This is a genomic window from Chryseobacterium viscerum, assembly GCF_025949665.1.
In the GTDB taxonomy this organism is placed as follows: domain Bacteria; phylum Bacteroidota; class Bacteroidia; order Flavobacteriales; family Weeksellaceae; genus Chryseobacterium; species Chryseobacterium viscerum_A.
This window is the reverse complement of the sequence record NZ_JAPDFT010000005.1, coordinates 1-57671: the sequence shown is the minus strand read 5'-3', so window position 1 is coordinate 57671 and position 57671 is coordinate 1. Positions and strand designations below refer to the sequence as shown.

Here is a 57671-nt window from a genome sequence, read left to right as displayed (position 1 = left end):
TTTGCAAAACCGATTCTGCTGTCAAAACCAGTGGTATAATTAGCCAGCTGACGAAGATGTTTTAAGTTTGAACCACCGCCCGTAAGAACGATTCCGGCAATAAGCTTTTTCTTTTGTTCAAAGGCGCCATAAGCTTTCAGCTCTGTATTCACCATTTCCAAAACTTCTTCTACTCTCGCATTGATGATCTGTGCTAAAGTTTTTAAAGAAATTTCTTTGTCCGGTCTGCCATGTAGCCCGGGAATGGTTACAAAAGTACTGTCTTTTTCTAATTCGGGAACAGCCGAACCAAACTTTACTTTCAGTTGTTCTGCATGTTTCTCTATAATGGAACAGCCTTCTTTGATATCTTCGGTAATAATTCCGCCTCCGTATGGAATCACACAGGTATGACGGATGATATTATCCTTAAAAATCGCAATATCTGTTGTACCACCACCAATGTCAACAATTGCGACACCAGCTTCTTTTTCTTCTTTTGTAAGGACCGCTTCTGAAGATGCCAATGGCTCTAAAGTAAGTGCTTCCATTTCTAATCCGGCTTCACGAACGCATCTCGCAATATTTCTGATGCTTCCCATTTGGCCTACTACAACGTGGAAATTTGCTTCTAAACGTTTTCCATGCATCCCGACGGGCTCCTGAATTTCCCCTTCGGAATCTACTTTATATTCTTGAGGAAGTACGTGGATAATTTCTTCTCCAGGAAGCATGACCAGCTTTTTCACCTGATCTTTTAATGCTTCAATGTCATCGTCTGTAATAAATTTATCAGGATGTTCACGCATAATATAATCGGAGTGCTGCAGAGAACGGATGTGTTTTCCTGCAATACCTACCGTAACTTTGCGGATAGGAACACCAGCACTGGATTGTGCTTCGGATACTGCAGCCTTGATTGAATTAATAGTTTGTGAAATATTATTCACAATACCTTTATGAACACCAAGACTTTTAGCTTTTCCTACACCGAGAACTTCTATTTTCCCGTGTGCATTCCTTCTTCCGACAATCGCGACTATCTTTGTTGTCCCGATGTCCAGACCTACTGAATACTCTTGATTTTCCATTTTTATATCGATTTGATTTTTTCTACTTTTTTCCTTTTTTTTCTCTAAGGATGATCTCCTATTTGTGTGTTAAATGCCGTGAAGGGGCTATTCTATTTTTACTTTTGCTTTTGGCTTGGACAAGGCCTTAGCGGTTGATTTTTTCTCTGTTTTTTTCGCTTCTTTTGTATGTGTTTTCGTTTTTGTATTCTCTTTCGGTCTGGCCGGTGCGGAACTTGTTTTTTTTACTTCTGCAATCTTTGGCTTAGACTCTGTTTTTTTCGTTGCAGCTGCAGGAGAAGGTACTTTTGCCAGTTCCATTTTTCCAGCTTTTAAAATACTGTCGTTTTCTTTAAAATAAGGATTTAATGTAGTAACAATCTGGTTTTGGTATTTTACAGAAACCATGCTGTACTTCTGTGGATCCTGATACACAAGATATTTTTCCACGAAGGTTTTAAATCCTCTTACTTTAAAATCAATATTATCCAGATCTCCAATCTCTACCCTGTAATTTCCTTCACTTGTCAGAAGGTTGTAGCTGTCTTTACTTTTTGAAATTCCAATAAAATATTTCTTACTGAAATCATCTTTATCTATTTTTCCTACCAGTTCTGCCAGTTTTTCATATTCATCCGGCTGTACATTTCCGGTTACCAGCATACATGGATGGGAATATGTTCTTGAAATTGGAAATTCTACCCCTTTTTCATCCACATAAAAGTCTTTTCCATCTTTATTAAGTCTGAAAACAGGAACTCTCTGCTTGATATCCAGATTCAGTTTTCCGTTCAGATTCAGGTAGACATTTGCACTGTCAACTGCCGGAAGAGAATTGATTCTTTTTTCTAAAGAAGGAATATTAAGATCACCTACTTTTCCTGAAGGGTTTTCTTTTTTTACAATTTCCCTGATGTCTTTTTCATCTACAAAATAAACAGGAGTTTTTTCACTCATTTTTACAGAAATCTTATTGTCTGTAATCTGTTGGTGACTGAATCTTCTCAATGAGAAACTCAGTAACAATCCAAGGATGATTACAGTGACAGCAATTTTTAATATTCTGTATTTATTTTTCATACATTTTTTGTATTCATGTATTTATGTAAAATGTATTCATGAATACGTAAATACATTATTACTTTTTACAATTTATTTACAACTCGTTTTACTCCATTTTTGAATAGAATTGAATGGAAATTCAAAATCATTCCGAGTTTTATGTTTGTTATTCTTAAATAATTTAAAAGCTGAAAAAAATGATAATCATTAATCTCCTGAACTGCTTTTATTTCAATTATTAATTTGTTTTCAACTAATAAATCTACTCTGAACGCTTTAGATATCTTTAACTCTTCATATTCAATATCAATGTTTTTTTGACTTTCTACATTCAATCCTCTATTTTTTAGTTCATAAACTAAGCACTCTTCATATACATTTTCATAAAGTCCAATTCCAAGCGTACGATGTATTTTCATTCCAGCACTGAAAACAATCTCTGAAATTTCATTTTCTATCATACATTTTGTGTTTTCATGTTTAACGCTATGATCGCAAAGCAATCTTTTTATTTTTCCGTTCGCGAGGGCGTTTCACTCATCGAGGGCTATAACTTATATAATTTGTTTTCTCATTTTGCTGAGTGAAACGCCTTTGTGAACGATTTTACATTTTTCTTCGCGAGCATTGCGTTTAACTCAAATTTTCTCAATCCATTCACAAATAGGATCGTACAGGGTGTCAATGTTTCCTGCGCCTACTGTAAGAAGGATATCAAAATCTTTTTCTTTTATTTTTTCAAAAGCATCAGATAATGTTGATACTTCTTTTTTATCTAATGTTACTTTGTCCAGCAGCCAGCTTGAAGTAATTCCTTCAAAGTTTTCCTGAAGTTCTCTTGCAGGGTAAATATCAAGCAGAATAAGTTCATCAGCTTTGCTTAAACTTTCTGCAAACCCATCTGCGAAATCTCTTGTTCTGCTGAAAAGGTGAGGCTGGAAGACAACTACTAGTTTTTTATCCGGATAAAATGTTCTGATTGAGCTCATTACAGCATTGATTTCTGTAGGGTGGTGGGCATAATCATCAATATAAATTTTACCGTTCTGATAAATATGTTTGGTATATCTTCTTTTAATTCCTTTAAAGTTGGCAATTGCTTTTTTCAGCGTATCAAAATCTGCGCCTAAATTATGCAAAATGGCCAGTGCTACCGTAGCATTTTCCACATTATGGATTCCCGGAATTTCCCAGACAAAATCCTTTATTGTTTCAGTAGGAGTATGGAAGTCAAAATAAATTTTATCATGATCCATTCGCAGGTTGTCTGAATAATAATCTGCAGGCTCATTGACTGCATAGGTTTGATGTCCTCTGCCAATTTCTACTCCTTTTCTTACAAAGAGCTGTTGATCGTTAGGAACCAAAGCGGCAAACTGTCTGAATCCTTCTTCAATATGGCTTTTGTCCCCATAAATATCCAGGTGGTCTGCATCTGTAGAAGTTACTACTGCCCAGTCCGGAGACAGGTTTAGGAAGCTTCTGTCATATTCATCTGCTTCTACCACAGAATAAGTAGAACCGTTGTACAGGAAGTTGGATTTGAAGTTTTCAGAAATTCCTCCTAAAAAGCATGAGAAAGGTAAGTCTGCTTCCTTGCATAAATGGGCTACTAGGGTGGACGTAGTTGTCTTTCCATGAGTTCCTGCAATAGCGATACAATCTGTATTTTCAGTGATTAGTCCTAAAACTTTAGCGCGTTTCAACACTTCAAACTGATTTTCATTGAAGTAATCCAATATCCCAAGCGTTTTGATGGCTGGTGTATAAATAACCAATGTATCTTCTCTCTGAAGGGATGTGATCCTTTCATCAATAAGATCTTCAAAAACAATATCAATCCCTTCATTCATCAGGTTCTGAGTCAATTTTGTATTGGTTTTGTCATAACCCAATACTTTTTTCCCGGATGCATTGAAATAGCGTGCTAGTGCACTCATTCCGATACCTCCGATTCCGACGAAGTAAAAAGTCTGATATGTTTGTAAAATGTTCATTTCTTTGTTTTGTATTGCTGTATTCATGTGCAATGTATTCATGAGTATTGTGGTCATTAATACATTTTACAATGATACTTTTTACAGTTTATTAAATATTTCGTCTACAATCTCTTTTGCGGCGTTTGGCTTGGCAAAATATTTCAGATTGTCGGACATTTCTTTTCTTACACTTTCATTTTCGCAGATTTCTGATAATGTATTCCAGAATTTTTCCTGCATTTCAGAGTCTTTCACCATTCTGGCTGCATTTTTTTCAACCAGATTCATGGCGTTTTTCGTTTGGTGGTCTTCCGCTGCAAAAGGGAAGGGTACCAAAAGAACCGGCTTTTGTGCTACAGCCAGCTCTGAGATGGCAATAGCTCCGGCTCTGGAAACAATGATATCGGCAGCAGAGTAAGCCAGCTCCATGTCTTTGATGAATTCAAGGATCTGAATGTTTCTGGTGTCTGTATCTTTTGTTTCTGTTAAAATATCTTTATAATCAAGCTTTCCTGTCTGCCAGATCAGCTGATAATCTTTATCTGCAATTTGTTTTAAATGAGATTTCCATGCATTATTCAATGTTCTGGAGCCTAAAGAACCCCCTACAGACAGAATCGTAAGTTTGTCTTTATTTAATCCCATTTTTTCTTTTGCCTGAGATGTTTCCTGCATTCCTGAAACAATATTCTCACGGATAGGATTGCCCAGAAATTTTATTTTCTCAGCCGGAAAACCTTCTACTTTTGGGTAAGCTGTAAAAACGGCTTTGGCTTTCTTGCTTAATATTTTATTGGTTACTCCTGCATGGGCATTCTGCTCCTGTATGAAAATCGGAATTCCCATTTTGCTGGCTTCATAAAGAGCGGGCCCGCTGGCAAATCCTCCAGTCCCTACTGCAAAATCGGGAGCGAAGTTTTTAATAATCCTTTTAGATTTTGATAAGCTTTTCAGAATCTTGAAAGGAAGTCCCAAATTGGATAGCAGATTTCCTCTGTCAATTCCTGCAATGTCAATTCCCTCAATTTTATAGCCTGCCTGAGGAACTTTTTCCATTTCCATCTTTCCATTGGCACCAATGAACAAAAATTCTGCATCAGGAAATCTTTTTCTGATCTCATCAGCAATGGCAATGGCTGGGAAGATATGACCTCCTGTTCCGCCGCCTGATAATAATATTTTCAATTTTTTGTCCATTTTAAGCGATATCGTTTATTTCTGCTACACTTTGTTTTTTGCCCATTCCTTCTTCATCATAAATCTGGATTCTTGAGCTGATATTTAAAATAATGCCTAACTGCAAATAGGTGACCAGCATTGAGGTTCCTCCGTAACTGATCAAAGGCAGCGGCTGTCCTGTTACCGGGATCAGGTTTACAGCAACGGCTATATTGACCGAAAGCTGAATAAAGATCATTACGCCGAGACTGAGCACGAGCAGCGATCCGAAAAACGCCGGCATCTTACTGGCGATCATTACAATCCTTATCATCATGATCAGGTATAAACTGATCAGAAAAGCAGCTCCAATCACGCCATATTCTTCTACGATGACCGCAAAAATAAAGTCGGAGGCAGATTGGGGAAGCATTTGTTTCAATGCGCTTTTTCCTGGTCCCATTCCGGTAATTCCGCCATGTACGATGGCTGCTTTGGCCTGCATTACCTGATAATTTTTCGCTTTTACGCTTTCATCATCTACATCTGCTGATTTTGCTTTGCTTGAGGTAAATGTTTCTACACGGCTCATCCACGTATGTACACGGTTTCCGCCAATCATATTAGTATTCAGAGCTATCAATAAGAATAGGACAATGGCTACAAATGAGGCAGAAATAAATCCTGCAATGTATTTCCAGTGAAGCTGGCCTATGACAAGAACCACTACGGAAACCATTAAAATCATCAATGCTGTAGAACCGTTATCTTTTGCTACCAGTACGAAAACAAGCAGAATAGGTCCGAAAATATACATGATATTCTCTATCGGAAGCCTTTCTCTGGTGATCTTTTTGGTTAAATATCTGCACAGATAGATGATTAGCATTAAAAAGGCAAATGATGAAGGCTGGAAGGAAATTGGTGTTCCCGGGATTTTCAGCCATCTGGAAGCACTGGCTCCGTCAATGGTCTGTCCGGTAAACATGGTAACAATCAGCAGAACAATCATAAGGCCTAGCAGAATACTGCTGAGCTTTCCGATGTATTCATATTTTATGGTTCCTACCAGTCTCATGATTGCTAATCCCAAGACTACAAAGAACATATGTTTGATAACGTGACCAGTTGTAGTCCCGTTATTAACAATGTATTCAAGATTTGAACTTGCAGAGTATACAGGGAAAATAGAGAAAATGGAGATCACAAGGATGACCATCCAAAGTACTTTATCGCCCTTTAGAAATTCAAATCTGCTTTCTGTGTTCTGTTCGTCCATAATTATTGTATTCATGTACTGATGTAAAATGTATTGATGAAATTGATGATCATTAATACTTTTTACATTTACTTTAATACCTGCTCTTTAAACTGGCGTCCTCTGTCTTCATAGCTTTTGAACAAGTCAAAGCTTGCACAGCATGGAGATAATAAGACCGTATCGCCTTTTTTAGCCAGTGATTTTGAAATTCTCACCGCTTCTTCCATGCTTGAAGTATCATAAATAACTTCTTTTTTATCTTTAAAGAAGTCTATGATCTTCTTGTTGTCTACTCCAAGGCAAACAATTGCCTTTACTTTTCTTTTGACTAAATCTTCAATTTCGGTATAGTCATTTCCTTTATCTAATCCACCCACAATCCATACGGTTGGGGTTTTCATACTTTCCAAAGCATAGTAAGTAGCGTTCACATTGGTTGCTTTACTGTCGTTGATATATTTTACGCTATCAATTTCAGTAACAAACTCTAATCTGTGCTCTACGGCCTGGAATGTCATCAATGAATGTCTGATGCTTTCATTGTTGATTTTTAATATTTTACCGGCAATGGATGCTGCAAGACTGTTGGCTACATTATGATTTCCCAATAGAGACAATTCATCAACTTTCATTGAGAATTCATCCTTCATTTTTACCATAATTTCATCGTCATTGATGAAACCTCCTTCAGGTAACTTCTCTTTGGTTGAGAAAGGAATCATTTTAGCCTTTATTTCAAGTTTTTCAAGAAGATTTTTACTCATCTCATCATCTTTGTTGTAGATGAAGAAGTTGTCATTCTCCTGATTTTCAGTGATTCGGAATTTTGCTAAAGCATATTCTTCATAGTTGTAGTTGTACTGATCTAGGTGATCCTGAGACAGATTCAACAATAAAGAGATATAAGGTCTGAAATTCTGAATATCATCCAGTTGGAAAGAGCTTACTTCCAGTACATAATATTCATGGTTTTCATCTGCAACCTGCTTGGCAAAGCTGTATCCGATATTTCCTCCCAAACCTACATTCAATCCGTCATTTTTCAGGATATAATAGATCAGGGAAGTAGTGGTTGTTTTTCCGTTGCTTCCGGTAATGGCAATGATTTTTGCATCTGTAAATTCAGAAGCAAATTCAATTTCAGAGGAAAGTCTGATTCCTTTTTCATGAATTTTATTGATGATGTCTGCCTTTTTCGGAATTCCCGGGCTTTTTACGATCCAGTCAGCATTTAAAATCCTTTCTTCATCGTGGTTTCCTTCTTCAAATTCAATTTCATTTTCGGTAAGAAACTGCTTATAGTTATCCTTAATGGCTCCTTTATCTGAAAGAAATACTTCCAGACCTTTCTTTTTAGCCAAATAAGCAGCTCCGCATCCGCTTTCTCCACCTCCTAAAACAACTATTTTCATATAATTTTTGTATTTATGTATTGATGTATATTGTATTCATGTATCCTGGTGGTAATCATTAATACGTTAATACATTCTTACTTTTTACAATTTATCTCATTTTTAATGTGATCAGACATACAATTGCCAATATTACCCCGATGATGATCATTCTGTTCACGATTTTACTTTCGTGGAACCCTTCTTTCTGATAATGGTGGTGTAATGGTGACATTTTGAATAGTCTATTATTTTGGGCATATTCCAACCCGTATTTTCTTTTTCTGTATTTGAAAACAACTACCTGAAGCATTACAGACAGGTTTTCAATTAAGAAGATTCCGCATAATACAGGAATCAGCAATTCTTTTCTTAAAATAATGGCTAAAACGGCAATTACTCCTCCCAGCATCAAACTTCCGGTGTCTCCCATGAAAACCTGTGCAGGATAGGTATTGTACCAGAAGAATCCGATCACCGCACCTACCATTGCTACGGCAAAAATGGTGGTTTCACCCATATTGGGTAGGAACATGATATTGAGATAGTCTGCAAAGATGATGTTCCCGGAAAGGTAAGCAAAGAGAGCCAGCGATAACAGTATAATGGCACTTGTTCCTGCTGCCAGACCGTCAATTCCATCTGTAATATTGGCGCCGTTTGAAACAGCTGTTACAATGAAGATAACAATAGGAATAAAGACAATCCATGCCCACTCATGGGCATCTTTATCATTCATCCAGAATAAAATTCCACTATAATCGAACTCATTATTTTTGGCAAAAGGAACGGTGGAAACGGTAATTTTTTCAGTAGGCATAAAGTTTTGCTCTACATTGTTTCTGTTCACCACTTTAGCATCTGCATATTTTCTTTTAACGGTGATGTCCGGGTGGAAATACATTGTGATTCCTACAATCAGTCCTAAACCAACCTGGCCTACAATTTTAAATTTGCCACTTAAACCGTCTTTGTTTTTTTTGATTTTCTTTAAATAATCATCCAGGAAACCAATGGCCCCCATCCAGAACATTGAAACCAGCAACAGAACAATATACACATTGGTAATTCTGGTAAACAGCAATACCGGAATAATGGTTGCCAAAATGATAATAAGCCCTCCCATAGTAGGAGTTCCTTCTTTTTGTTTCTGACCATCCAATCCCAGATCACGCACCAATTCTCCCATTTGTTTTGTTCTCAGATAATTGATTACTCTTTTTCCGTAGACAAGAGCAATAATCAGAGAGAATAGTACAGCCATTCCGGCACGGAAGGAAATGTATTTCAACAATCCTAATCCCGGAACGTGGATTCCATGGTTGGTTAGATATTCGTATAGATAGTATAGCATGTTTCTGTTTTTTTATTATTTAAAAATTTAATTTATTTAAAGATTTAAAGATTGGGCTTCTCAATATTTTCACTTAAATACTTAATGAATTTTGATATGTTTGAAGAAACTTCTCTTGAAAGGATGATGATTTCTTCAGCTTTATTCTCGTCACCTAATTTTAATCTTTTACTTACAATCAGCATGCTTTTGACTTCAGCACAGCTGCCTTTTGCAATTTTTAAATATCTAATAAATTGTCTATTGTTATTATATTCTGAGCCTTCCGCAATATTATTACTAATCGAAAAACTCGCTCTTTTTATCTGGTTGTTAAATTCAAATTCTTTTTCAAAGCTTGGATTTTGAAGAAACTCATAAACTTTTTGAATAAGATCTAAACTTTTGATATATACCGGGAAATCTTCAAAATTCTTCGTCATCATCAAATTTTTAAATCGTTAAATGAGTTTAATCTTTTAATCTATTTAGACATTAATTTCCAGAGCTCATTAATTACTTCTTTGTCGTCAAAATGATGTTTCACACCATTGATCTCCTGATAGTTTTCGTGCCCTTTTCCGGCAACTAAAACAATATCTTTAGGTTCTGCAAACTTTATGGCCATCTTTATGGCTTCTCTTCTATCCGGAATTGAAGTGTACTTGCTGAAGTTCTGAGGTTCAACACCTGCTTCAATTTCTTTGATGATCTGTGCAGGATCTTCTGTTCGCGGATTATCTGAAGTGATGATTGCCAATGTTGATTTTTTGGAGGCAATATTTCCCATTTCAGGTCTTTTGGAGTGGTCTCTGTCTCCTCCGCACCCAAATACAGTGATTAATCTTTCGTTTTTGGTTCTTATATCATTGATGCTGTCTAGAATGTTTTCCAATGCATCCGGAGTGTGTGCATAATCTACAATAAAGAAAATTCCGCCATCGGATTTGAAGGTTTCAAATCTTCCGGAAACTCTTTTTAGTTTACTGACCGCCTGAAGAATTTCATCCTGCTCAAAACCAAGTTCAGCAGCAATTCCGAATACAAGCAGCAAGTTGTATACATTGAATTTTCCGGTTAATGTTGTCCAGAATTCTTTTCCATTGAAATTCAACAGCATCCCGTTGAAATCTACTTCCAATAATTTTCCATGATAGTCTGCCATGGTTTTCAAAGCATAAGACTTCTTTGCAGCCTTAGTATTCTGAAGCATAACATTCCCATTTTTGTCATCAACATTGGTAATGGCAATAGCTGTATCTTCTAATTGGTCGAAGAATCTTTTTTTGGTTTTTAAATATTCTTCAAACGTTTTATGATAATCTAAATGATCATGAGTAAGGTTGGTAAAACCTGCTATTTTGAAGTGTAATCCTTCAATTCTGTTTTGGGCGATTCCGTGTGAGCTTACTTCCATGAAAGCAAATTCACATCCTTTTTCTACTGCTTCCGCTAAAATCCTGTTGATGGTAATCACATCAGGAGTGGTGTGGGTAGCAGGAATAATCTCTTCACCGATTCTGATTTCAACAGTGGAAAGCAATGCAGATTCATAGCCCAGATTTTTGAAAACATCAAAAAGAAGGGTAGAAACAGATGTTTTTCCATTAGTTCCGGTAACTCCAATCAGTTTTAATTTCTGAGAAGGGTTTCCATAGAAATTAGAAGCAAGGTGACCTAAAGCTTTAGATGAATCTTTTACCTGAACATAGGTTACGTTTTCAGTCAATGTTTCAGGAAATTCTTCGCAAACGATTGCGGCGGCTCCTTTTTCAATGGCAGATGCAATGAATGAGTGACCATCCACCACTGTTCCTCTCATGGCAATGTAAAGAGAGTTTTCTGTAACCTTTCTGCTGTCGATCACCAATTCAGTCACCTCACGGTTGCTATCACCGTGAATTTGCAGTACTGGGATTCTGTTTACTAATTCTGTTATAATCATCTTTATCAATAAGGCTTTGCCCTATTTTGTTTTAAATGGTCCTTGCGGAACTTTGTTCTTAATTTTGCAGAGACAAATAAATTCTCTGGTTCTTACTGATCGTTGTGCCTTCCAGAGGGAACTGTTCTTTAATTCTTCCCACTCCTTTATAGTCGACACGGTATCCTAAGTTTTCCAATTGCGGGATTACGTTTTTACCGATTAATCCCACCACATTTGGCATTTGTTTATCATTTACTGCTACTTTTACATTAGGTTCAACCATTTTGCTAAGGTTTACCTTTTTGTCTACAAGCATTTCTTTTTCGATATTCTGAGGTGTTTTCAGGAATGTTTTTCCTGCAATTTCTTTAAACACCGGTGCTGATACGGAACCTCCATAAAATCCTTTTGCCGTATTAGGTTCACTAATCATGACATAGCAAGTGTATTTTGGTGCATCTGCCGGATAGAAGCCCGCAAACGATGCACGGTACTTCATTGGGCCAGGCAGCCAGTATTCAAATCTTGCGGTTCCTGTTTTTCCTGCCATTTTCAGGTTGGGTGTAAAGATGCTTCGTCCTGTTCCTTTTTCTACAGCTTTGGTTAAGGCACTGGTCATCATTTTAATTGCTTTCTCAGAAGCCATTTTATTTACCATTACTTCAGGCTTGGCATTGTACATCACCTTTCCGTCTTTCATGATTTTGTCAATGAATAAAGGCTTAAGCATTTTTCCTCCATTGGCAACTCCGTTGTAGAAGGTTGTCAACTGCAGCAGGTTGATATTGGAAGAGTATCCGTAAGAAATAGAAGCCAGCGTTGCGGCATTCCATCTTTTATTTTGTGGAGTTACGATCTTTGGTTTTGTGATACCCGGAAGCTCGATATCCATTTTGTCGAATAATTTCCAACGTTTCAGGTGGTCAAGGAAAATTTGTGGCTTTTCTGCATAATACTTTGTGATTAGTTTTGAAGTTCCTACGTTACTGGACTTTGCCAATACATCACTGATATCGTAAGTTCCACCTCCGTGGCCGTCAGAGATTCTCTGTTTTGCATAGACCCAAACTCCGTTTCCTACATTTACTGTCGTATTTTCATCAATAAATCCATCATCCATTGCGGCAAGAAGCGAAATGGTTTTAAAGGTGGATCCAGGCTCAATATTATCTTTCAGCGCATAGTTGTAAGAGTCTTCGTAATCTCCTGAATCTGTTCTTCTTAAATTGACAAGAGCACGTACTTTTCCGGTTTCTACTTCCATCACGATTACGGTACCGTGTTTGGCCTCGAAATTAATCATTTGCTTCTCAAGTGCGGAGTGCGCAATATCCTGAATCCTAAGGTCTAAGGTAGTGTATACATCTTCTCCGTCTACCGGTTCCTGCACTTTCCAGAAGTCAATAGGTTTCCACTGGGAAGAGTTGATTCTTTGCTCCAGTCTTTTTCCGTCAGTTCCTGTTAAATATTTAGAGAAAGCACCTTCCAGCCCTGATCTAAGCTCTCCGTTATCCATACCGATGGTTCCGGCTCCGATTTCTGAAGTGGCTAATTCTCTTTTATAGTTTCTATCAACAATAAATCCCCCTTTATTTTTACCTTTTTTGAAGATCGGAAACTTTCGGATTCTGTCATATTGATCGAAATCCAGTCCTTTTACCAAAGTATAGTACTGATTTTTCTTTTTCTTCTGCTCGTCAAATTTCTGTCTGAACTCTCCTCTGGATTTTCCGAACATTTTGCTCAGAGAATCCGTTAGTGCTCCTATGTTATTGGAGTACACTGTATCTTTCATCGTTTTGAAGTCAAGATAGATGTCATATCGCATCACTGTGGTTGCGAGAATAGACCCGTCCGACGCAAAAAGATTACCGCGGGCGGCCTTTAAAGTGGCCTCACGATAGTTTTTATTAATGTAATCGTCTTTAATTTCCTGAACATTGGTATTCTGAAGAACAACAATTCTTGCCAAGAACATTACAAACACGCACAAAGCTACCACTGCAAAGAGGTAGCCCCATCGTAACGTTTTCTTACGTTTATTGTCGTATTCATTTTGCTTTTGCATCTGTACTGTCCAGTTTTATTAGCAATTTGTGAGGGTGGTTTTCCAGGGTCATCAATGAATCCCGGGCAACCTCTTTCCCCAGCTCTGATTCCATTTTTACTTTGATCAGCTTACTCTGGGCGTAAGCGTTTCTTGATTTGTATTCTTCTGTTTCCTCTTTTAAGGCGTTTACAATTTTAATTTTTTTATTGACGAGATGGTTGGTATAAATCATGGCCATCATCAGTATAAACAACAAGAGAAAATACTTGTAATGTATTTTGATCTCATCACGGTTCAGAAAGTTTCCTTTTATAATATCTATAAAAGTGAGTCTTTTCTGGGGGCGATTTGTTGTTCTTTTTGCCAATTTATTATATCAATTTGCTTCGCAGTGAATTTACTTCATGTCAATGGTCAATTTTATTTTGTTAAATGATTCACTATTGACGATTCACTCATTCACATTTTATACTTTTATTCCTGTTCTCATTTTGGCACTTCTTGCTCTTGAGTTTTCTTCAATTTCCTGATCATCAGGAATGATTGCTTTACTCTTTATCAATTCGAATGCCTTTTTATAATTTCCGTAGATATCTCTTGCCGGCTCTCCCTCGAACATTCCGTTTTTCAGGAATCTTTTTACCAAACGGTCTTCCAGAGAGTGGTAGGAAATAACTACCAACCTTCCTTCCGGTTTTAAAACATTGTAAGCCTGTACCAGCATTTCCTTTAATACTTCAAGCTCCTGGTTTACTTCAATTCTTATCGCCTGGAAAAGCTGAGCATAAAATTTATTAACCTTATGAGGCGGAATGTAGCTGAAAAGCTTTTTCAAATCCTCCGTGGTATCTATGCTTTTTGTTTTTCTATGGTGAACAATTTCTCTCGCCAGCTTTCTTGCTTCTCTTAATTCTCCATAGTGATAGAAAAGATCTGCAAGTTCACTTTCTTCATATTCATTGATTACTCTTTTGGCATCAAGGTTCTGCATTACGTTCATCCTCATATCCAAAGGAGCATTGCTTCTTGTAGAGAAACCTCTGTCTGCTTCATCAAACTGGTGTGAAGAAACACCCAGGTCGGCCAAAACACCATCTACCTGAGGAACTCCGTACATCAGTAATGAGTTTTCCAGGAATCTGAAATTCTGATTAACTAATGTAAATCTAGGATCATCAATTGTATTTTTAAGTGCATCCAGATCCTGGTCAAAACTGAACAATCTCCCTTTATCAGAAAGTCTGCTCAAAATTTCCCTGGAGTGGCCTCCGCCTCCAAAGGTGCAGTCCACATATATTCCGTCAGGATTCGTCACCAAATCATCAACACTCTGCTTCAACAAAACGGGGTTATGATACATGCTTAATTGTGTTTTTTATTTAATAATAATCAATTAATAACCTACAGTTATTCTTCATCGAAAGAGCCCATCACATCTTCGGCAAGGCTTGCAAAATCAGCTTCATTGGTGGCAATTACCTTTTCATAGGCGTCTTTGTCCCAAATTTCGAAGAGCTCTCCCGCGCTGGTAATCACAATATCTTTTTGAAGATTTGCAAAAATCGTCAGGTCTTTGGAGATCTGTAATCTTCCCGCATTATCCAATTCTACTGTCTTTACTCCTGCCGTAAACATTCGTATGAAATCAGCATTCTTTTTTATGAATCTGTTCAGTTTATTAATTTTGCCCATCAGTTTGTCCCATGCATTCATAGGATAGACTTCCAGGCAAGGCTGGAACACAGATCTCTTGACTACAAATGCCTTGTCTTCGAAGTTTTCCATCTGTTTAATTAAAGATGAAGGAACTTTTAAGCGGCCTTTGTCGTCAATTTTACACTCATATGTCCCAATGAAATTTTTCATTTGGGACAAATTTATATAATAATTTCCAAAATTTCCCACTTTTTCCCACTTTTTGACTCAATGTTAATAAGTTTTATTAAAGATTGAATCTTAATAATGTAAAATACTGATATGAAGACACTTGCAAAAAGTGTTATTTAAGCCATAATAAAGCGTGTTTGAAAAAAAAAGTTAAAAAGGAGAATATTATATTATTTTTATCTTAAATTAGGATAATCAAAATTTTTTTGAGGTTTAATTTGTATTTTTGCAAGGCTTTATTAAGGCGTTTTATGATATTTAGTACAAAAAAAGAAAAGAAATATTCCTATGTAGAAGCGGGAGAAGGACATCCATTAGTGCTGTTGCACGGGTTAATGGGTGGTTTGAGTAATTTCGATAAGATGGTAGATTTTTTTTCGGAAAGAGGCTTCAAAGTATATGTCCCTCAGCTGCCGATCTATGATCTGCCGGTACTCAATACGAATCTTACCACTATCGCAAAATATATTATCAAGTTTATAGAAAGTCATATTTCAGGCCCGGTTACCATTATGGGAAACTCAATGGGAGGACATGTGGGACTTATCTTGACTTTAGCAAGACCAGATTTGGTAAAAAATCTTGTGCTTACAGGAAGTTCCGGATTATATGAAAGAACTTTCGGGGACAGTTTTCCAAGGAAAAATGACCGATCTTATATCAGAAAGAAAACGGAAGAAGTTTTCTATGATCCAAAGATTGCGACAGAGGATCTTGTAGATGAAGTTTTCGGGGTGGTAAATGATAGAATGAAAGGAATAAAAACAGTAATGCTGGCAAGAAGTGCCATCAAACACAATATGCTGAACGACCTTCCGAAGATTGTAACACCTACGTGTCTGATCTGGGGAAAACAGGATAATGTGACTCCTCCGGAAGTGGCAGAAGACATGCACAAGTTTATTCCTAATTCGGATTTATTCTGGATAGATCATTGCGGCCATGCAGCCATGATGGAAAAACCGGATGAATTCAATGAAATCCTGTATAACTGGATAAAAGATAAAGTTTAATAAATAACATCATAAAATGACCATTAAGAGCTTTTCTTAATGGTTTATTTTTCTAAAATACATTCAAAAATGATTATCAAGACAGCAGAGTTTGTAAAGAGCAGCGGAAAATGGCAGGAATGCCCTGAACCCAATATTCCTGAATATGCTTTTATCGGAAGATCAAACGTAGGAAAGTCATCATTGATCAACGCAATGATGAATCATAAAGACCTGGCTAAGACATCACAGACTCCAGGGAAAACCCAGCTGATCAATCATTTTTTAGTGAATGAAAACTGGTATCTTACCGATTTACCAGGCTATGGGTATGCAAAGGTTTCAAAAGTTCAGCGAAAGGATTTTGAAAAGCTGATCACGAATTATATTCTGAACAGGAGAAATCTTGTCAATCTTTTTGTATTGGTAGACATAAGACACACCCCACAGAAAATTGACCTTGAATTTATACAATGGTGTGGAGAAAGCGGAATACCTTTTTCAATTGTATTCACTAAAGCTGATAAGCTAAAGCCCAATGTTGCTGTTAAGAATGTTGAGGATTATAAAGCAGAGCTTCATAAAACCTGGGAAGATCTTCCTGAACTATACGTTACCTCAGCAGAAAAGAAAGAGGGGGGAGATAACATTCTTAATTTTATCCAAAAAACCAATGAGTTTTTAACCAATAATAATATAAGTTTCGATGAGTAATATTGTCTGGAAAATTAAAACCTTTGATGAGTTTACCGTTCCTGAATTGTATTCTGTACTGAAAGCTCGTATTGATGTTTTCGTTATTGAACAGAACTGCCCTTATCCTGATCTGGATAATTATGACCAGAAAGGAGTCCATATCTGGGCTGAAGAAAACGGACAGATACTGGCATACTGCCGTGTATTTGATAAGGGCATAAAGTATGATGAAACTTCTTTCGGAAGGGTTTTGACTACCGAACAGGCGAGAGGAAAAAGTCTGGGAAAACAGCTGATACAATATGCTATAGAAACAATAGAAAACCGTTTTCATACTTCTGAAATCAAAATATCCGCGCAGGATTATCTTTTAAGATTTTATAGTGGATTCGGATTTGTAGATACGGGGAATAAATATCTTGAAGATGATATTCCACATACGGAAATGATAAGAAAATAAATAAAAGCGAGGAAATTTAATTCTTCGCTTTTTTGATAGTTAAATATATTGGAGAGTGTTTTTATTTTTCTGAAATCGTTTTTAATATAATGGGTTCCAGATTGGAGGGGAGATCAGCAGATTTGATCTGATACTTTTTAATTTTCATTTCTTTAAACCAATTTTCCCAATATTCTTTAATGACTGCTTCTTCAAAAGGATTTCCTTTTTCAGGATTAATACCGAGAACAATTACTTCTAAATTTTTGAGATCATCATTTGCTTTTACAAATCCATAGCCATTTTTTTCAATGGTATCTTTAAAACCAGAGGTTGTTAAGTTATTGGCTTTTATAAGTTTGGTTGTTAAATAAGATGTTTTATAAGAGTTGTCCTTTTTTTCGTCAAACTTGGTGTTTTGATGATACATATAGCCATCGGTCAAAATGAACAGAATATTTCTGTGATCATCTTTTATGCAATAATCTTTTACTTTGTTTTTGAAAAATTCCCAGATATCGGATCCAACGTATTTTCCATCTTTTATAGCTGACTGATAAATATTTAAAGGCAATTCAGAGTATTTTTTGTCGACAGAATCAAAATAACTTCTGGGAATATCTTTATTGAAGGAAACTTTCAATTCTTTTGTAAGCTCATTCATTTTTGGGTCTGAAGGTTCCGGGTTAAAGAATACCTGCATCTGATCATCATATGTGATGATTCTTTTGGATTTAATATGATTTAAAAATCCTTTTTCAATGGCTTTGATATATTCTGTATCCCGCTGAAAATATTGCATTGTAGGATTTGGATTTGTGTTAGGATCAATTCTGTCGGATAAATCAATCAAAATGCTGATATTGATATTGTTTGAATCAACAATAGGACCTTTCTTTACTATGTTTGTTCCATCGTTTTTACCTTTGCAACAAGAAACCAAAGAAATGATCATTAACAAGTAGAATATTTTTTTCATGACAGGTAATTATAAAGATGATAAATACACTAAATTTTGATTGTCGGAATTAGCCCCTACAGTTTCCAGATTAATATTGTAAGTTGCAATACAGTCATCAATCATTGTTTGTTTTTCCGTTCTTGATACTGCTATTTTTTCACCGATAAAAGTGATCCAGCCCTGAACATATTCCGAAGCATACAGTTTGTAATCTTTGGTCGGAATAATGACCCCGTCAATAATATTTTGAAGCTCTTCGATTCTTCCCCGGGTTTTGATAACAGTTTCTTTTATCGTTCCGATACTGGCAAGGATTTCTTCAATGTCTTTTTTCAAAATATTGATTTTGTCCTGAAAGAACTCAATCCTCTTCTGTCTGATTTCCTGTTCGTTTTTGATCTTATCTTTTTCACGATGTTCTTTCATTACAAAGTCAAAAACCAGTCCCCAAATAATGTACACAATGAATCCAGCGAAAATAATTCCCCAAAATTGAATTTTGGTAAAAGCAATTTTAATATCAAATGGTGGTGATTCAAAAGTTTTGTTTAATTCATATAATTTTGACTCAATTTCGTAGGCTAGAATGCAATCGAAAATAAATGTTACGATAAATAATAATCCCAGTTTGATATAATTGGCTCTCGTTTTATTCTCCCAAAACATGTGAATCAAATAACCCAGTCCGAGAAACACAAACGGAATCAAGGTTACAAAAGCCCCTTCAATAACTCCTTCGTTCCATGCCTTGCTGAAAGCCTGTGCATCCAAAACACTTTGAATAACAGTACTTCTTGCATCAAAACTTTTGAAAAAAGCTGAATAAGAAGTTGAGATATAAAATGTTCCTAAATATAAAGTGATGGGAAGCAAGAGAAAAAGTCCGATCCAGAATTTTGCAGAAGCTCCTCTTGTCGCTTTTATATTGTGCTTTTCCGGGTTTCTGGGTAGATCAAGGATTTCAGATTTCAAATTTTCAATTGTATGCTGATGATTTTCAATTTCTATATTTTTGTTTTTTAGCTGCTCTTCTTTTGTTTCCTGTGATACTGTCAGCGCCTTAATTTCAGTTTCTCTGTTTTTTTGTTCGTTGACGTAGGATTCTTTCAGATTTTTCTGTTTTTCGACCATTTCCTTTTCTTCGTTCTGAAATTTGGAATAAACGGCATCGAGGCAGATAGATAACGTAGAATGATTTCCGTTGGTTCGCGAACTGTCTCTATATCCTGATTCATGATAAGTTCTCTTTCTGGTTTCTTCCAGAGATTCATCATCTGGGGTGTCATTATTTGAGGGAAGTGGTTCCGGTTTCGGTTCTATCGGAACGGATTTGAGTTTGAATAAATTTTTTATACTGGCGGTGTCCATGATGAGTTAGTTTTTTAATTCATATAAAATTTCACTTTTGTTCTTTCCGATTCTTACGGCTTCAATGAGATAGTCTACAATTGCCGTTACATTTTCTTCCAAAAAGCCAAACATCAGAACGTATTTTTGCATTGCAGAATATTCGTTTGGCGAAACAATTCCATCTGCCCAGATCATTACGGTGAGATCATATAAATAATCTACTTTCTCCTCAATAGTCTGTGGTACCAATGATTTTAAATTGATAGGATTTAAAAGGATTTCATCTAAATTTTTGGATGGAATTCCCCTTTCTTCTGCACATTTGTAGAGCATTTTTAATTCTAATGCACTGAAATCATCATCGCAGATAGCCATTTGATACAATCGTAAAAAATGAGCTTTGAGGTTTTCTGTTATATGACTGTTTTCCATGATGGCTATTCTTCTTTGGTTTTTTTAGGATTAATAATTCTGTCTCTTGAAACAGTTCTTTGATGAATGGGTAATGAAGATTCTGTAGTTTCTTCTGTAATTTCTTCTTCCTTTTTTTGTTCTTTTCTTTCTATGAAATTGATCAGCAGAAATAAAATTCCTGTGATGATATCAATCGGGACCCAAATGCTTTTCCGATATAAATAAAAAGGAAAAACTGGATTGAAAAGAATGAGAATGATTAGAAATAGTATACTGAAATAGTGTTGTTTAAAGCTTAAAGTATTGTATAAAACTAATAAAGCTCCAATGGAAATAAGAATTCTGAGGAAAGTATAATATTCTATAGGAAGTCTGAAAATACCGAAGAAACAACATAACGCACAGAAGGTGAGAAATGGTTTCATTTTTTTGATTATTTTATATCTTTATAATGAACATATCCTGTTGTTCTACTTGATTTTACCTGTACCTTGTACCATGAACCATCTCTTGAAAGTTCAATCAATTTGGCCCTTTTAGAGACTGTTGCTATTATTTTAGATTTTAAGGATGGTTTCTCGTAAATATTTGTTGCTTGTATTCCTGCAATGTATCTGTTGTTGGAATTAATATTGAAATTAACTTCATCAATAAATACTTTTGGTGGTTTACTTGATTTTGTTTTGGAGGATTTATAAGAATCAGAAGGTTTGTATTTTCCAGACTTACTTTTTTTACTGGAACTACCCGATGATGAGCTTCTTCCGGAAGATCCACCTCCACAAACGCCACAGGTTCCACCGCCACTACAGTGCCCGCATCTTGAGCAGTTAGAGCAGGCTGTGCAATAGGAAGAACCTGTACATCTTCCGCCGTGTCCTGCATTGTCATTGGCTTTTATGCAAGAATTTAAAAGAAGTAAGCTGAAGGTAAATATAATGAAGGGTATTAGTTTTTTCATGGTTAATTGTAATTTTCCAGGGTCTGATGAAGCTGATTTCTATAATTGTAGATCTCATCCAGTGTATTTAATAACATCTTTTCTCCTGCTTCTTTTCCGTTGTGAAAAGTCTCCAGATATTTATTCGTTGTATTAAAATGTAATCTGCAAAGTGGCTTTCTGTTGTTATCATCCAACAACACCCCGAAATAGGAAAGAGTATCTCTGTAAGCAATTCTTGAAGATGGAATTTTCTCCCTTAGAATAGCTTTTACAATTTGAAAACCTTCGAGCTCTTCTTCTGTAGTTACAATTTTAGAATCGTTATTTTGATCGATAGACTGTGATGTTTTCACATCGTCTTCTCTTTTTTCTATTTGTTCATTGATGCTTAATGCAGATTTTAACCGGAAGCTGATCGACTCATTAATAGAAGTGGTCAATGCCTTTTTAGCATATTCCTTGAAAGAAACCATTCTATTGGCTGTTAAAGGCTTTTCAAAGAAACGGTTCACTAATAGTTTTACCAATTCATCAGATGGATTTTCGATCTCTTTTTCAAATTCTTTTCTAATGGCTTTGATATATTTTAATGCTTCTGCAGAATCAAGAATACTTTCTAGATTATAATCTTTCTTGGTAAAGCTTTCCAGAATTTTAATAGAACTGTCTTTCAGATCCTCAATATTGATGGTAAAAAACGGCTTTTCATCCATAATATTAGGCTTTTCCAAATCCGTATAAAAGTTGTACACAATTCCATTGGTTAAAACTCCAAATCTTGTTTTAGAAACATGATAATACCTGTGAAGCTGCGAATTATGTGCATCAGCGCTTTCTTTCCAGTGCTTACATTCAATGATGAAGATGGGTTCATCATTATTTTTGATTACATAATCCACTTTTTCTCCTTTTTTTGTCCCAATATCACAGACGTGTTCAGGAACTACTTCCGTAGGATTGAAAATATCATAACCCAGAATTTGTATGAAAGGCATTACAAAAGCATTTTTTGTAGCTTCTTCTGTTCCGATCTGGTCTTTAAGGCCTACTACTTTCTGATGCAGTTGCTCAAGTTTAATTTTAAGATCCATAGTTTTTATTTTTTTAAAGTTTCGTCAACGATTTCTGCCGTTGGAGCATTTGATTTTACGGAAGCAATGCCATTTTCCATTCCGGATTTTGTGCTGTACATCTGACTATTTCCAATAATTTCACCGTTTCTTGCTTTTAACACGAAATAATCTTTTCCGTTTTTAGCCACTCTTCTGTCGTATCTTGACAGATCCTGTGAATTAACTTTTACAGATTCAATTCCCTTCTGACAGGATGCTTTCTGAACATATCCTTCGCTGGTTAAAATAATTTCGCCATTTCCGGCCTTCAGATTAAACTGATACTCGTTGTTGATTCTTTGTGTGATTACGAATTTTCCCATGATTACTGTTTTTTTAACTTGTATGACATTCATTAGAGCATGTTTTGCATCCATTCGCTTTCGAATAATCTTTTTTTGCCTCCTTTACTGCATCTTTACATGAAGAGAATATCCCTAAATATTTTCTGTTATCAACATTTGGAAGATATATGCAGTCTTCATGATGCACTTCATGGTCTCCATTGGCTTGAGCCTTTTTGTTTACATAATACTTTTTCATAATAAAAATTGTTTATTGTTTAACAGTCCAAAAATATGAGCATTAAATTTTGGTCCGTTACGGGTTTCCGTAAAATGGGCAAAAAATAAAAAAACCTTTCAAATTTTTTGAAAGGTTCTAAGTGAAATGAAATGTTTTTTATATAATTCCGATATCCTTGCAGAAGGCTACCAGCTGCTCATTGCTGTTTATTTGCAGATCTTCTTTCAGGCTGTTTAATCTTTTTTCCACACTGCTGAGACTGGCGGGTTTAATGTTTCTCTCTTCGAGATGTATAGGAATATTTTTTTGTAAAACTCCTTTGGAAAGCAGAGAAACAAGTGTGATATCAAACGTAGAAAACTCATAGCTGTTGAGCTTTTTCATATCCTGCTTGAGATCAAAAGATAAATATTCTTCACCAATGTACACTGAGGTAATTGATTTTTTCAAGTCTTTTGAATCGTTTCTGGCTTTACGAACATAACCGTTAATTTGATAATCTGAAAAAAGATTTTCTATAATTCCCGTTTTATGTTCTGCCGAAAATACTATGATTTTCAAATTGGGCTGTATCTCTTTTGCTTTTCTGATGAGGTCTTTTCCGTCTTTAAGATTCTGTTCATGGTGATCTTCCTCATAATAAAGATCTGTAATCAATAAGTCATAGGGATGTTCTTCCCGTAAAGCTTTCTGGATTTTACCTATGGCATCATCGCAATAATAAACATAATCAATGTTGGGGATTTTAAGATCCTCAAGGGTTTTCTGAACGGAAATATTGATGCTTTCATGGTCTTCGGCGATTAAAACTTTTTTGAACATGGTTATACGATTTAATTAAAAAAATAGGTTAAGACCTCAAAAGTATAGTCATTTATTATTTCATCATTACGTGATCCCGTAAAAAGGGCGAAAAAAATCTTTTCAACAGATAGGATCAGATGAGGCCAATATCTTTACAGATTACGATCATTTCAATATTATTTTTTGCGCCAAGGCTGTCCCGAAGTTCATTCAATCTCTTTTCAATAGATCTGATCCCATATGGTGTCATTCGGTGGTCTTTCAGATAGGTACTTATTTCACTCTGTTTGTGTCCTTTGGCAAGCAGTTCAAGTAGTTTCATATCATACACATCAAACTCAGAAGAAATATGGCGCATTGTATTCAGAACTTCCTGTGGAATTACAGTCTCTCCATTAAAGATTTTCCGTATTGTGTTTTTCAGGTCCTGCCCGTCACGCCTTGCCTTGCTTACAAATCCGTCAACCTGATATATCTTGTACAGATCATCAATTATTTTGGCTTTCTTTTCTACAGAAAACACAACTATTTTTAATCCAGGCTGAACCTTTTTTACCTCAGAAATAAGTTCCTGCCCGGAACGAAGTTGCTGAGGAATATGATCTTTTTCAAACGACAGATCAGCAATAAGAAGATCGTAAGGACTTTTCTTTTCCAAAGCTGTTCTGATCCTGCTTAAAGCTTCATCACAATACATTACATAATCAAAATTAGGGATATTTAATTCTTTTATCGTATTCAGGATTCCCTGGTTCATTATTTCCTGGTCTTCAACGATTAAAACTTTTTTGAACATGACTATATGATTAGGAAACAGGGAATGAAAGATTTACCTTCAGCCCTTTTTCAATTTTTGTGTCAAAAGTAATAGTTCCGTTAATCGTTTCTATGCGGGATGCCGTATTACGCAGACCATTTTTATAAATAAGGTCTCCGGAAATTCCTATTCCATTGTCTTTGTATTGAATTTCAACGAGATTGTTTATTTTTTCAAACTTCACGGCCACATGGCTGGCATGGCTGTGTTTTTTCATATTCACCATCAGCTCACGAATCATTTGGTGAACTTCGTCTTTAACTGTAGCAGAAATAGCTTCCCAAATTGCAGGACTGTTTCCTGCAGTAAATGTTTTTACAGTTTCACTATTGAAGGAAGCAATAAGTTCTGAAATTACTTTACTGAACTCTTTTTCTTCGCCAATTTTATCATAGGAAATATCTCTTGATTTTTCATACACAAATTCCAGTTCGTCAAGCGCTTTATCCCGGTCAAAATCTTCCTGGTTTTCAATCTTTGTCATCACCTGATAAATGCCGTTGGCAACTACGTCATGGACTTTTTTCGATATTCTAAGCTGGGTGTTTTTTACCTCGATCTCTTTTTCTTGTTTTAATTTTAATTGTCTTCTTCTGTAACCAATTACGATAAATATTATTGCAACAATTAATGCAGCTACTCCAAACAGAAGTTTTAGAATATTATTATCCTTTTCTACATTCTCTCTTTTGAGTTTTTCAGAGTCATATCTTTCTAAAGCAAATTGACTTTTAGACTTATTTCTGGCTGTTTCTAAGCTATCCTTCAGATTTTGATATTGCTTGAAAGTTGTTTTTATATTTTCAGGTTTTTCTAATTGTATTATTTTTTGGAGGGCTTCTAATTTATCATCAGGACTATTGTTAACTGAAGCGGTCTGGAACATTTTTTTTGCATAAAAAAGAGCTTTTGTGGGATCGCGATTCTCAAAAAATTCAGTTAAGTGAGAAAAACTGGCATTTAGTCCATCGGTATCTTTTATGCTTTCTCGTATATGTAAGGCTTTGTTCAGTTCATATTCGGCATTATATTTAGAATTTTGTTGAAATTTTGCAAAGGCAAGGTTATCATAAACTTTAGAGAAAATGACAGAGTTTTTATCGATATTAGAAGAGGATAAAATTCTGTTGTAAATATTAATTGCCTTATCGTAATCTCTCAAATATACAAATGAAACGGCCTTATTATTAAGAAGAGTGAATTGTTCAATAGGATTTTGAGCATATAGTGCAGCCTGGTTGTAAAATTCTGCAGCTCTTTTATAATCTTTTAATTTTTGGCAAGAAACACCAAGGTTATTGTAATTGGAAACAATTTCTACCGAATCCTTTTTTTTATCTAGGAATTTAATCGCTGATAGAGCTGTTTCTTGCGCTCCATAGTAATCTCCAGCTTCACACTGGATAATTCCCATGAGTACTAAACAATTGCCTGCATAAGAAGGATATCCTTTTTGAATAAAATCATCTTTTGCCTTATTAAAATATTTAAATGCACTGTCTTTTTTGGATGCCTCTAAATAATCATAACCTTTATCGTAATTTATTCGATCGGTTACTGATGGCTTTTTTCTTGAGCAAGAAAATAGAAGGAATAATATTAATAGAAAAGATATATGAGCTTTCAATGGTTTTTTTTCAAATTTAATAAAAAAAGCGAAAGATAATTCTTCCGCTTTCTTTGTTATTTTCTTGGAGGTATTATTTGTCCTGTTTCCCCTCCCGTATCGCTTCCCCCACTTTCCCCTGTGGACCCTCCGGGATCTGAAGCACCACTTTGAGGTTGAACAGTTTCAGTTGTTGGGTTATTATCATTTGCAGTTGCAGCATTAGTATTATTGGTTGAGAATGCTAAACCGAATAGCATTAATATAATTTCTAACATGGTTCAAAAAATTTATTGTTAAAGCATTCGTATTCTTCCCTGCGAAGCAGATCGCAGATAGTGTTATACGGTTAAAAAAAATTGAAGCGCTTCTAAATTTTTTGGGAAGTGAACCTTCAAAAACGGAGGAGAAACATCTGCTTCCCAACCCGGAGTTTTCCTCCGCTTTATCTGGTGATTTTTGAAATCAAGGTTTTTAGATTTTGTTTTTTGTTCCTGATTTCTTTTACAAATATCTGATAGAAAATCCTGAATATTAAGACAGGCGATTGACAGATGGAAATAATGTAAGTTGTTGGTTTTTACGGAAAACCGCAATTTTTATGTCTTGTTTCTGTCTAATTTGGACAGTAAATAATTAATACCTGAAAAATTATGTATGAGAAGAAAAGATTTTTAATGAAAACTGTATTCGAGACAGCAAAAAAAGAGCTTCCACGAGGGAGTAAAAATTCTGTTTCTGGTTATTTGAGTTCTCTTTTTGAAGAACGATATGATTTTAAAAGAGATGAAAGGTCATATACAAGATATTATACAAGTCTAGTACAAGAAAATGAAGATTATAATATTGATGATATTGCTTTAGATTGCCTAAGTAAGTATATAGGATATAATAATTTTATTGACTTTTGTGATCGAGTAAGTCTTGAAGGAGAACACGCAACAAATACTTTTGGTTTAAGCTTTAAAGATATATCTGATAAATTTCAACAAATAATTATTACTGTATCGCCAACTTGGCCATTACCTGATTTTATGAAAAAAAATGGATTAGGTATTTTAGAAATGACCTTTATTTTATTTCTCGTTACAGGTGGTGTTGTTTTTTCTAATAATAAAAATTCTAAATCTATAGGTTTTACTTCGGGCTGGGGTTCTTCTGCTATTGATAAAGCGTATATGTATTGGGATAAGGATAAATATATGGCAACTGATAGTAGTTCTCTAGGCTCTCAAGTGGAGGTAGTTCCGATGAATCAATATATGTTTAAGTATTTCAAAAAAATTATGAGACCCGACACATTGACCGTTGCAAATTCCTTAGGAAAAGTTTGGTATAATAAAAGTAATAATCATGTAGAATTCTTTACAAGTTTTGGAAAGCACCCTGAAAATGAAAAGACATTAAGAGATGTTTCTGAAAGAATATTAGAAAATTATGCAGGACAAAATGCAGAATTAGAAGAATAGTCTTCCTTCACAATTATTTAAAATTCAATTAAAACAATTACCCATCTATTCCTGTAATTTCGTCTTATTTTAAGATGAATAAAAGAATATTCTCCTGTTTAATTTTTATATCTACGTTTCTATCGGCGCAGCAGCCTGTACAGATCGCATTTCTTTCTGATGTACATTTTCAGGATCTGTACGGCAGTTTTTCGGATCATGATTTCAAGGGAATTATGAACCCTAAAACGGAGAAACCCACGATTATGAGAACGATGGATTCTCAATTGCATTCCACAAGAATTTTTAATGAGAACTATTTTGCTTTTCTCAAGGCTTTGGATGATATTGCAGCGAAAGGAATTAAAATCGTAGCCATGCCTGGTGATTTTTCTGATGATGGGCAGGCTTATAACCTTCGTGGGCTTCATAGAATTTTAGAACAGTATCATCAGAAATATGGGATTAATTTTTATCTGACAACAGGAAATCACGATCCCGTTGGACCGCTTCAAAACGATGGAGGGAAAGATGATTTCCTTGGACAAAATGGGAAACAGATTGGAATTTACAGCAAAGAAAATATCGGAAAATCATCGGATAAAGTGATCACTAAAGATATCGCAGAATCCGGATATCTTGAAATATTGAATGAATTAAGAGATTTTGGCTTCTATCCTAAAAAAGAAGATTTATTCTGGAGTACCCCTTTTGATCATAATTCTTTTGAAAATTATACTTACAAAAAAGGGTTGCAGTCTGCAGATTATTCCAAAAGAATGTATGAAGTGGCCGAAGGTTTTTCTGTTCCGGATTTGAGTTATGTTGTTGAACCTGTGAAAGATGTGTGGGTGGTTGCTATAGATGGAAATACCTATATTCCGAAAAATATCAATGAGAATCCTAACAATGCTTCCAATTATAAAGGAGCAAGTATTGGTTATAATAATGTGCTGACCAACAAACAGCATTTAATACAGTGGGTAAGGAAACTTGCTGATGAAGCAAAGAAAAACAAGAAAACCTTAATTGCATTTACCCATTATCCGATGATTGATTTTAATGATGGGGCAACTAACGAAATTAAAAACCTGTTGGGAGAAAAAAAGTGGCAGCTGGAGCGTGTTCCGCAGGAAGAAGTCGCAAAAGTATTTGCTGAAGCAGGATTACAGATTCATTTTGCAGGGCATATGCATAGTAATGATACAGGAATCAGACAATTTGGTGAGAATGTTTTGGTCAATGTTCAGGTTCCCTCACTGGCCGCCTATTTACCTGCTTATAAAATTCTGACTATACAATCTCCTGATAGGATGGAGGTACAAACCGAAGTCGTAAATGATGTTCCGAGGTTTGATGAATTGTTTCCTCTGTACGAAAAAGAATATGATGCTTTAGAACATGATACAACCAAAATACTTTGGAATAAAGAGATTTTAAAAACAAAATCGTATCATGATTTTATGCTTTTTCATTTAAAAGAGTTGGTTCGGCTAAGAATGATTCCTGATGACTGGCCAAAAGAGTTTATTCAAAAAGGAAGCAGGCTGAATGGTGAAGATCTGTTGTTACTCATCCAAAATAAGGATCAACTGAAAGAGAAGAGAATAAGATCTGAAACCTTTAAAAAGTGGTCTTTTGATGATTTGCTGCTGGATCTGTATAAATTTCAAGCTGCAGATGAGCTTGCGAAAAGGGATATTCCCAAAGAAAGGCTGGAGCAGTATCAAATATTAGTGAAACTATATCAGGAAAATGATCCGAAAGAAAACTTATTTATTAAGCAAGTACAATCAGTTTTTAAAATCCTTTCATTACTCTCTCACGGAGATTCAGCAGATCATTTTGAAATAGATTTGAAAAGAAAAGAAATAATAAAGCTGTAAGTTGAGATGTTTCCTAAATATTCATTTTTATCTCATATGATATTTGTGTCTATTTGTGAAAAGTATTTGTGTCATTCGTGTTTAAATAAGAAAGAAAAGGCCGTCAATCTGACGGCCTCCTCAATTATAAATCTAACAGCAAAACAGGACTACTTTCCTGCCAAAGGATTCTTTCTTTCATAGGTGTTGTTGTCAAAACTTACCTTATAGTTGGATTTGAATAATTTGCTGGGATAATAATAATCCGTTGTAATAATCTGTGCTCCACTTTCTTTTGCCTTTTCAAATCTTGAATAATCCTCACTTCTTGCTTCCATCGTATCCGCATCTGCTCTGGTACGGATGATATATCCTTTTTTTACCAGATCTTTAATCATAGCATCATCTTTCTTTGGTTCATTCATGAACAAGACAGCAGACTCTGGGGTTCCCGGAGTAGAATTGGTAAAAATCATTCTGCCTTTCAATGAAGGATGATCCTTTGCATACAGGTCTCTGTTTTCTCCGTTATTATCCATTACAAAAAGGAATTTTCCCTTTACGTCTTTTACTTTAGGCCAGTTTTTATTTAAAGCAGCATCGTTCAGTGTTTTATAAGAGCCTCTGATATCATCCGGAGTGATAATTTTATCTTTTCCCAGGTACTTTTTCAGTTCATTATCCAGATCGTCAAAAAGTTTTGCAGTATAGTGTTCCGGCTCTGTTCCAAATTGATTGGCCTTTCCATCTTTAGGTTCAAGCATTATAAAAACCGGATCGTGATCAGGATGCTTGTCTGACCATTTTTTCAAATCTTTAAGACATCCTTCCAATGTATAATACCATGTCTGATAATCAATATCCGTAATATGAATCATCTTGTAACCCGGCTTTTTCATTTTGCCTTCAGGATCAAACGGTTCGGTGGTCTTTACCAGATCCAGAATTTTCGGATGGGCATATTTTCCTCCTTTGCTGTCTGCATAGATATCAATTTCCAGATTTCTAAGTCCGAGATCCAGTTGCTGGGGGATAGGAATATGCTCGTACTGAATCCTGGGTAAAGCATTGAGAATGTCTTTCTGGGATAAATAACTGTATACTTCAGGAAGAATAGCTTTTTTATAGGAATTATGAGAGCCAATAACCTGAATTTCATTAATCTTTAAATCACTGAGAGGTTGAGATTGTGCCCAGAATAGGTTAAATGAAGATAAACAGTAGCCCAGTAAAACAGCCTTTTTCATTTCGATACATTTTACATACAAAATTAATCACTCTTTGCAGGTAATGACTTGTATATTATGTTAAGTAATTTTTAAAATTCTGTGAATATTGGAAAAATAGAGTCGTATAAGGATTTGATATTTAGTCTATTTCTATTCTCTCAATTTGAGATATTTATATTTTGTTGACTTTAAGATAATATTATGTTAAAATAGATTTGTGGCAGATCCTTTTACTTTGTATGCCGAAATAAAAACTAACAGTTGCCTGAAACGAAAACCACTGTTGCGGGAACAACAGCGGCTTTTTGATAAGCAATGTAACGTCTTGCAATTACTTTACTTATTGATATGTACCACAAAATTAATTTTTTTAAGTTTAAAAAGCTAATCCCGGTTGCATTAATTTTTTTGGTGGCCCACCAAGCTGATGCTAAAGGATTTACTTCAAACTATCCTGTGTTTTCGCAGGTAAACGAAACCATTTCCGGAAACGTAACGGATCAGAACGGTTCTGCAATAGAAGGCGCCAAAGTCACTGTTGTAGAAACGGGTGAAACTATTTCTACCGATGCATCAGGAAATTTCTCAGTTTCAGCCAGCATAGGGCAGACCTTATCTGTTTCTTATGACGGATATGGAACGCAGCTTGTAAAAATCTCCAGTACTTCGATTTCTGTAAAATTAGAATCCCAAAAAGAATCAACGTCTATTGAAGAGGTAACTCTGGTAGGATATGGTTCTCAGAAAAAATCTGATTTAACGGGAGCGGTAAGCCAGCTGAAAGCGGAGAATTTTAAAGAAGGGATGAATATTTCCGTGGATAACCTGATGCAGGGAAAAATAGCTGGTGTCCGTATCGTTCAGTCGAGTGGAGAACCTGGAGCCGGAGTGAATGTATCCATCAGAGGTATTGGTTCCATCCGAAGCGGAAGCACACCTTTATTCGTTGTAGATGGTATTCCTTTGAATAATGATCCGGTGAGTGCACAAAGCCCGAATGTGGGGTTGGGAAATACAACAGCAAAGAATCCACTCAACTTTTTGAATACAAGTGACATCGAATCCATCACGGTTTTAAAAGATGCTTCTGCTGCCGCAATTTATGGAGCAAGAGGGTCAAACGGGGTAGTTTTGGTAACCACAAAAAGAGGAAAGAAAGGAGAGCCGATGTTTACGTATGATACGTATTTAGGTTTTTCTTCAGTGATTAAGAAATTAGATTTAATGACTGCGGATGAGTACAGAGCTGCAGGAATTGATAAATCTTATGACCATGGCGGAAATACAGATTGGCAGGACGAGATTTACAGGAATGCAGTTTCATCCAATCATTCTGTTTCATTCTCAAAAGCCACAGAAACAGGGAATTATTTTGCATCCCTTTCTCATATGGATCAGGATGGTATTGTGCTGAACAGCAGCTTTAAAAGAACAACCGCCCGTTTGAATGCGGAAGAGTCTTTCTTTGATAACAAAAGACTAAAGGTTAAGTTAAACCTTACCGCAAGTGATATCAGAGAAACAGGAATTCCCAATGGTGGAAATGCCGGGTCTGACGGACAGCTTATTATCCATGCTTTAATGGCAAATCCTACACGTTCTGTGTATGATCAAAACGGAAATTATACCAATTTCAACATGAACGCCCATTACAATCCACTTTATTTATTGAGCGTTTACGAAGATAAGACGAATACTTTCAGGGTGTTGGGGAACACAGAAGCAACACTGAGAATCTTACCGGGATTGAATTATAAATTTAATTTAGGGGTTGACAGAAGCTTATCCGAAAGAAATACCACAATGTTCCCGAACATTACGGACAGAAGCCCAAAAGGAATTTATTCTCAGGCCAATCTTGATTCTTATAATATTCTTCTGGAACATTATTTAACGTATGATCTTAGTTTAAACAGACATAATTTCAGCGTATTAGGAGGTTTTTCTTATCAGAAGTTTAAAGCTACTGCTACTTATCTTGGGGTAAGAAACTTTGTGAATCAGGGAGCGGGAATTGCACCAGAAATTAACCCGGGATATTCCGGGGATGTGTTTATTCCACAACCGGGAACTTCTCAGGAAAATGAACTGCAGTCTTACTTTGGAAGAGTAAATTATAATTTTGATAAAAAATATTTCTTAACAGCTTCTTTAAGAGCAGATGGTTCCACACGTTTTGGAGATAACAATAAATATGGATATTTCCCGTCAGTTGCTGCAGGATGGACTATTTCAAATGAAAATTTCCTTAAAGATGTTTCTTTTATCAATGAATTGAAACTAAGAGGCAGCTGGGGAGAAACCGGAAATCAGGAAGTTCTCAATAAAATTACAAAAGCAAGTTACCTGTTATCACAGAGTGCAGGGTATTATTTATATGATAATTTAAACCTGATCAATGGAGTTCAGGTGGTAAGAACACCCAATCCCAATCTGAAATGGGAAGTCGTAGCACAAACCAATATCGGACTGGATTTCAGCTTATTCAGAAACAAATTATATGGTTCATTGGAGTACTACAACAAAACAACTAAAAACCCGATATTATTTATTCCTTCCACCCCATTAAGTCCTACAGATTTCGTTTGGCTGAATGCGGATGGAAAAATTGTAAATAAAGGTTTTGAATTCTCTCTGGGCTCAGAAATTATTAAAAATGAAAACTTTACATGGAATCTTGACATTAATGGAGCTACGGTAAATAATGTGGTGAAAGATCTTCCGGTTTCAGGAATTAATTCTGGTGAAGTTTCAGGTCCCGGACTTTCAGGAGTTACCGCAAATATCTACAGAAACGGGTATGAAGCAGGATCTTTCTATATGTATAATTATTTAGGAATTGATGCCAACGGGAAATACATTTATGAAGATCTGAACGGAGACGGAAAGATTGATCCGAATGACAGGAAGATTTTTGAAGGAGCCATTCCTAATTTTACTTTCGGAATCAATTCTTACATGAAGTACAAGAAGTTTGATTTTGCATTTTCTTTCATTGGACAAACAGGAGGTTATCTTGTGAATAATACGGCTTTGGATTTGAATATCAATAATTTAGCTTCAGACAGAAACGTGCTGAAGAAATATTATGATTCAGGAGCAAGCTTTACCAATCAGCCGCAATTATCTTCTTTATATCTTGAAAAATCAGACTTTATCCGCTTAAGCAACGTAAGATTGGGGTATACTTTTGACATGAATCAATTGAAATTTTTGAAGAGTATCAATTTGTATGTAAGCGCACAGAATCTGTTCACCATTACCAGCTATTCAGGTTATGATCCACTTGTTGACACCAACAAGCAGGTGCAGGGAAATCAGTCTTTAGGAATTGATTATACAACATATCCGTCTGCAAAAACCTTCATTCTGGGAGCTACTATTAAGTTTTAATCTAAGTTAAAAGAAAACATGAAATCTAAATTTTTAAATATAAATAAAATCGTTTTGTCTATCGCAGTGATGTCTTTAGTAGGATGTACCAATCTGGATGAAAAAGTGATTGATGAGGTAATGGGAACTGAAAATGCAGATCCTGAAGCCTCTCTTGCTGCTGCTTACGGACAGCTTGGTGACGGAACTTTTGTAGATCATGGAAGTGTATTTGCTTTACAGGAATATTCTACTGATGAAGCCATTCTGCCAACAAGAGGAAGTGACTGGGGAGATGGCGGTAAGTGGAGAGCCATGCACGAATTTACCTGGGATGCCAATAATGATGTGGTAAAAACCACCTGGAATCAGCTGAACTCAGGAATTACAAAATCTATATTTGCTATAGGAAGTATCAGCAAAAGCAATATCAATAATAAAACTTTATTTCTGGCAGAAGCCAAAGGGTTATTGGCATTTTACACGTATACAACAATCGATTTGTACGGACAGGCTCCGTATAGAGATCCGGATAATTTAAATGCTCCCATTCAGATCAGAAAGGCAGAATCTACCATTGATGCATTAATTACTGAAGTAGAGGGACTTATTCCCAACTTAGCCGATATTAAAACTCAGAACACCCACGCAGGAAGGTTTACAAAACAGGCTGCATATGCATTGTTAGCTGATATGTATCTTAACAGAGCTGTTTTAAAGAATAAAACAGCAGGTACTTTCAATTTTAAGGAACAGGCTTTAAGTGGAGGAGGGAATGACATGAATATGGTGATCAAGTATTCTGATATGCTGATTAATGGCGGTTTTTTTAGTTTAGAATCAAATTACTTCCACAATTTTGATATCAACAATGATACAAGTAAGGAAATGATCTTTACTATTGTTCAGAAAAAGAACTCAAACAGAAATGCAGACAATGACCTCGCGTATATGTCTATGGAAAGAATCCAGAAGCCATCACCGGATAATAGAGGGACCAATGCATCTTGTGTTACTCCGGAATTCTATTATTCATGGAACGGAAATCATGATGATCCACGTTTCCAGAGAACCTATCAGTATGATGACGGAACATGGTTCAGAAATGACGGAACGGATGTAAGTGTACCATCAACAAGCAAAGTGGAAGGAACAGGAAAACCATGGTTCCACTTCAACAGAGGATTACAGGTTGGTCAGCAATATGGACCTAAAATTCTGGCCAATGGTAACTTTGATCTTACCGCAGACGGAAGAATCAAAGTATATAAATTGTTCACAGAGAAAAACACGACGCTTGCTGCAGATTTTACTCCGGAACTCAATTTTGATAATCCTTCAGAAGCGGTATTCACACAGGCTCAGATCAACAGAGGAGTAAGAAATTTCAAGTTTGAATTTGATCCTGGTTACGGAAACAACGGAACAAGCGGAATGGATGTTCCATTATACAGATTAGGAACGATCTATATGATGAGAGCTGAAGCTTTCCTGAGAAATGGTAATATATCAGCAGCCTTGTCAGATGTGAATAAATTAAGAACAACAAGAACAAATGATGCTTTAAAGAATAATGCTCCTGGTGCAGCACTTACTTCTCTGGATGAAAATACTCTATTTAAAGAATCAGGATATGAACTGTATTGGGAGATGTACAGAAGAAAGGCAATGATCAGGTTCGGAAAATTTGATTTACCGGGAACTGCAAAAGCAGCTACCCAGCCTTACAGAAGAATTTTCCCTATTCCTCAGGCAACTCTTGATGCCTCAAAGGATTTTACTCAAAACCCGGGATATTAGTTTTTTCATATAAACAATTATTTTTGCGTAAACAAGAAGCGAAGAGATTTCCTCTTCGCTTCTGTTATTTTGTATCGGTTGGCAGCTATTCGGTAGATATCAATAGGAACGGACTTTAGTCCGTTTAACCCAATATACATTATCAATCCGGCTTTAGCCAAAACTTAAAAAGTCCTATTCTGCATTCAGCATTCCCAGTTCACCAAAATACTTTTTAAACTTCTGGATTTTAGGACCTACCACAGCGCTGCAGTAAGGCTGTGTTGGGTTTTCATTGTAATATCCCTGATGGTATTGTTCTGCCGCCCAGAATTTATCGAATTGAGTTAATTCTGTCACATAAGTTCCGGCCCATCTTCCTGACTCCTGAGATACTTTGATAGCTTCTTCAGCTTTTGCTTTCTCAGCATCATCTTTATAATAAATTACAGAACGGTATTGAGTTCCGATATCATTTCCCTGTCTGTTTAATTGAGTAGGATCATGAAGAAAGAAAAATACATCCATCAGCTGTTCGTAAGAAATAACAGCAGGATCATAAGTGATCTGTACCACTTCTGCATGTCCTGTTTCTCCTGTACAAACCTCCTGATAAGTCGGATTATCCTTATGTCCCCCGGAATATCCTGAAATAGCAGATTTTACCCCTTTCAGCATATTGAAACAGCTTTCTACACACCAGAAGCATCCGCCTCCGAAAGTAATCTGTTCTAAATTATTGTTATCCATTTTTGGTAATTATATTGTTTTATTATCTTTTCCTGATGCAGAAAAGACCAATCAAAAATAGGAAAAACTTTTTCATTTAAGTATGATTTTATGTCTTAAACTCCAATTACAATAATAGATGTAGCAAATTACTTTTAAACACAATTAGAAGCCATTTGTATAGGTGAATGTAAAATAACAGAGATAACACCCACGTTTTTTTTAAGCAATTAGTATTAGCAATGTCATGCTGAGCGGAGCCGAAGCATCTCAACTCAATCTGTAGTTTTTTTTTCGTCTTCTACTCTTAGATTTAAACACAAATAGCACCAATACTTTCACCAATAACACAAAGAAACTACAACATAATCATCTGCGAAAATCTGTGCAATCTGTGGGAAAAATAAAACATTTTCTAATAATAGATGTGACAAATTATTTTAAACACCAATAGCACCAATACTTTCACAGATAATACAAAAAAATACAACATACGCATCTGCGAAAATCTGTGCAATCTGTGGAAAAAAAGAAAGCACCCTAAAAAGGATGCTCTATATTATTTAAAAAGGATCAGTTATTTTTCCCAAACCAAAGCACTTGCTCCAAGAATAGCAGCATCAGCTTCGTCAAGTTCACTGAATACCAGTTTTACTTTATTTCTAAAGATTGGCAGAAGGTTTCTTTCCATATGAAGCTTAGCAGGCTTTAAAATAAAATCTCCTGCCTTGATCACCCCTCCAAATAGAAGAATGGCTTCAGGTGAAGAGAACATTACAAAATTGGCTATTGCTTCACCCAACTTCTGACCTGTATATCTGAAAACCTCAATAGCAATAGGGTCTTCTTTGATAGCACATTCGTATACTGTTTTAGAATTGATTTCGTCTTCAGGATACTGATTCAGCATAGATTCCGGGAACTCAGCTCTCATTTTCTTTGCTGTAATGGTAATACCTGTTGCAGAAGCATAGGCCTCAAGGCTTCCTTCAGAACCTGTACTCCAGTGTTTTCTACCGCCTGGTTTTACAATCGTATGTCCCAATTCTCCTGCGAACCCGTCATGTCCATAGATTAGGCTTCCATTGGCAATGATTCCGCTTCCTACTCCTGTTCCCAGTGTAATCATGATGAAATCCTTCATTCCTCTTGCAGCTCCGAAAAGCATTTCACCTAGGGCAGCAGCATTGGCGTCATTGGTTACTGTACAAGGAAGGCCGAATTTTGCTGTCATCAGCTCAGCAAATGGAATAACCCCTTTCCATGGAAGGTTGGGAGCTAATTCTATGGTTCCTTTATAGTAGTTTGCATTGGGAGCTCCTACTCCGATTCCGTCAAAGTGTGCTTCAGTACCATATTTTTCCATCATTGGACGAACACTTTCATATAACGCATCGATGAAATCCTCAATTTTGTCATATGCATCGGTTCTCAGGTTTCCTTTATCCAGAACTTCCCCACGGTGGTTTACGATTCCGAATTTAGTATTGGTTCCGCCGATGTCAACTCCAAGGGCAACTTGTTTTGATAAATCTATTAATGACATTTCTATTATTAAATTCTAAGGGCTAAAATTATAAAAAAGATTGTATTAATGGATTATTAACCGGATTTTATTTAATATGTCAAGCTGTTTTTAACGTTTTTTTCTTTTTTCTTCCCCACCAGATCATAAATCCGGTAACCGGAAGAGAAGCACATATAAGGCTTACGATAAAGGCAATGATCTTGGTAGGAAGACCTAAAATAGCTCCTACATGGATATCATAATTGGCGCTCACCGTTTTTTCTCCAAAGTTTTTGTCCTTTGGATCATGAGTGTGAAGAAGCTCTCCCGAATTTTCATCAAAGATTAAGCTGCTGCTTTTATGATAAGAATAAGAGAGATGTTTCACATATACCTCAAAGTTGGGGTGTTCATGATCATCCATATGTGGATGGCCTAGATCTATAGCGAACCCATAGGAATCAGGATATTTTGTCTGTACTGTATTAATGATTTTATCCAGTGTTCTCTCTGTTCTCAGCTCGATAGGAGCCTTTGTTTTAATATGGGAAAAGTCCGGGTACTTGATTTCTCCTCCTGAGAAAATTACATAGATCATCGCCTGAACGACAAAAAAAGCATAGAAAAGTCCTGTAATTGAGAAGATCAAAGCAAAAATGGAAGCATAAAAACCCAATACATTATGAAGGTCATAGTTTTTGCGCTTCCAGCTTTTAATATTTTTCCATTTGAAGGCAAAACGCTGTTTTCTTGCTGCTTTGTTCTTGGGCCACCAAAGGATGATCCCTGAAATCAGCATAATGATAAAAATAATAACCGGAATTCCTACTACATACGTTCCCCAATCCTGTTTTAAAAGGTAGCTCCAGTGGATCATTTTTACGATATTGAAGAACCCGTTCTTTTCATCATAAACTCTTAGTACTTTTCCTGTGTATGGATTTACATAAGCCTGTTTATAGATAGGAAATTCATCAAAATAATTCCAGGCGTCCGTATTATGTTCATACCAGAAGAACATATAGGACATCTTTTTGTCAATAGGAACATTGACCCAGTGAATCGGATATTTCTCTTTTACCTGTTCTGCCACAGCCTTTTCCATTACTCTGATAGGAAGTACCTGTTTCTGCTCAATATTCTGCTCATGGTGGTAGATAACATCTTTTCGGGTGATGTTTTCCACTTCATCCTTAAAAACGTATAATGCTCCGGTGATAGAGATAATAAAGATCAGAAAACCTATTCCCAATCCGAACCAAAGATGCAGCTTGGCAGACCATTTTTTAAAGAATCCGGGTTTCTTTTTATGATGATGATTTTTCTTCATATGCAGCTAAAAGTAAAGCAAAGATATGTTTTACTTTTTATTTAGTTTAATTAAAATTTATATTCAATCATGAATGTCCCTCTCAATCCAAGAGCATTGGTGAAATCACTGTCTCTTGCGGTCCACCATGAAATGGCAGGCTGATACACCTTGTTGAAAAGATTTTCAATTCCTAATGATACTCTCCAGTTATGGTTAACTTCATAGCTTGATTTGAAATTAAAGACAGTATATTCAGGAACATATCCTTCGCCGTAAGCATACAATCCTGTTTTAGCATTAGGCTCGAATCTGTTTTGCTGGAAAGAGTGGAGCATATCAAAACCAACGGATAGAGCAGGAACAGGTCTTGCCTGAACATAAGCCAATACTTTTGGTGCTGAAATTCTGCTGTTGTTGATCTTTGTAGAGTAATCACCGTCATCTTTTACAGAGGTAATTCCTTCCATCCAGCTGTAGCTTCCACCAAACTGAATCCATTTTGCAGGAGTAAAGTGTAAAAACCCTTCCACTCCATATACAATTTCCGGTGATCTCTGAATCATTAATGCTCTGTCCGGACTTTGCACGAATGATGCTCCTAACTTCGATGTACTCACATAAGAGGTTAATTCATAATTCAACCAGCTGGAAAGCTGTCCTGTAGCTCCCAATTCGTAGTTGTTAACGATAATTGGTTTCGTTTCCAGGCTATTGATCGTTTCAGAAGTTGAGGTTCTTAAAATTCTTCCTAATTCATTAATAGAATAAGCCTGAGAGAAGCTTCCGAAAAGGTTGATATAAGGCTCAATATTATAACGTATTCCAATATTTCCCACTAAGGCATTATAGCTTAACTTTCCACCTGCAACCGGAATACTATTAGTAAATGTCCCGTCACTTTTAAGGGTAGAAAGTGTATTGAAGTCATCTACATTCACTTTGATATTTTCATAGCGAAGACCTCCTTTGATCGTCAGTTTTTTGAAAAGATCAATTTTTGCCAATATAAAAGGGGCAATATTGGTCATACTCATATTGGGAGTCCAGAAACGTCCATCTTCCAGCTTTTGTACAGTTTCATCATTCAGAATGTCAGCTCCATAGATAATTTCACCTTGTGAGTTTGGGAAATTCCATAGTTGGGTGTCCAAATTGAATCTTGCTCCTTTTTTCTGGGAAATAACATTGGACTGCCCTCCATTGAAGAAAGTATCGCTGTATCCGTAAACGGTTTTAAAATCCTGATAATAAAGATTAATGTTTAAAGAAGTTCCTGTAAACAGATTCTTATTGTCATAGCTCACTCTGATGTTGTGATTTTTCGGAGTTCCCTGAGGAGTCGTTTCCAATCCTTTTCCAATTCCTTCACCAATAGTAGGAGTGATGCCGTATTTTCCTGTTTTTAATCCTACATTCAGATCTGATCTTGAAGAATACCCGATGTAAGATGCTTCAATTCTTTGATTTTCGTTGATGTCATAACCTACTTTCAGCAATCCGTTATAGTTATCCATCTTGGCAATACTGTAGGTTGGGCTTATCAAAATGCCATCTCCATCTTTTGTATATCCTGTTCTTTCGTAGGCTAATGAAAGGGTATAATCAAATTTATTGATCTTTCCGGATAAAAGCTGGCTGGCTCTTACTCCTAAAGTACCACCGTAAGGCTGTCCTGTAAAGCCAATCTGTGAAATTCCGGAGATTTTTTTATCTGTTTTGTTTCTTTTTGTAATATAATTGATGATTCCTCCGTCTGCTCCGTTACCATAGATGGATGATGCTCCTTTGATTACTTCAATTCTTTCGATGGCTGAAGGGTCTATAGTCCTCAAATCTCTTGCTCCGTTACGAAGTGGAGTAGACTGTGGAATTCCATCAATCAAAACCAAAACCTGGCGTCCTCTTAAAGTCTGTCCGGAATTGGAAGTCTGCCCGGAGTTGGTTCCTAAACTGGGAACGGTATATTGTAGGATACTTGTAATATCTGAGTTAACGGTCAGCTGTGACTGAATCTGTTTTTCTCCTACAACCGTAATGGAGCTTGGAACTTCTTTTATGTTTTCCTTTTTCCTGGAGGCAGTCATCACAACCTCGTCTACATTTTTAGTTTGTAAACTATCTTTTACCTGAGCAAAAACGGTAGTAGTTCCTAAGCAGGCAGCTGATAAAAGCGCTTTTTTCATTATATTTTCTTTCCTTTTTTCTTTCTTTTTCCCCACCAAACCAGGAATCCGGTTACAGGGAGTGATGTACATGTGAGGCCGGCAATAAACCAGATGATTTTTCCAATGATTCCGAAGTAGGATCCGGTATGGATATCATAATTGGCGTTGGAGTATTTCTCGGCAGTACTGAGATTGTGATGAGGTTTGTTGGCTAAAAGTTTTCCGGAGTAATTGTCGAATGTCAGGATATTTCTTTCACTGTATCTTCCTTCCATTCCGTAAACTGTTACCGGAAGGTTTTTCAGTTCTTTTCCTTTTTTATTCTTTCCGTTCAGCGTAATTCTGAAGCTGGATGATTTTGCATACAGCTTTTCAGTCTGTGCGGAAGCCAGATCAAAAACAGCTTCATTCTTTGCCATCAGAGAGTCCGGAGATTTTCTTTCTTTTTCTTTTGGAAGTTCCCATGAACCGGATAATGCAAACGTAAAGGTGTTTTTTACATAGGGATACGCAAAATAAATCCCTGTGACACTTAATAGCAATGCAATAAATGAAGCATAGAACCCTAAGATATTATGAAGATCGTAGTTTTTACGCTTCCAGTTTTTTACATTTTCCCAATTGAACCAAAAACGTCCTTTTCTGGCATTTTTATTTTTAGGCCACCATAAAATAATTCCTGTTATCAACATAACGATGAAAAGTACAGTTGGGATCCCTACAGTATATGGTCCCCATTCTGAGTTGAGCAGAAGCCCCCAGTGGAGATATTTCAGAATATTGAAAACATCATATTTTTCATCATAAACAGCAAGGATTTGTCCGGTGTACTGATTCACATACACCAGTTTGTTAATGCGTACCTGCTGGAAATAGTTCCAACCCTTCTTGCTTTTTTTATAGTACTCGAACTGATAGGATTTGGTTTTATCTAAAGGAATTTCCACCGCGCTTATAGGCTCCTTCTCATTAAGTTCCAGCGATACTTTTTCACGAAGCAGATTAATAGACAGTGGCTTTTTTCCAACATCTTCTTTCTTCAGATAAATGGCTTCTTTACGCAGGCTATTCTGTATTTCATCCTTAAAAACATATAAAGTCCCTGAAAGAGAGACTATAAATACGATGAAACCAACAGATAAACCAAACCACAAATGGAGTTTGGCAGACCACTTTTTTGAAGGAGCTTTCTTTTTATGGTGATGCTTTTTTCTCATAGCAAAAAGTTAACCCCATGAGGGGCTAACCTTTGAATTTTTAAAATTTATATCCTATTGATAGTCTCCAGTTACGCGGAGCATTATAGATCCATGCATATTCGCCGGCATCTCCTCTGTAACCACTGTACAATTTTCTGTTAAGGACATTATTCAACATTAGATTGACATCGAATTTCTTAGCAACATAAGAAACCCCGAAGTTGGTATCAAAATAATCCGGAAGGCTCTGATCTTTTGCGGCACTTACTCCGTACCATGATTGTCTTCCTCCCTGATACTGATAACCTGCTGAAATACCAAAACCTTTCATAAGACCATTTTCAAACCTATAGTTGATCCATGTATTCTGTACATTTTTAGCATTCCCCGGAGACTGGATTCCAATTCTTGTAGGATCTGTGTCTTTAACGGTTTTTGCATCTGTATAAGCATAGTTGATGATAATATTCAACCCTTTGATGATTTCTCCTTTGATATCGGTTTCAAAACCTCTTGCTCTCTGCTCACCTGTAGCAACCTGGAAAGGCTGTCCTTCATTTTGTTCTTTAAGTCCCGCAACAAGAATATTCTGTCTTCTGATTTCGTATACTGAGAAAGTAGAGTTCCATTTTCCTCCGAACCAGTCTTTCTTCAACCCGAATTCAATATTCTGTCCTCTGAAAGGATCTGTAATTTTGGTTTTGTTAATTCCTGTTCCGGATTGTGGTACGAAGGTTTTATCATAGATACCGTAAGCAGAGAAATTTTCATTAATAGAATAACTCACTCCAACTCTTGGTGTAAACTCACCAGCTGTATCAGGTACAATAGGAGTACCAGTGCTTAGATTAGGATATGCGGAATAGGTTTTACCGCTTGTATATCTTCCTGCCAATGTTAATCTCAGTTTGTTATCAAACATTTCAATCTGATCCTGAGCGTAATAAGAAGTATATTTTACACCCTGATCGTTATAAAACGGAGCAGAAGTGTTTAATGTATAAAAATCAGAAGATGGAAGTTTTGAAGGATCTACCCCATAATTTACATTATAAATGTCAATTGGGAATAGTAAGGTTTCTTTGCCATCTACAATTTTTGAATAAGAAGAAAAGTCAGCAGTGTATTTTCTGTCTCCGTAATCAAATCCCGCGATTATTTTATGAACAATATTCCCTGTATTAAGGGTTCCTCTCACATAGGTCTGGAAAATATGATTTTTTCCTTTTGCCTGCCAGTTGCTTAATGTTCTGTTTAAAACATTTTTATTGGCTGAATCAAATGTTCCCCACCAGGAACCTCCGTCATAGTTCAGGTCCATATAAGCATATTGTGTACTCCAAACCCAGTCTTTGAACAGTTTCTGGTCTAAGCTTAAGAATAGACTCTGATCTTTTACTTCAGTTTTCTTGAAGTTCGGGTCATTAAAGTTGGTATGTACATTCAGTGAAGCGTATCCATCGTTAGACATCAGATAAGCTCCCGGCTGATTGAATTTTAAGTACTGATAGTTATACTGTGCTGTAAACGTAGTAGTCTTTGTAGGTCTGAAAGTAATGGAAGGGGCAACAATGATTTTGCTTGTTTTATCATTTTCCACCCATGATTTATTAGAGCTTCCCATTAAATTGATACGGTAGTCTAGAACTCCGTCTTTCACAAGAACTCCGTCAAGATCTGCTTCCCCTCTGAAAAGGTTATAGCTTCCTGTAGTGAAACGCACACTGTTGGCGAATTTTCCAGTAGGTTTTTTTGTAACTACATTATAAAATCCGGCAGGATCTCCCATAGAACCCATAAATCCGGCAGGACCTTTTACAAACTCTATCCTGTCTATGATAGATGCATCAGGATTAATAGGTCCCCAGGTAGAGGAAACATTCATTCCGTTCATGAAAGTGGCAATACTGGCACCTCTCATGAAGACATTGGAATATACATTATCCCAGTGTTCTACTTTTCTTGCACCACTTACGTTACGAACAATACCTTCAGACATGTTCAATGTAATCTGATCAGCCAGAACCTGAGAACTTACAGACTGTACATTCTGAGGAAGCTCAAGAATCGGAGTCTGGATTCTTAACGAACCTGAAACTTCATTCAGTTTGTACTTCTGATAATATCTTCCGTTAACAACTACTTCTTCAATATCGTTGGATTTGATGGTGTCTTTTTTTTCCTGTGCAAAACTTAACATGGAAGTTAATAATGCAGCTCCTATTGTTATTCTTTTCATTGTTTATAAGGGGAGTAATTTTACTCTAACAGTTTAAAATTTATAAGTGAAGCTTCCTAATACGTTGGCTAGTGCCTGGGCATTAGCAGTTGTATATCCGCTCCAGTAATGTTCATTGGTAAAGTTGTCTACTTTCACACCGATTCTGAATTTTTTAGTGTCATAAAAGGCATTAGCATTCAATACCAGATATTTTGGAAGAATGAAAGTACCCATGGTTGTAGAGTTAACAATCTTGTTGTCGCTCGCGTAGTTTCCTCCAACCCCGAATCCAAGTCCTTTTAATTTCCCGTCAAGGAATTGGTAGCTTGCATTGAAGTTAACCAACCATGGAGATGATGCCGTAGCAGGCCTTCTTCCGATTACCGTTTCATCAGCTTCTGTATATTTCATATCGTTGTAGCTTACTCCGGCAATTACAGAGAATCCTTTGATCAGATAAGCATTTGCTTCCAATTCTACTCCCTGGCTTCTTAATAAACCAGCCTGATTTTGTACAGCCTGTCCTGTTCCTGTCATTTCACCAGTATTAAGAAGTGTATTTTTTACCTGAATATTATAATAGCTTAAAGTTGTAGTAATTCTTCCTTTGATAAGATTGGTTTTGATACCTCCTTCAAACTGATTGGCTCTTTCGGGTGTTGAAAGGGTTACATTCCCTGTTTTATCCGAAGTATAATATCCATTTACTGAAAAACTGTTCTGGTAGTTTCCGAATACGGATAATTTCTCAGGAAGAATCTGATAAACAACTCCGAATTTTGGAGACCATGATCCCTGGCTATATGAATCAGTCAATTTTTGTCCGGTTTGCCCTCCTTTAAAATTTACACTTTCGTATCGTACAGAAGTAAGAATATTAAGTCCTTCTACAGGAGTGATGACATTGGAAATATAACCACTGTAAATATCTTTTTTTCCCCTGCTTATATAAGTATTGTTTTTCTCAAAATCAGACCCGCTTTGTAGTGCTGTATATTTTGCACCCAATGTCTGGCCATTCATATTGGAATAATCTGTGGCATTAAATGGTACCCAGTCAAAATCTGTAAACAGAAAATACTGGTTGTCATTCATTCTCATATAATCAAAACCGGCAACTGTTCTGTTTCTTACGCTTCCGATATTGAAATCAAAATTGAAGTTCTGCTGAACCTGGAAATACGTTCTTTTGCTGTCTTTAGTAGACTGGTCAGCTCTTGCTACCCCAATTTCTGAACTATTGGCAGGGTTTGGAGCAAAATAGAAATAAGGGTTAAATCCGTCTGAGTAAGAATAAGAAGTACTTACATTCGTAGAGGATTTGATATGCTCATTAATCTTATAATTAACCTGTCCAAAGAAGTTTCTTGCTTTACCAACAGTTTTAAGACCTTCTCCAGTGTAAGACTGTTTATAGTTATAGCCCAATTTCTCCAGTTTATCCATACTGTCTGCACCAAGTTGCGAACTTGGATAATAAAAGAAGAAAGCGGTTTCAGGATATGAATTGGTTTCAAACATTTCCAGTTCAGCATTGATCTCTAAATTATCTGTAGGACGGTAAGTAATGGATGGGGTAAATGCATAGAAAGAATTCTTTGCATTGTTTCTCTGAAAAGTTCCCTGATTAGTATAAGCTGTATTTAATCTGAATAATAGTTTTTTATCTTTCGTAAGCGGAGCATTAACGTCTGCCTGTACTCTGTAGTAGTTATAACTTCCACCTGCCAGAGAAACAGCACCTGCAAAAGTTTCAAAAGGCTTTTTAGTAACTCTGTTGATAACACCTCCGTAAGACGTCACATTACTTCCGAATAATGTAGCAGAAGGTCCTTTCAACACTTCAATTCTTTCTACATTGATTGCATCCATTGAAGTTGTAATAGGAGCTACCATACCATTTCTTATAGAGTTTCCTGCAACAAAACCTCTTAAGTTAAGGTAGATCCCTCCATCTCCAGCTCTGTTTGTAGCGCTCCACATTTTCTGTGCACCCGCCACATTCCTGAAAGCATCATCTACGGTAAATAGCAATTGATTTTCTAATACACCTTTGTCAATAGAAGAATATACTTGTGGATCTTCTATAGCTTTCAGAGGCATTTTGTTGGAATAATCACTGTCTTTCTTAACATATGTATTGATAACTACTTCGTCAATGCTTTTAGTGGTTAATGAATCTTTTTTTTGGGCAGAAACCAGCATTGTTCCCAGTGCAGAAGCACAGATCAGTACATTTTTCATGAAAGTCAAATTTTCTGCAAATATATTATTTTTAACTGTTCTAAATAAATAATAAGATTGATATTTATCATAAAATTATTATATACTGAATAACAAAAAACCGCTATGGTCAATGCCAGAGCGGTTTTTAGATGATATTATTAAATTTTTCTTAAGCTGGAATTTCTCCTTTGTATAAGAAAGAAATAATTTCTTTGTTTAGTTTGTCAATCATTTCACTGAATAGGTGGAAAGATTCCTGTTTATAGATTACAAGCGGATCTTTCTGCTCGTAAACAGCTCCCTGTGATGATCTTCTTAAGTCGTCCATCTCACGAAGATGAAGCTTCCAGTTTTCATCAATAATTGATAATGTGATATTCTTCTCAAAATCGTTCACCAAACTTTCACACTGAGTATCATAAGCTTCTTTAAGATCAGCTACAATAGTCATTGTTTTATGTCCGTCTGTGAAAGGAACCTGGATCATTTTGAACATTGAACCTTGATTTTGGTATACATTCTCAATGATTGGGAAAGATTTTTCTTTCAATAGATTCAATTTCATTCTATAATCTTCCTGAGCTGCATTGAATAAAATATTCGTCAGATCCTGAACATTTTTATTATTAAAATCACTTTGGGAAACCGGAGATTCCATTGTAAATGTTTTAATGATTTCGTATTCAAAATCTTTATAACTTCCTGAAGCCTTTCCTTTCGCAACGATAGAATTAGCAACATCGAAAATCATATTCGTAATATCATATTTCAAGTGATCTCCGAACAGGGCATTCTTTCTTCTCTTGTAGATTACGTCACGTTGTTTGTTCATTACGTCATCATACTCAAGAAGTCTCTTTCTTGTTCCGAAGTTGTTTTCTTCTACTTTCTTCTGAGCTCTTTCAATAGACTTGCTGATCATAGAGTGCTGAATTACTTCACCTTCTTTATGACCCATTCTGTCCATCATTTTAGCAATTCTTTCAGAACCGAACAAACGCATCAGGTTATCTTCAAGAGATACATAGAACTGAGAACTTCCAGGGTCTCCCTGACGTCCTGCTCTACCTCTAAGCTGTCTGTCAACACGTCTTGAATCATGTCTTTCAGTACCGATGATCGCTAAACCTCCAGCTTCTTTTACTTCCTTAGAAAGCTTAATATCCGTACCACGACCAGCCATGTTCGTTGCAATGGTTACAACTCCCGGCTGTCCTGCTCCTGCCACAATCTCGGCTTCTTTCTTGTGAAGCTTCGCGTTCAGGACCTGGTGAGGAATTTTTCTTAACTGAAGTGCTTTTGAAAGCAATTGGGAAATTTCAACAGAAGTTGTTCCTACCAATACAGGTCTTTTTGCTTCTGTTAATTTTTCTACTTCTTCAATTACAGCATTATATTTTTCTCTGTTAGTTTTGAAAACTAAATCCTGTTTGTCATTTCTTAAAATTGGACGGTTTGTTGGGATAACCACTACATCTAATTTGTAGATTTCCCAAAGTTCACCCGCCTCAGTTTCAGCTGTACCAGTCATCCCCGCAAGTTTGTTGTACATACGGAAATAGTTCTGAAGCGTGATGGTAGCAAAAGTTTGAGTAGCAGCCTCAATTTTTACGCTCTCTTTCGCTTCGATTGCCTGGTGAAGACCATCTGAATAACGACGACCCTCCATGATACGTCCTGTCTGCTCATCAACAATTTTTACTTCACCATCAATTACTACATACTCATCATCTTTTTCAAATAATGTGTATGCTTTCAATAGCTGGCTCATAGTATGAACACGTTCAGATTTTTCAGCAAAGTCAGCAAAAAGTCTTTCTTTAGCTTCAAATTCCTCTTCTTTAGAAAGATTTTTAGCTTCTACTTCAGCAATTTCAGTCCCGATATCAGGAAGAACGAAGAAGTTAGTATCAGAATTTCCTTGAGACATATACTCAACACCTTTATCGGTAAGATCCACCTGGTTGTTTTTCTCTTCGATAACGAAGTAAAGATCTTTATCTACGATCGGCATGTCACGGTTGTTGTCCTGCATATACTGCGATTCAACTTTTTGAAGCAATGCTCTGTTTCCGCTTTCCGATAAGAATTTGATTAATTGTCTGTTTTTTGGAAGACCTCTGTACGCCTGAAGCAATTTAAACCCACCTTCTTTTGTATTTCCTGCAGCGATTAATTTTTTCGCTTCGTTGAAAATAGCAGAAACGGTTTTCTTTTGTACTTCAACAATTCTGTCAATAGAAGGTTTAAGAACATCAAACTCCTGTCTGTCTCCCTGAGGAACCGGACCGGAAATGATCAATGGTGTTCTTGCATCATCTACCAATACAGAGTCAACTTCATCCACAATAGCAAAGTTCAATTCTCTTTGTACCAATTCTGAAGGTGAAGTTACCATGTTATCTCTCAGGTAATCGAAACCAAATTCATTGTTGGTTCCGTAAGTAATATCTGAGTTGTATGCTTTTCTTCTTCCGTCTGAGTTCGGCTGGTGGTTGTCGATACAGTCGATAGACATTCCGTGGAACTGATAAAGAGGACCCATCCACGCGGAGTCTCTTTTTGCAAGATAGTCGTTCACGGTTACAACGTGTACTCCTCTTTCAGGAAGTGAATTTAAGTAAATAGGTAATGTTCCTACCAAAGTTTTACCTTCACCGGTTGCCATCTCGGCAATTTTACCACTGTGAAGAATAACCCCTCCGATAAACTGAACATCATAGTGGACCATATCCCAAACTACAGGAGTTCCGGCAGCGTCCCATGAGTTTTTCCAAACAGCTGTGTCTCCCTGAATGCTCACAAAATCTTTTCCTGCATCAGCCAGTTCTCTGTCCCAGTCACTTGCTGTTACACGGATTTCTCCATTCTGTGCCCATCTTCTTGCCGTTTCTTTGATCAATGCAAAAGCTTCGGGAAGAACCTGAACAAGAACTTTCTCTTCAATTTCATATGATTCTTTCTTTAGAGACTCAATTTTTGAAAAAAGAGCTTCTTTTTCATCAACATTGGTTGAATTTTTTATCTGCTCTTTTATCTGTTCTATTTGAGCTGTGATCTTGCTGGTTGCAGATTTTATATTCTCTTTAAACTCAGCCGTTTTTTGTCTCAACCCATCATCTGACAATTGTTGGATGTTAGGTTCTACAGCCTTGATTTTTGTTACAACTTTTTTTACTTCTTTTAGGTCCTGCGCTTTTTTGTCTCCCAAAAACCCTTTAAGAACTTTGTTTAAAAAACTCATAAATTTTTTGCTTTATGCTTAATGCAAGATGCTTTAAGCGTTTTAAATGACACGCTTATCGTGTAAATTAATATATAAAAAGGGCAAAAAAGCTCTAAGCACACAGCCTAAAGCTTATCGCTTTATTAATATTCGTCCTCGTTCCAAAGGAAATCCTCGTCAGTAGGGTAGTCACTCCATACTTCTTCGATAGATTCATAAATTTCCCCTTCGTCTTCGATTGCCTGAAGGTTTTCTACTACCTCCATAGGTGCACCAGTTCTGATTGCGTAGTCAATAAGCTCTGCTTTTGTCATTGGCCAGGGTGCGTCACTTAAATATGAAGCTAATTCTAATGTCCAGTACATAATTTTCTAATTTTTTGCAAAAGTATAAAAATAGGTTGTATAATAAACTTTTTTATACTTGATTTTCAATTCTTTTTATAATTTTTTCTTATAAATGGCTGTCACAAACTAACTGGCAGCTATGTCAGCAATTTACTTAATGTCGTTTTCTCAAAAACCATTCCACAAATTTTTTTATGCCATTTTGGAAGTCTGTGGCAGGTTTATACCCTATTAAATCCTTTGCTTTTGTAATATCGGCATTCGTTTTTGTGACATCTCCCGGCTGCATTGGCAGAATTTTTTTTATGGCAGTTTTTCCCAGTACATTTTCTATAGTAGAAACCATCTCTGATAAAGTGACCACCTGGTTTTCTCCGAGATTAAGCACTTCATAAACCCCGGAATTGTTTTCCAGATAAAGGATAGACTTCGTAATACCGTCAATAATGTCATCTATATATGTATAATCTCTGGCGGTATTTCCGTCACCATAGAAAGGTATTTCCTGATTTTCTGAAATAAGTTTTACAAACTTGTGTATTGCGAGATCAGGTCTCTGTCTTGGTCCATATACTGTAAAGAACCTAAGCTGGATCATATCTATATGGTATAGATTGTGATACACATGTCCTATGATTTCTCCACTTTTTTTAGTGGCTGCATAAGGTGATATAGGATTGTCTACATTATCTGTTTCTGCAAAAGGAACCTTTTCATTGTTTCCGTAAACACTTGAGGAAGATGCACAAATAAATTTTTTAATATTAAAATCCTTACACAATTCCCAAAGATTCATAGTACCTCTTACATTGACTTCTTCATATTCTAAAGGACGTTCAATGGAAGGGCGTACACCGGCAAGCGCAGCCAGATGAATCACCATGTCGATATGGTGGTTTTTAAAGATGCTTTCAAGACCTTTTTGATCACGGATATCCTGCCAATAGAGGGAATATTGGTCAGAATGAGTGAGTGAAATTAAATGACGGAGATCAGTCTCTTTGTCTGAGTATTCAAAATCCGAAATTTTACCAATTGACTCTAAAGTATTTTTAATTTTCACCTGATAGTTATAGAAATCATCAAAATTGTCAATGTTTATGACAGAATGTCCATTTCTTAATAATCGTTCAATTAAATGAGATCCGATGAACCCACTACCGCCTGTTACAAGATAAACCATTTGTATTTTTTATTAGTACAAAAATATAAATTTTACTTTTTGAAAAATATAATCATTAAATTTACTTAAAAAAGTAATATAAATATAATATGCAGTTTCAAGGGCAAATTTTAAAGATGACAAGCTACGATGCAAAGCCAATCCAATACTACCTCAATCTTTCAGGAGATCTGATCCATATGAATGAGCTGATTGGAAAAGAGTTAAGCATCAGGCACACCGGATTCCAATGTGTAAACTGTGGAGAAAATAAGCCTATTTACAGAATGGGATTCTGCAAAAACTGTTTTTTTGAAAGTCCTTATGCAAGTGATACCATTATCCGTCCGGAGCTTTCTACAGCGCATTTAGGAGTTGCAGAACGAGACCTGGAGGTTGAAAAACAAATTCAGCTTCAGCCGCACACCGTGTATCTGGCTTATACCGGAGATGTAAAAGTAGGCGTAACAAGAAATACTCAGATTCCAACAAGATGGATTGATCAGGGGGCAACTTTTGCATTACCCATTGCAAGAACAGAGAACCGATACGAAGCAGGAATGATAGAAGTGGCTTTAAAAGAACATCTGGCAGATAAAACCAATTGGAGAAAGATGTTGCAGGATGATTTTGAAGGAGAAATAGACCTTGCAGACTTCAGACAGAAGATCAAAGAACACTTTCCTGAAGATTTTCAGAAGTTCTACCGGGAAGGAGAAGAACTGTGGATGTTCGATTATCCTTTTGAGAAACCGGAAAAAGTCTCTTCATTTACATTAGACAAAAAACCTGAATTTACAGGAAAGCTTACAGGTATCAAAGGACAGTACCTGGGATTTGAAGGAGGAAATTTTATCAATGTAAGAGGGCATGAAGGATATGTGATTGATTTTGAAGTAAAAAATTGATCGATGTAATATAAAACCGAATCACAAAATATGGGAAAATGGGTTAAAAGACTATTGATAAGTTTCGGAATTCTGGCGGGAATTCTTCTTGCTGCGAATTTTGGACTGAATATATGGCTTAAAACCCAACTTCCGGAGTACATAAAAAAGAATACCAACTATAAAGTTTCTTATAAAACTCTTGATGTAGATTTAGGAACCGGAAACATCTTTGCTTCGGGAATTTCAGTCAACAGTAAAGATCCTCAAAACACAGAAGTTATTGGACTGCAGGGAACTATTGATACCCTGAAAATAAGCCGTTTTGGGATTTACGATGCTATTTTTAATAAAAGAATCAGCTCCTCAGATCTGTTGTTGGATAAACCTGATTTAAATGTCATTCTGGCGAAACCTGTTGATCGTAAAACAGGAAAAAAGAGAAACCCGTTTTTGTTTGAAAATATCAGGATCAACGATGGGAAAATTGCTGTTTTCAAATATACCAAACAGAAATTTTTATCCGTACAGCAACTGGATCTGTTTGTAGAAAACTTACAGATGATGGAAGAATCAGTTGAAAATAAGCTTCCTGTCGTTTTCGACCGATACAGTATTAAAGGAGAGAAATTCTTTTTCCGTCCCGATGGAACTTATGCTGTTACCATTAATAATATCAATACAAGTGATGGGCAGGTGTTGGTTGAAAACTTCAGACTGACTCCGCTTCTTTCTTTTGCTCAGTTTAAAAAGTTTTACCCTAAAAAGCCCCGATTATTTGAATTGAGTATCCCAAAAATGGAATTCAAAGATGTGGTTTTGACTAAGAATAAAGTATCACTTGCCAATGCTGACTTTCAAAATCCTGTTTTCACAGTTTACAACACAGGAGTAAAATTGAAAAAAAGTGATAAAAACTCCAATTTTGAGGTTGATTTTAATACTTTTAGACTTAATAATGCCATGGTTCAGATCAATAAACCGGATGGCAATAAACTCTTGTCTGTTGGAAACCTTAACTTAAATATTAATCAGCTTAAGTTTGATAAGGAAAGTTCAGAACAGGTCATTCCTATTGGATATAAAGATTTTCTGTTATCAGGAAGAGATATAGTATATTCTAATCATCAGAATATTGCAATAAGAAGTCTTGCCCTGAAACCTACAAATGGTGAAATTCTGGACATGGTATTGACACCAGGTTCTTCCCAAACTGGAAAAACAGCAATTAATTTAAAAACAGATCATATTGCTTTTAACATTAATAAGCTGGAATTCGTTGATAAAAAACTCAATCTGGATATCAAAGATGTTCTTGTTGATAATGTAAACGGAGCGTTCAAAGCAGGGGAGAAGAAACAAAATAAAACTTCTGAGCCAGGGATCATACAGTCTGTTATTGTAAGGAAGATGTCTTTGAGAAATTCAAATATCATTTATGATAATGGAAAAGAGCCACTGGCTTTTCATGATTTAAACGCCACATTTAATAATATTGAATTATCACCCAAGCTAAATCAACAAGGATTATCTTTTAAGGTTAAAGATTATTATCTCACCACCCGAAACTTTGCTTATAAAACACAGTTCTACAATATGAATTTAGGGCTGCTGAAGCTTAATAAAAATAAGATTCAGATCAATAATTTTTCAATGAAACCTCTTGTTTCGAGAGCACAGTTTATCAAGATGATACCCGTTGAAAGAGATTTGTACGATATAAAAGCCGGGCAAATAACAGCAGTAGGAAACTGGGAGTTGTTTTCTCATCATAAAACGATAAATGCTTCTCATGTCACGATCCAGTCGGCAGATGCTAATATTTTCAGAAGCAAAATTCCGAAAGACGATCCAAAAGAAAAAGCTCTGTATTCCAAAATGCTGCGTTCCATTAAAATTCCGATGACGATTAATACGCTCGATCTGAAAAACTCAGTATTAGTATACGAAGAAGATACTCCGGAAAGTATGGGACCCGGAAAACTGATCTTCAATAACTTTAATATGAATGTCAGAAACCTGAATTCTGCTAAAATAAAAGGGAAACCCACAAAAGTAGACATTAAAATCAATTGTTCCTTCATGAACCTTTCGCCGCTTTCCGTAAACTGGAACTTCGATGTTGCTGATCGTAACGATAATTTTGCAATTTCGGGAAAAACCACCAATCTCCCGGCCAGTGGTATTAATCCGTTTATCAGACCTTACCTTCATGTGACTGCTACCGCAGGGACCATTCAGGAAATGCTCTTTAATTTTAAAGGAAATCCTGCCGGATTACACGGAATCTTTAATCTTAAACATAAAGATCTGAAAATTGCCGTACTCAACAAGAACAATCATGAGAAAAAAGGTTTCCTGACGGCTGTTGCCAACGTTTTTATAAAATCAAATTCAGGTAGTTTTCCCGATGCTGTTACCGTAGAAAATGTAGAGCGTGATCCAACAAAATCTTTCTTTAATCTGTTCTGGAAAGGAATTGAGCAGGGATTAAAGAAAACCCTTATTGGGAAAAATGTAGATAAGACAGAAAAAAAAGTAAAAGAGGCAGTTTCTTCTGTGAAAGAAATGAAACAGTCTGTAAAAGAAATAAAGCAGGAGATAAAAAATAAAAAAGAAACTCCCGAACCGGAAGGAGAAAAAAAAGAAAAGAAAGGTTTTCTGAACAATATTTTCAGGAAAAAAGAAAAATCTGAAGAATAATTCTTTAAACCATTAAGATAGAACCATTAATTGATGATCGATGTCTTTTTAATTAAAACGATCTTAATGGTTTAAAAAATTAAATATAGGTAGATTCAGTTAAAAATTGAATTCGTCACTTTCCAGAATCGGAATATCTCTTAAAAATTTATCAAATTCTTCACCTGGATAATTGCTGTCTGCCCCATAAGAATCTATGATCATTCCACGGTTTCCGGCGCCATCTTTTACTACATAAAGCACTGCGCTGTCATCAGGATTGCTGTCTCCTTCAAAACGATACGTTTTTAATATCACCAATTCTGCAGGCTGATAAACTTTATCAGAATTTTCAAACTTCATTTCACATTTTTCGTTCATTCTGAATTCTCTGTGTATTCCTCTTTCAGAAAGCGTTTTCATGACTTCACTTAAGGTTGTCATTGCATCAAAATTCCCTGAATTTTCCATAATAATATTTTTGTTTTTAAGTACAATAATTAAACCATTGCAATCTTTAAATATAAGAAAAATAGCAGATTGTAATTTTCCTAAAAATAAAGTTTAATGTTAACAAAATTTATAATTTAAAAAAATAAAATAGGTATACTTTTTGCAATGGTAAGAATATTAAATCAATGAAAATATGAAAAAAGAAGTTGGAGTTTTACTGGCAGGAGGAGTTGGTCTTTTGGCAGTATTAAGTTTAATCAGCATAAAAAAAATATTGACTAAAAAAGATAAAAAATATAGTGATTCCTATTCGGATTATCACAGACACTTTGATGAAAAAAATCAAGATGATGAAACTCATGGAGTGGAATTTTACGCACTGAAGTAGTAAAAAAATATATTTAATTATGTTAAATCCAACGCTTTTGAAAGTGTTGGATTTTTTTTGTGGAAAACTTTAATGTTAAAACTCATTATTTTATGCAAATTCCATTTTAATTTTACACAGGAATGCAAAACGAAAATTTGATAAAAGGTCAGGGCGCTCAGCGAAACGTTATCAATCGTTTCGACAGGTATACCTATGAACCTGAAGACGAAGATTTCGAAGCAGTAAAAACCTCCTTCACTGAAGTTTTTCCCAAAACAATTGTGAATCAGGTGAAGAGCGAAGACCTTCCTATGGAATATTCTATGAACCCTTATCAGGGATGTGAACATGGCTGCTCTTACTGTTTTGCAAGACCTACCCATGAGTATTGGGGGTATAGTGCCGGAATTGATTTTGAAAGAAAGATCATGGTAAAGAAAAATGCTCCCGAATTACTGGAGAAATTTTTTCAAAAAAGAGCTTATAAAGCAGCTCCGATTCTACTATCCGGAAATACAGACTGCTATCAGCCCGCCGAAAGACAATTTGAAATCACCCGAAAGCTCCTGCAGGTTTGTCTTGATTACAGACATCCTGTCAATATTCTGACAAAAAACGCAATGGTATTAAGGGATCTTGATATTTTAAAACCCATGGCGGAGCAGAACCTGGTTTCAGTTTCTTTAAGCATTCCCACCATTAATGAAGAACTGAGACGGAAGATGGAGCCCAGAACGAGTTCTGCAAAAAATAAATTAAAAGCCGTAGAAATTCTCTCGGAAAACAAAATCCCCGTACACGTGATGGTTGCTCCCATTATTCCCGGACTCAATAGTGATGAACCTCTGAATATATTAAAAGCCATCTCTGAAGCAGGTGCTTTAGGATTCGGGTATACCCTGGTGAGATTAAATGATACTGTTGAACCCGTTTTTGTTAATTGGATAGAAAGTCATTTTCCGGACAGAGCGCAGAAAGTTTTAAATCTCATCCGTTCTATGCGCGGCGGGAAGCTTGGAGATAAAAGATATTTTGAAAGACAAAGGGGAGAAGGTAATATTGCTGAAATGATTCACACAACTTTTAAGATTGGCCGAAAGAAATTTTTTGACGGTAAAGAATTTCCAAAACTCTCAACAGCTAATTTTACCGGGACCCGCGATCAGCAATTAAAAATGTTTGATTGATTACAGCATCTGGATTGATCCTATCATAATAGTAAAAGGAGCCATTTTCAATATTGTTATCGTTAATAAACTTTCCACTGCTAGTTGTTCCAACACTTATCATATATATTATATATAGTATGTGATATGAATTTTACTAGGAGCTTCATCCTGCTATCCATTTCTACTCCTCGCGCCAGAGCTTTTCCACGCTCAACCCCACTCACACTCCAACCCTTACTGCGGGGTAACCATTTCTATCAGGGCTAGGGGAATTATAAATTATAAATTATAAATGATGAATGATGAATGATGAATGATGAGTTTCGGGTTTCTATGTAGAAAAGGAACATTGGTGTTGAATTTTTATCTTCCTGATTTTTATGTAAGGAGGTTAGTGAGTATAAACCTCTGTTCCCATTGTGTCATTCCGCAGGAATCCAAACAGCCTTTAAAGGAAGTAAGCTGACAGGATAATGTTTAAGATTTTTTTTAGCAGTTAGTATTAGCAGTGTCATGCTGGGCTGAGTCGAAGCATTTTAATTAAGGTGAATTATATTTCTGCTATTT

49 protein-coding genes (1 of these 49 running past the window's edge) are annotated in these 57671 nt (G+C 36.0%); 11 read left to right on the top strand and 38 right to left on the bottom strand.

The features are described from left to right. From ftsA to mraZ, 14 genes are all read right to left on the bottom strand, one after another. Nucleotides 1-1070, bottom strand: the 5' portion of a protein-coding gene (gene ftsA, locus OL225_RS20085; RefSeq protein ID WP_047377990.1) for a cell division protein FtsA. It extends 316 nt beyond the left edge of the window; 1070 of the gene's 1386 nt are visible here — the first part of the coding sequence; it begins with the start codon at nucleotides 1068-1070; its stop codon lies beyond the left edge, outside the window. Between the two features lie 87 nt (nucleotides 1071-1157). Next, nucleotides 1158-2129 (bottom strand): cell division protein FtsQ/DivIB, encoded by a 972-nt coding sequence (locus OL225_RS20080; protein WP_264519366.1) that lies wholly within the window; start codon nucleotides 2127-2129, stop codon nucleotides 1158-1160. Nucleotides 2130-2194: 65 nt separating this feature from the next. Continuing rightward, on the bottom strand, nucleotides 2195-2572 hold the full coding sequence (locus OL225_RS20075; protein WP_126652846.1) for a GxxExxY protein: 378 nt from the start codon (nucleotides 2570-2572) through the stop codon (nucleotides 2195-2197). Between the two features lie 177 nt (nucleotides 2573-2749). Next, nucleotides 2750-4108 (bottom strand): UDP-N-acetylmuramate--L-alanine ligase, encoded by a 1359-nt coding sequence (gene murC / locus OL225_RS20070; protein ID WP_264519434.1) that lies wholly within the window; start codon nucleotides 4106-4108, stop codon nucleotides 2750-2752. Nucleotides 4109-4189: 81 nt separating this feature from the next. After that, nucleotides 4190-5287: an undecaprenyldiphospho-muramoylpentapeptide beta-N-acetylglucosaminyltransferase gene (murG, locus tag OL225_RS20065; protein ID WP_047377992.1), complete on the bottom strand. Its 1098-nt coding sequence runs from the start codon at nucleotides 5285-5287 to the stop codon at nucleotides 4190-4192. Between the two features lies 1 nt (nucleotide 5288). Further along, nucleotides 5289-6542: an FtsW/RodA/SpoVE family cell cycle protein gene (locus OL225_RS20060; RefSeq protein WP_264519365.1), complete on the bottom strand. Its 1254-nt coding sequence runs from the start codon at nucleotides 6540-6542 to the stop codon at nucleotides 5289-5291. A 53-nt stretch (nucleotides 6543-6595) separates the two neighbouring features. Next, nucleotides 6596-7921, bottom strand: a complete 1326-nt coding sequence (murD, locus tag OL225_RS20055; protein WP_264519364.1) for a UDP-N-acetylmuramoyl-L-alanine--D-glutamate ligase — start codon at nucleotides 7919-7921, stop codon at nucleotides 6596-6598. Between the two features lie 91 nt (nucleotides 7922-8012). Then, nucleotides 8013-9254, bottom strand: coding sequence for a phospho-N-acetylmuramoyl-pentapeptide-transferase (gene mraY / locus OL225_RS20050; protein WP_047377995.1), 1242 nt, complete (start codon nucleotides 9252-9254; stop codon nucleotides 8013-8015). Between the two features lie 44 nt (nucleotides 9255-9298). Further along, nucleotides 9299-9676 (bottom strand): four helix bundle protein, encoded by a 378-nt coding sequence (locus tag OL225_RS20045; protein ID WP_264519363.1) that lies wholly within the window; start codon nucleotides 9674-9676, stop codon nucleotides 9299-9301. 41 nt (nucleotides 9677-9717) lie between these two features. Then, the gene (locus OL225_RS20040) at nucleotides 9718-11178 is read right to left on the bottom strand and encodes a UDP-N-acetylmuramoyl-L-alanyl-D-glutamate--2,6-diaminopimelate ligase (RefSeq protein WP_047377997.1); all 1461 of its coding nucleotides are present in this window, start codon (nucleotides 11176-11178) and stop codon (nucleotides 9718-9720) included. A gap of 58 nt (nucleotides 11179-11236) precedes the next feature. Further along, nucleotides 11237-13228 (bottom strand): penicillin-binding transpeptidase domain-containing protein, encoded by a 1992-nt coding sequence (locus tag OL225_RS20035; RefSeq protein WP_047377998.1) that lies wholly within the window; start codon nucleotides 13226-13228, stop codon nucleotides 11237-11239. Further along, nucleotides 13212-13577, bottom strand: a complete 366-nt coding sequence (locus tag OL225_RS20030) for an FtsL-like putative cell division protein (RefSeq protein WP_047377999.1) — start codon at nucleotides 13575-13577, stop codon at nucleotides 13212-13214. The genes OL225_RS20035 and OL225_RS20030 overlap by 17 nt, the downstream gene beginning before the upstream one ends. Nucleotides 13578-13676: 99 nt before the next feature. After that, nucleotides 13677-14570, bottom strand: coding sequence for a 16S rRNA (cytosine(1402)-N(4))-methyltransferase RsmH (gene rsmH / locus OL225_RS20025; RefSeq protein ID WP_047378000.1), 894 nt, complete (start codon nucleotides 14568-14570; stop codon nucleotides 13677-13679). Nucleotides 14571-14617: 47 nt separating this feature from the next. After that, nucleotides 14618-15076 (bottom strand): division/cell wall cluster transcriptional repressor MraZ, encoded by a 459-nt coding sequence (gene mraZ, locus OL225_RS20020; protein WP_047378001.1) that lies wholly within the window; start codon nucleotides 15074-15076, stop codon nucleotides 14618-14620. A 272-nt stretch (nucleotides 15077-15348) separates the two neighbouring features. On the opposite strand from mraZ, the gene OL225_RS20015 reads away from it, so the two are divergent. The 3 genes from OL225_RS20015 to OL225_RS20005 all read left to right on the top strand — a co-directional run bounded on the left by OL225_RS20015 (nucleotide 15349) and on the right by OL225_RS20005 (nucleotide 17245). Then, entirely contained in the window at nucleotides 15349-16110 is a 762-nt protein-coding gene (locus OL225_RS20015; RefSeq protein ID WP_047378002.1) for an alpha/beta fold hydrolase, read from the top strand. 69 nt (nucleotides 16111-16179) lie between these two features. Further along, nucleotides 16180-16803 carry a ribosome biogenesis GTP-binding protein YihA/YsxC gene (gene yihA / locus OL225_RS20010; RefSeq protein ID WP_047378044.1) on the top strand — a complete coding sequence of 208 codons (624 nt, stop codon included), beginning with the start codon at nucleotides 16180-16182 and terminating at the stop codon, nucleotides 16801-16803. After that, nucleotides 16796-17245: a GNAT family N-acetyltransferase gene (locus OL225_RS20005; RefSeq protein ID WP_264519362.1), complete on the top strand. Its 450-nt coding sequence runs from the start codon at nucleotides 16796-16798 to the stop codon at nucleotides 17243-17245. The genes yihA and OL225_RS20005 overlap by 8 nt, the downstream gene beginning before the upstream one ends. Before the next feature lie 61 nt (nucleotides 17246-17306). Here OL225_RS20005 and OL225_RS20000 read toward each other — a convergent pair whose 3' ends face one another. The 12 genes from OL225_RS20000 to OL225_RS19945 all read right to left on the bottom strand — a co-directional run bounded on the left by OL225_RS20000 (nucleotide 17307) and on the right by OL225_RS19945 (nucleotide 26034). Beyond that, nucleotides 17307-18203, bottom strand: coding sequence for a hypothetical protein (locus tag OL225_RS20000; protein WP_264519361.1), 897 nt, complete (start codon nucleotides 18201-18203; stop codon nucleotides 17307-17309). A gap of 9 nt (nucleotides 18204-18212) precedes the next feature. Continuing rightward, entirely contained in the window at nucleotides 18213-19553 is a 1341-nt protein-coding gene (locus OL225_RS19995) for a beta-carotene 15,15'-monooxygenase (RefSeq protein WP_047378005.1), read from the bottom strand. A 6-nt stretch (nucleotides 19554-19559) separates the two neighbouring features. Continuing rightward, on the bottom strand, nucleotides 19560-19967 hold the full coding sequence (locus OL225_RS19990) for a hypothetical protein (RefSeq protein ID WP_264519360.1): 408 nt from the start codon (nucleotides 19965-19967) through the stop codon (nucleotides 19560-19562). Between the two features lie 5 nt (nucleotides 19968-19972). Further along, nucleotides 19973-20374: a DUF6804 family protein gene (locus OL225_RS19985; protein WP_264519359.1), complete on the bottom strand. Its 402-nt coding sequence runs from the start codon at nucleotides 20372-20374 to the stop codon at nucleotides 19973-19975. A gap of 8 nt (nucleotides 20375-20382) precedes the next feature. Further along, complete coding sequence (locus tag OL225_RS19980; RefSeq protein ID WP_264519358.1) at nucleotides 20383-20910, bottom strand: SH3 domain-containing protein; 528 nt, start codon at nucleotides 20908-20910, stop codon at nucleotides 20383-20385. 2 nt (nucleotides 20911-20912) lie between these two features. Continuing rightward, a complete protein-coding gene (locus OL225_RS19975) occupies nucleotides 20913-21983 on the bottom strand; it encodes a type I restriction endonuclease (RefSeq protein ID WP_264519357.1) in 1071 nt (356 codons plus the stop codon). Between the two features lie 5 nt (nucleotides 21984-21988). Then, entirely contained in the window at nucleotides 21989-22327 is a 339-nt protein-coding gene (locus tag OL225_RS19970; protein ID WP_264519356.1) for a YegP family protein, read from the bottom strand. Between the two features lie 13 nt (nucleotides 22328-22340). After that, on the bottom strand, nucleotides 22341-22547 hold the full coding sequence (locus OL225_RS19965) for a hypothetical protein (protein WP_264519355.1): 207 nt from the start codon (nucleotides 22545-22547) through the stop codon (nucleotides 22341-22343). A 138-nt stretch (nucleotides 22548-22685) separates the two neighbouring features. Further along, on the bottom strand, nucleotides 22686-23351 hold the full coding sequence (locus OL225_RS19960; protein WP_264519354.1) for a response regulator: 666 nt from the start codon (nucleotides 23349-23351) through the stop codon (nucleotides 22686-22688). A 115-nt stretch (nucleotides 23352-23466) separates the two neighbouring features. After that, the gene (locus OL225_RS19955) at nucleotides 23467-24129 is read right to left on the bottom strand and encodes a response regulator (RefSeq protein ID WP_264519353.1); all 663 of its coding nucleotides are present in this window, start codon (nucleotides 24127-24129) and stop codon (nucleotides 23467-23469) included. A 10-nt stretch (nucleotides 24130-24139) separates the two neighbouring features. After that, on the bottom strand, nucleotides 24140-25564 hold the full coding sequence (locus tag OL225_RS19950; RefSeq protein ID WP_264519352.1) for an ATP-binding protein: 1425 nt from the start codon (nucleotides 25562-25564) through the stop codon (nucleotides 24140-24142). Nucleotides 25565-25833: 269 nt separating this feature from the next. Further along, nucleotides 25834-26034, bottom strand: a complete 201-nt coding sequence (locus OL225_RS19945; RefSeq protein ID WP_264519351.1) for a hypothetical protein — start codon at nucleotides 26032-26034, stop codon at nucleotides 25834-25836. Nucleotides 26035-26433: 399 nt separating this feature from the next. Here OL225_RS19945 and OL225_RS19940 point away from each other — a divergent pair, with 399 nt between their 5' ends. Continuing rightward, a complete protein-coding gene (locus tag OL225_RS19940) occupies nucleotides 26434-27225 on the top strand; it encodes a hypothetical protein (protein ID WP_264519350.1) in 792 nt (263 codons plus the stop codon). A 74-nt stretch (nucleotides 27226-27299) separates the two neighbouring features. Next, nucleotides 27300-29090, top strand: coding sequence for a metallophosphoesterase family protein (locus tag OL225_RS19935; protein WP_264519349.1), 1791 nt, complete (start codon nucleotides 27300-27302; stop codon nucleotides 29088-29090). Between the two features lie 149 nt (nucleotides 29091-29239). Here the strand turns inward: OL225_RS19935 and OL225_RS19930 are convergent, their stop codons facing one another. Continuing rightward, a complete protein-coding gene (locus tag OL225_RS19930; RefSeq protein ID WP_264519348.1) occupies nucleotides 29240-30316 on the bottom strand; it encodes a phosphatidylinositol-specific phospholipase C1-like protein in 1077 nt (358 codons plus the stop codon). A gap of 330 nt (nucleotides 30317-30646) precedes the next feature. On the opposite strand from OL225_RS19930, the gene OL225_RS19925 reads away from it, so the two are divergent. Both OL225_RS19925 and OL225_RS19920 read left to right on the top strand, forming a co-directional pair. Then, nucleotides 30647-33691: a SusC/RagA family TonB-linked outer membrane protein gene (locus OL225_RS19925; protein ID WP_264519347.1), complete on the top strand. Its 3045-nt coding sequence runs from the start codon at nucleotides 30647-30649 to the stop codon at nucleotides 33689-33691. An 18-nt stretch (nucleotides 33692-33709) separates the two neighbouring features. After that, on the top strand, nucleotides 33710-35470 hold the full coding sequence (locus tag OL225_RS19920; protein WP_264519346.1) for a RagB/SusD family nutrient uptake outer membrane protein: 1761 nt from the start codon (nucleotides 33710-33712) through the stop codon (nucleotides 35468-35470). 174 nt (nucleotides 35471-35644) lie between these two features. On the opposite strand, the gene msrA is transcribed toward OL225_RS19920, so the two are convergent. The 10 genes from msrA to OL225_RS19870 all read right to left on the bottom strand — a co-directional run bounded on the left by msrA (nucleotide 35645) and on the right by OL225_RS19870 (nucleotide 51564). Next, entirely contained in the window at nucleotides 35645-36199 is a 555-nt protein-coding gene (gene msrA / locus OL225_RS19915) for a peptide-methionine (S)-S-oxide reductase MsrA (RefSeq protein WP_047378022.1), read from the bottom strand. Nucleotides 36200-36755: 556 nt separating this feature from the next. Then, on the bottom strand, nucleotides 36756-37724 hold the full coding sequence (locus OL225_RS19910; protein ID WP_047378023.1) for an ROK family protein: 969 nt from the start codon (nucleotides 37722-37724) through the stop codon (nucleotides 36756-36758). Between the two features lie 79 nt (nucleotides 37725-37803). After that, a complete protein-coding gene (locus OL225_RS19905; protein ID WP_264519345.1) occupies nucleotides 37804-39015 on the bottom strand; it encodes a PepSY-associated TM helix domain-containing protein in 1212 nt (403 codons plus the stop codon). A gap of 50 nt (nucleotides 39016-39065) precedes the next feature. After that, nucleotides 39066-41180 (bottom strand): TonB-dependent receptor, encoded by a 2115-nt coding sequence (locus OL225_RS19900; protein WP_264519344.1) that lies wholly within the window; start codon nucleotides 41178-41180, stop codon nucleotides 39066-39068. After that, on the bottom strand, nucleotides 41180-42379 hold the full coding sequence (locus OL225_RS19895) for a PepSY-associated TM helix domain-containing protein (protein ID WP_264519343.1): 1200 nt from the start codon (nucleotides 42377-42379) through the stop codon (nucleotides 41180-41182). The genes OL225_RS19900 and OL225_RS19895 overlap by 1 nt, the downstream gene beginning before the upstream one ends. A 40-nt stretch (nucleotides 42380-42419) precedes the next feature. Beyond that, nucleotides 42420-44600 (bottom strand): TonB-dependent siderophore receptor, encoded by a 2181-nt coding sequence (locus OL225_RS19890; protein WP_264519342.1) that lies wholly within the window; start codon nucleotides 44598-44600, stop codon nucleotides 42420-42422. Nucleotides 44601-44633: 33 nt separating this feature from the next. Then, on the bottom strand, nucleotides 44634-46826 hold the full coding sequence (locus OL225_RS19885; protein WP_264519341.1) for a TonB-dependent siderophore receptor: 2193 nt from the start codon (nucleotides 46824-46826) through the stop codon (nucleotides 44634-44636). Between the two features lie 151 nt (nucleotides 46827-46977). Next, complete coding sequence (gene secA / locus OL225_RS19880) at nucleotides 46978-50052, bottom strand: preprotein translocase subunit SecA (protein WP_264519340.1); 3075 nt, start codon at nucleotides 50050-50052, stop codon at nucleotides 46978-46980. 125 nt (nucleotides 50053-50177) lie between these two features. Next, nucleotides 50178-50399, bottom strand: a complete 222-nt coding sequence (locus OL225_RS19875; protein ID WP_002662059.1) for a DUF2795 domain-containing protein — start codon at nucleotides 50397-50399, stop codon at nucleotides 50178-50180. Between the two features lie 136 nt (nucleotides 50400-50535). Next, nucleotides 50536-51564: a GDP-mannose 4,6-dehydratase gene (locus OL225_RS19870; protein ID WP_264519339.1), complete on the bottom strand. Its 1029-nt coding sequence runs from the start codon at nucleotides 51562-51564 to the stop codon at nucleotides 50536-50538. Nucleotides 51565-51653: 89 nt separating this feature from the next. Between OL225_RS19870 and OL225_RS19865 the strand changes: the two genes are divergently transcribed. Then, nucleotides 51654-52451, top strand: a complete 798-nt coding sequence (locus OL225_RS19865; RefSeq protein WP_047378031.1) for a DUF2797 domain-containing protein — start codon at nucleotides 51654-51656, stop codon at nucleotides 52449-52451. Between the two features lie 30 nt (nucleotides 52452-52481). Beyond that, nucleotides 52482-55133 (top strand): hypothetical protein, encoded by a 2652-nt coding sequence (locus tag OL225_RS19860; RefSeq protein ID WP_264519338.1) that lies wholly within the window; start codon nucleotides 52482-52484, stop codon nucleotides 55131-55133. 99 nt (nucleotides 55134-55232) lie between these two features. Here OL225_RS19860 and OL225_RS19855 read toward each other — a convergent pair whose 3' ends face one another. Continuing rightward, nucleotides 55233-55583: a hypothetical protein gene (locus OL225_RS19855; RefSeq protein ID WP_047378033.1), complete on the bottom strand. Its 351-nt coding sequence runs from the start codon at nucleotides 55581-55583 to the stop codon at nucleotides 55233-55235. 175 nt (nucleotides 55584-55758) lie between these two features. Between OL225_RS19855 and OL225_RS19850 the strand changes: the two genes are divergently transcribed. Both OL225_RS19850 and OL225_RS19845 read left to right on the top strand, forming a co-directional pair. Further along, a complete protein-coding gene (locus tag OL225_RS19850; RefSeq protein ID WP_047378034.1) occupies nucleotides 55759-55953 on the top strand; it encodes a hypothetical protein in 195 nt (64 codons plus the stop codon). A gap of 122 nt (nucleotides 55954-56075) precedes the next feature. Next, complete coding sequence (locus tag OL225_RS19845; protein WP_264519337.1) at nucleotides 56076-57122, top strand: PA0069 family radical SAM protein; 1047 nt, start codon at nucleotides 56076-56078, stop codon at nucleotides 57120-57122. Nucleotides 57123-57671 lie beyond the last annotated feature (549 nt).

What these genes read in the sequence shown, in the direction of transcription:
- OL225_RS19905 (WP_264519345.1), bottom strand. Translation starts at nt 39,015, where the DNA reads ATGAAGAAAAATCATCATCATAAAAAGAAACCCGGATTCTTTAAAAAA.
- mraZ (WP_047378001.1), bottom strand. Translation starts at nt 15,076, where the DNA reads ATGAAAAATTTCATTGGGACATATGAGTGTAAAATTGACGACAAAGGC.
- OL225_RS19975 (WP_264519357.1), bottom strand. Translation starts at nt 21,983, where the DNA reads ATGGATCTTAAAATTAAACTTGAGCAACTGCATCAGAAAGTAGTAGGC.
- OL225_RS19865 (WP_047378031.1), top strand. Translation starts at nt 51,654, where the DNA reads ATGCAGTTTCAAGGGCAAATTTTAAAGATGACAAGCTACGATGCAAAG.
- murD (WP_264519364.1), bottom strand. Translation starts at nt 7,921, where the DNA reads ATGAAAATAGTTGTTTTAGGAGGTGGAGAAAGCGGATGCGGAGCTGCT.
- OL225_RS19845 (WP_264519337.1), top strand. Translation starts at nt 56,076, where the DNA reads ATGCAAAACGAAAATTTGATAAAAGGTCAGGGCGCTCAGCGAAACGTT.
- murC (WP_264519434.1), bottom strand. Translation starts at nt 4,108, where the DNA reads ATGAACATTTTACAAACATATCAGACTTTTTACTTCGTCGGAATCGGA.
- OL225_RS19920 (WP_264519346.1), top strand. Translation starts at nt 33,710, where the DNA reads ATGAAATCTAAATTTTTAAATATAAATAAAATCGTTTTGTCTATCGCA.
- OL225_RS19950 (WP_264519352.1), bottom strand. Translation starts at nt 25,564, where the DNA reads ATGGGAATTATCCAGTGTGAAGCTGGAGATTACTATGGAGCGCAAGAA.
- msrA (WP_047378022.1), bottom strand. Translation starts at nt 36,199, where the DNA reads ATGGATAACAATAATTTAGAACAGATTACTTTCGGAGGCGGATGCTTC.
- OL225_RS20000 (WP_264519361.1), bottom strand. Translation starts at nt 18,203, where the DNA reads ATGAAAAAAATATTCTACTTGTTAATGATCATTTCTTTGGTTTCTTGT.
- OL225_RS19875 (WP_002662059.1), bottom strand. Translation starts at nt 50,399, where the DNA reads ATGTACTGGACATTAGAATTAGCTTCATATTTAAGTGACGCACCCTGG.
- OL225_RS19930 (WP_264519348.1), bottom strand. Translation starts at nt 30,316, where the DNA reads ATGAAAAAGGCTGTTTTACTGGGCTACTGTTTATCTTCATTTAACCTA.
- OL225_RS19955 (WP_264519353.1), bottom strand. Translation starts at nt 24,129, where the DNA reads ATGTTCAAAAAAGTTTTAATCGTTGAAGACCAGGAAATAATGAACCAG.
- OL225_RS19860 (WP_264519338.1), top strand. Translation starts at nt 52,482, where the DNA reads ATGGGAAAATGGGTTAAAAGACTATTGATAAGTTTCGGAATTCTGGCG.
- OL225_RS20075 (WP_126652846.1), bottom strand. Translation starts at nt 2,572, where the DNA reads ATGATAGAAAATGAAATTTCAGAGATTGTTTTCAGTGCTGGAATGAAA.
- OL225_RS19940 (WP_264519350.1), top strand. Translation starts at nt 26,434, where the DNA reads ATGAAAACTGTATTCGAGACAGCAAAAAAAGAGCTTCCACGAGGGAGT.
- OL225_RS20045 (WP_264519363.1), bottom strand. Translation starts at nt 9,676, where the DNA reads ATGACGAAGAATTTTGAAGATTTCCCGGTATATATCAAAAGTTTAGAT.
- OL225_RS19910 (WP_047378023.1), bottom strand. Translation starts at nt 37,724, where the DNA reads ATGTCATTAATAGATTTATCAAAACAAGTTGCCCTTGGAGTTGACATC.
- OL225_RS19895 (WP_264519343.1), bottom strand. Translation starts at nt 42,379, where the DNA reads ATGAGAAAAAAGCATCACCATAAAAAGAAAGCTCCTTCAAAAAAGTGG.
- OL225_RS19870 (WP_264519339.1), bottom strand. Translation starts at nt 51,564, where the DNA reads ATGGTTTATCTTGTAACAGGCGGTAGTGGGTTCATCGGATCTCATTTA.
- OL225_RS20080 (WP_264519366.1), bottom strand. Translation starts at nt 2,129, where the DNA reads ATGAAAAATAAATACAGAATATTAAAAATTGCTGTCACTGTAATCATC.
- OL225_RS19970 (WP_264519356.1), bottom strand. Translation starts at nt 22,327, where the DNA reads ATGGGAAAATTCGTAATCACACAAAGAATCAACAACGAGTATCAGTTT.
- OL225_RS19850 (WP_047378034.1), top strand. Translation starts at nt 55,759, where the DNA reads ATGAAAAAAGAAGTTGGAGTTTTACTGGCAGGAGGAGTTGGTCTTTTG.
- OL225_RS19925 (WP_264519347.1), top strand. Translation starts at nt 30,647, where the DNA reads ATGTACCACAAAATTAATTTTTTTAAGTTTAAAAAGCTAATCCCGGTT.
- OL225_RS19900 (WP_264519344.1), bottom strand. Translation starts at nt 41,180, where the DNA reads ATGAAAAAAGCGCTTTTATCAGCTGCCTGCTTAGGAACTACTACCGTT.
- OL225_RS19885 (WP_264519341.1), bottom strand. Translation starts at nt 46,826, where the DNA reads ATGAAAAATGTACTGATCTGTGCTTCTGCACTGGGAACAATGCTGGTT.
- OL225_RS19985 (WP_264519359.1), bottom strand. Translation starts at nt 20,374, where the DNA reads ATGAAACCATTTCTCACCTTCTGTGCGTTATGTTGTTTCTTCGGTATT.
- OL225_RS19935 (WP_264519349.1), top strand. Translation starts at nt 27,300, where the DNA reads ATGAATAAAAGAATATTCTCCTGTTTAATTTTTATATCTACGTTTCTA.
- OL225_RS19965 (WP_264519355.1), bottom strand. Translation starts at nt 22,547, where the DNA reads ATGAAAAAGTATTATGTAAACAAAAAGGCTCAAGCCAATGGAGACCAT.
- OL225_RS19855 (WP_047378033.1), bottom strand. Translation starts at nt 55,583, where the DNA reads ATGGAAAATTCAGGGAATTTTGATGCAATGACAACCTTAAGTGAAGTC.
- OL225_RS20040 (WP_047377997.1), bottom strand. Translation starts at nt 11,178, where the DNA reads ATGATTATAACAGAATTAGTAAACAGAATCCCAGTACTGCAAATTCAC.
- OL225_RS20060 (WP_264519365.1), bottom strand. Translation starts at nt 6,542, where the DNA reads ATGAATACAATAATTATGGACGAACAGAACACAGAAAGCAGATTTGAA.
- OL225_RS19995 (WP_047378005.1), bottom strand. Translation starts at nt 19,553, where the DNA reads ATGGACACCGCCAGTATAAAAAATTTATTCAAACTCAAATCCGTTCCG.
- OL225_RS19945 (WP_264519351.1), bottom strand. Translation starts at nt 26,034, where the DNA reads ATGTTAGAAATTATATTAATGCTATTCGGTTTAGCATTCTCAACCAAT.
- secA (WP_264519340.1), bottom strand. Translation starts at nt 50,052, where the DNA reads ATGAGTTTTTTAAACAAAGTTCTTAAAGGGTTTTTGGGAGACAAAAAA.
- OL225_RS20005 (WP_264519362.1), top strand. Translation starts at nt 16,796, where the DNA reads ATGAGTAATATTGTCTGGAAAATTAAAACCTTTGATGAGTTTACCGTT.
- mraY (WP_047377995.1), bottom strand. Translation starts at nt 9,254, where the DNA reads ATGCTATACTATCTATACGAATATCTAACCAACCATGGAATCCACGTT.
- rsmH (WP_047378000.1), bottom strand. Translation starts at nt 14,570, where the DNA reads ATGTATCATAACCCCGTTTTGTTGAAGCAGAGTGTTGATGATTTGGTG.
- OL225_RS19990 (WP_264519360.1), bottom strand. Translation starts at nt 19,967, where the DNA reads ATGGAAAACAGTCATATAACAGAAAACCTCAAAGCTCATTTTTTACGA.
- OL225_RS19890 (WP_264519342.1), bottom strand. Translation starts at nt 44,600, where the DNA reads ATGAAAAGAATAACAATAGGAGCTGCATTATTAACTTCCATGTTAAGT.
- yihA (WP_047378044.1), top strand. Translation starts at nt 16,180, where the DNA reads ATGATTATCAAGACAGCAGAGTTTGTAAAGAGCAGCGGAAAATGGCAG.
- murG (WP_047377992.1), bottom strand. Translation starts at nt 5,287, where the DNA reads ATGGACAAAAAATTGAAAATATTATTATCAGGCGGCGGAACAGGAGGT.
- OL225_RS20015 (WP_047378002.1), top strand. Translation starts at nt 15,349, where the DNA reads ATGATATTTAGTACAAAAAAAGAAAAGAAATATTCCTATGTAGAAGCG.
- OL225_RS19960 (WP_264519354.1), bottom strand. Translation starts at nt 23,351, where the DNA reads ATGTTCAAAAAAGTTTTAATCGCCGAAGACCATGAAAGCATCAATATT.
- OL225_RS19980 (WP_264519358.1), bottom strand. Translation starts at nt 20,910, where the DNA reads ATGAAAAAACTAATACCCTTCATTATATTTACCTTCAGCTTACTTCTT.
- OL225_RS20035 (WP_047377998.1), bottom strand. Translation starts at nt 13,228, where the DNA reads ATGCAAAAGCAAAATGAATACGACAATAAACGTAAGAAAACGTTACGA.